Below are 57671 nucleotides of genomic sequence, written 5' to 3' on the forward strand. Positions count from 1 at the left end.
TCAACGTTGACACTGCAAAATTCAAAACAGCTTATGTTTTATCTAAATGGAAAAATCTAAAAGGAAACAACACCTACCGGTGTTGACTTGATTAAAAGTGCTATGCACAGACCTAATCTTTCATTTGCTTGATTACAGTGTATCTGCCCAGAAATGGGAGTCAAGGATGCTTCGCACCGAAGGCGTTGTCCTTGACACCCATTTCAAGGCAGATAAAATATCAACAAGCAAAAGAAGGATTATTTGTCGTACAAAAAAGTACGGCATTAAACATTAATCAAAGGCCTGCGTAGCAGGGCTTCCTTTTAAAAGATAAAAAGAGTAAGATAGTCACAAATCTAATTCTTATCACAAATACATAGGGATAGTCTTTTCTATGATTTCCGAGTACAAATTTACGCTGCCATGATTATGGCTTGACAGATAAAGGCAATCTATAGATAATATAAACATAAGACTAGGTCAGGAAGCGTACGACGCCCTGACCATTTTTTTTGGAGAAAATATGAAAGAGTATAAGACTTTTAATCACATAAAGCGTATAGTGATAATCCTGCTTATAATTTCAGGATTTATAATGGTGGGACAGAATATTAAACCACAAGAAGAGTCATATGGTGTGTATATTGGAGCGGATCCCGAAGATTTAAAGGACAAAGATTTGGCAAAAACAATTGTCATCGACGCCCAGTATTACAGCAATGAGGAGATTTCTGATTTAAAGAAGGAAGGACATATAGTCTATACATATCTTAATCTTGGCTCTATCGAAAGCTTTAGAGACTATTACGATGATTATAAATCTCTCACATTAGACACATATGAGAACTGGGAGGATGAAAAATGGGTAGATGTCACAGATGATTCATGGCAGCAATTTTTATCTGATAAGGCAGATGAGCTGATAGATAAAGGCGTTGATGGATTTTTTATAGACAACACGGATGTATATTATCATTATACAACAGATGAAGTTTTTGAAAGTGTTAGCGAAATTTTAAAAAATTTGCAGAATAAAGACACCTACATCCTCATTAACGGAGGAGATGCCTATGTAACAGAGTATCTGAATCGCTATGGTTCACTCAGTGATATCCTGGACGGAGTGAACCAGGAAAATGTGTACACAGCTATCGATTGGGATAGTGATACTTTCACGGTAAATGCAGAAGACGAGCGTGAATATTTTCTTGAATATCTTCAGCGAGTCAAAGCAGACTGCAAAGATGCTTATGCACTAGACTATGCCACAGACCCTGATATCATCAAATCATCTAAGGCATTTGCTCAAGAGCATGGATATACAGTGTATGTTTCTAAATCTTTAGAGTTGGAATAAACAAAAAACTAATCATAACCTTGAAACATATTAAATTTCACAATGAAAGAGATTGAATCGGAGGATTAATGGATGGAACAAAGTCATGAAATTATAGATACTAACAAGGAGTATGAGGAACTCTTGTTAAAGGTAGGAACGACCTTGGAAAAAGGCAGGAGTAGGGTGGCAGCTGCAATAAAGACCATTATGGTTGATACATATTGGGAAATAGGCAGAGATATAGTTGAATATGAGCAGGATGGTCATGAGAAAGCAGAGTATGGTTCTGAGGTGCTTAGCAGGCTTTCTCAGGACTTGACCAATCGTTACGGAAAAGGCTTTAGTAGGAGCAATGTGGTATACATGCGTAAGCTTTATAATGTATATCCAAATAGACAGACACTGTCTGACCAATTGAGTTTTAGCCATTATGTGGAACTTTTAAAAATTGAAGATCCAATGGAAAGATCATTTTACGAAAAAGAGTGTGCTTCAGAAGGCTGGGGTGTAAGAGAACTCAAGAGGCAGATGAAGAGTATGCTTTTCCATAGGATAGCACTTAGTTCTGATAAGAATGAGGTGATGAGATTGGCTCAGGAGGGGCAAATAATTGAGAGTGCCGAGGATATAATAAAGGAGCCTTATGTATTTGAGTTTACAGGATTACCGGAATTACCTGTTTATAAAGAAGGGGACCTGGAAGATGCACTCACTAACAATTTGAGTCAGTTTTTTCTTGAACTGGGTAAAGGATTCACATATGTTGGAAGACAGCAGAAGATGGTTATTTCAGGAAGGACATATAAGGTTGACTTGGTATTCTACCATAGAATCCTGAAATGCTTTGTGCTCATTGATCTTAAACGTGGAGAGGTGCAGCATGAAGACATTGGACAGATGAATTTCTATCTGAATTACTATAAAGAAGAGATGAATACAGATGGAGATTCGGATCCTATAGGAATAGTACTAGGCGCATATCAGGATAAATTGGTTGTTCAATATGCCCTTCAAGGTATAAGCAATCAGGTATTTGTTAGCAGATATCAGTTGTATTTGCCTGAAAGAGAACAGTTGGAAGCAGAGTTTAGGAGATTTATGGAAGACTCTGAATCAAATAAAGAATGATTTGAATTGGTCAGACAGTGTCTGACCAATTAGACAGATAGGAGTAGCATAATTGCTGCTCCTTTTTCTATGTAACAAATTGAGAACAATTGGTTAAATATGCTACATATGGAATGGATAATAACCTGTTTGTGTCAAAATATGAATTATACTTACCAGATAAGAAAGAATTAAAAAAGCTTGTAGACAATATTATTGATGAGGGGACTGAGGGCGAGTGTTTGGAAAATTGAATGAAGAAACCCTATAAAATTAGGCTTTCTATCATAATATGATAATAGGTGTCTGGAAAATTTAGTGAGTGTTATAGAGAAATCTATAGCACTCTTTTTTTATGTAAGGTTGTCATGGCGACAACTTTTTGTTGTCGGTTTATACATCGAACCATAGGGTATTACAACGTATTATGAAGTAGTCAAGAGGACAAACCGGTTTGACCGAGACATTAAGATTCTAAGGAGGAATAGTGATAACAAGATTATGGAGGTCTGTTTCTTGGTATGAAAAGTGCTGATGTTTTAAACGACAAAATCATCAAACGTATTGTCATAATCCTGCTTATAATTTCAGGATTTATCATGGTGGGACAAAATATTCAGCCAAAGGAAGAACCATATGGTGTGTATATTGGAGCGAATCACGAAGATTTAAAGGACAAAGATTTGGCTAAAACAATTGTCATCGATGCCCAGTATTACAGTAATGAGGAGATTTCCGATTTAAAGAAGGAAGGACATATAGTTTATACATATCTTAATCTTGGCTCTATCGAAAGCTTTAGAGACTATTACGATGATTATAAATCTCTCACATTAGGCACATACGAGAACTGGGAGGATGAAAAGTGGGTAGATGTCACAGATATTGCCTGGCAGCAATTTTTATCTGACAAGGCAGATGAGCTGATAGATAAAGGCGTGGATGGATTTTTTATAGATAACACTGATGTGTATTATCATTATGCAACAGATGAAGTTTTTGAAAGCGTTAGCGGAATTTTAAAAAATTTGCAGAATAAAGACACCTACATCTTCATCAACGGAGGGGATGCCTATGTAACAGAGTATCTGAATCGCTATGGTTCACTCAGTGACGTCCTGGATGGTGTAAATCAGGAAAATGTGTACACAACCATCGATTGGGACAGTGATTCTTTCACGGTAAATGCAGAAAACGAGCGTGAATATTTTCTTGAATATCTTCAGCGAGTCAAAGCAGACGGCAAAGATGCTTATGCTCTTGACTACGCTACAGACCCTGAAATTATCAAAGCCTCTAAGGCATTTGCTAAAGAGCATGGATATACAGTGTATGTTTCTAAATCCATAGAGCTAGATTAAATGACATCATAGCAAAATAAATAAAAGTTAATCATATCCCGTTCACAGTTTGAATATAAGCCCATGATACAATAACAATGTCTCTGTATACACAATTATTCGTAAGGAGATATTTATGACCAGCCTAAATCAGATGCCGGGCAGTTATGATGAATTTTTGCTTCAGAATAGAAAATATATAAACGGTTCTTTCCTATATGTGATTTTTACTTGTATTTTTACGGGGCCGGCCATTGCACTAGGGATTTATTTTGGCGTATTTAATCATACCAATTATTATGCATGCTTCATTATTTCTTTTGTGATGCTTATGCTGTATTTGTTATGTTGGTACCTATATAAGATAAGTCCTTATTCCAGATATAGTGCTTATATAGCTATCTGCGTAATGAACATTATGCTTGTCTACATGTCATATGAGAAGATAAATGTGCGTGTCACATGGTTTCTTATGCCGTTGCTTAGTATGCTTTTATTAGACATAAAGATATATGTATCATCATGCTTATTTAATTACCTAATGGTTATTTTATCGATTTGGCTTTCAGCACCATTTATGAGTTCTATTACAAACGATGTTACCCCTAGGCAGTATTTTTTAAATGAAGCTATTGCACGTAGTATAGAATCATTCATTATGGCTGTAGTTGGATATGAAATCGGCAGATTGATATCCTTCTATTACAAGTCATTAATTGAGGAAAAACATACCGTTTCTGTGGCCGAAAGGATGATGGAAAAGCAGATTGTATTGCTTGAATCCATGTCAGAGCTATATGATAGAGTAAATTATATTGATTTTGAATCTATGATAGAGCAGTCCCTTCAGTGTGGACAGAAGATTGAATATAAGCTTGACCTTGAAAATAATAATCATTCCCATATGGTAAATGGTATGATTGATGAGGTTCCTAAAGAGGATCATGATAGATTCCTTAGATTTACAGATTTAAAAACTATTCAAAGCCGCCTATCAAAGCAGAAAATCATTTCAGAGGACTTTAAGAAGAATAATAAAAACTGGTACAGATTGCAGTATATTGTGGTAGCATCAGATGAAAATGGCTATCCTACAAAGGTAATATTTACCACATTAAATATTGATGAGGAAAAACGTAAGGAAAAATTCCTATTAGAGATGGCATTGACAGATGAGCTCACTAAATTGAGCAATCGTAGATGCTATGACAGAGATGTTGCCGAATGGAAGATGGTGGCACCACCTGAAAATCTCTGCATTATTTCCGTAGATGTTAATGGACTCAAGATAGTAAATGACACTTTAGGACACATGGCTGGAGATGAGTTGATTAACGGCGCCGTAGACTGTATTTTAAAGGGCATGAAAAGGAATGGAAAGCTGTATAGAACAGGCGGGGACGAATTTGTGGCAATTATATTTACCACAGATTATAAGGAAATTGGTGAGGCGATATTAAATTATGCGAACCAGTGGCGCGGAATATATAACAATAAGCTTGCCATTTCAATTGGCATGGCTTCAGTGGTAGAATATCCTTATGTGACATATGAAGAATTGGAAAAAATAGCCGATGATATTATGTACCAAAACAAAGCTGAATATTATAAGCAAAACGGAATAGACAGAAATGCCTTGTACAATAAATATCAGGCAAGATAAAAGGGGAAATGAAAAAATGGATAGCGAAACAAAAGAATTGTATAAGAAAATGACACAGGTTCATGAGAAGGTAGATGTATTATTCAAAACTGCGAAAATACCCTCAATGCTGATGAACGAATACAATAATAAGGTGTCACAGTATGAAAATATGTATGATACTGTGGAAACTATGAAATCCATGGCTCAGACAGAGGATGCTGTGATAAAGCTTGATTTACAGCAAAAAGAAATACTTAACAGGCGTATAAAATGTGAAATGGAGTTGGCAAAAAAAGCTCAGCAATGCTTGTAAATAGTGAGACATCCTTCTTTTGGGGAAGGATGTTTTATTATGCATTTTTATTATTATTTGAAAGGTGTACATTCATGAAATATGAAAATATAGTTCCTGCAAAATTTGTAGCAAGGCCTAACAGATTTATAGCGCAGGTGGAATTAGACGGACAAGCTATATCTGTGCATGTGAAAAATACCGGCCGCTGTAAGGAGCTGTTGCTTCCAGATAGAATTGTGTATTTGGAAAAAGCAAAAAATCCAGAGAGAAAAACCCCGTATGATTTAGTTGCAGTCGAGACACCGATTGGGATAGTAAACATTGATTCTCAGGCGCCAAATGCTGTTGTAAAGGAATGGTTAGAAAGACAGGATTATGACTATATTGACCCGGAGCATAAATTTGGAGATTCAAGAATCGATTTTTACATGAAAAAAGGAAAAGATGAATATCTTTTAGAGGTGAAAGGGTGCACTCTTATAAAGGATGGCGTAGGCTATTTTCCAGATGCCCCAACGGAAAGAGGGGTAAAGCATCTCAGGGAACTGGCGAAAGCTACGAAGGATGGCTATAAGGCAAAAATAGCATTTGTCATTCAGGTTGAAGGAGTTTCTGAGGTGCGCCCAAATGTGGAAACTCATCCGGAGTTTGGTGTGGCGCTGAATGAAGCTACTGATGCAGGTGTTGAGATTTTATATTTAAAATGTAAAGTAGAAAGTGACAGCTTAGAAATAATAGATTGATAGGAGATAGTTATGACTGAAAATGAAAATCTAGAGTGGGAAGAGGTTTCCTGCGAGCATATCATAAATGACGAGTGGATTGATTTTAGAAAGAGCAAATATAGATTTCCAGACGGCAGTGAGTTCGAGCCATACTATAGCTATAGCCGCAAGGATTATGTGGTGATTGTAGCCACTGATGAGGATGGAAAATATATCTGTGTAAGACAGTATCGCCAGGGAATCAAGCGTGTTACAACAGAGTTTTGTGCAGGAGGGATAGAAAGGTCAGATGAAAAAGAATACGGAAATTGTATGGATGCTTCAAAAGCAGAGGATGCTTTAGAAGCAGCAAAAAGGGAACTCATGGAAGAAACAGGATACGAAAGTGATGAGTGGAAGTTTCTGCTGTCAGTGCCTTCTAATGCTACCATGGCTGATAATTATGCCAATATTTTCGTTGCAAAAAATTGCCGTAAGGTAAGTGGTCAAAATCTGGATGATACAGAGTTTTTAAATGTTCATCTGTATGATAGAAATGAAATAGATAAAATGATTGAGTCTGGAGAGTTTCCACAGGCAACACATATTTTATCATTATTGCTGGCTGACAAAGCTGAATAAACTCAAAAAACATTCAAAAAGCTGCCCTTTTAAGGCAGCTTCTTGTTTAAGATAGGATATAAAATTGTGGCTATAATGACGCCAAATACGCCTTGAACAATATTTGGAATGATACTTGCTGCAGCAGCTACTGTAGCAGCGGCTACAGATGAATCATTCAATACTGAAAGAGTAAATATTTCAAATAAGAAATATCCCAATACCATGACGGCTTCACCAATAACACCACCGATGGCAAGCTGAGGAACTACGTTACCAGATGAAAAAACCTTTTGAAGCAGTTTGAAAATGTGATATCCAACGAATGCTGTAAGGGCTTTTATTATGAAAGTGGCAGGTACATAGATGAAGTATCCTCCGATGAAATCAGAAAGTGCTGAGCCAAGTCCTGCAGCAAAGGCGCCCCAAATTGGGCCAAGTATCAAGCCTGATAATAAAACAAATCCATCTCCTGGATGAATGTATCCATTTGTAGGTGTAGGGATTTTAATAATCATTGTACCTACGCAGGTTAGAGCAGCAAAAAGTGCTGTAAAAATAATTTTCTTAGTCCGGTCCATATTTTGTGTGGTATATGCAGTTGCCTTCATTTGTGCCTCCAATTCAAAGTGTAAAATTTAATAGCAAAAAGTCTATATTTTTATTGCGTTTATAATACCACCAAATTACAATAATGCAATATAGAAATCCTTGATAATTGGGTATAAGAGATTTTTATAGGTAAAAAATCAGTAGATAATAATCAATAATATAGAAAAGAGGTATATCATGAAGATTGTATTTTTGGATCGCAAAACAATTGGAGAAGATATTGATTTGTCAGGATTTGATAGATTTGGTGAGGTTGTAATTTACGATTACTCTGCTCCAGATGAGGTGCCTGCAAGAGTGGAGGATGCCGATGTTATCGTTCTTAATAAGGTGCCTGTAAATGAAGCTACAGTAGGAAATGCAAAACAGCTTAAGCTGGTGTGTGTCACAGCAACAGGCACAAACAATTTGGACAAGGAATTCCTTGATGCAAGAGGAATTCAGTGGAGAAATGTAGCCGGTTATTCAACAGAGGCAGTGGCGCAGCATACATTCGCATTGTTATTTTATCTTTTCGAGCATCTTAACTACTATGATAGATACGTTAAGGATGAAAAATATGTAAATGATAGAATGTTTACACATTTTGAAATGCATTTCAACGAGTTAAGCGGCAAAAACTGGGGTATCATCGGACTTGGTGCTATCGGCAAGCGTGTGGCTCAGATTGCTAAATGTTTTGGTGCCAATGTGTCTTATTATTCAACCAGTGGTCGCAATCATTGTGAGGACTATACAGAGGTTGATTTTGATACCTTACTCAAGGAATCGGATATCATTTCGATCCATGCACCACTTGATGAAAACACTATGCATTTGATAAATGCTGAAGCTCTGCAGAAAATGAAGAGCTCAGCTATCCTTATAAATGTTGGTAGAGGACCAATTATTGTGGAAAAGGATCTGGCAGATGCCCTTGAATGTGGACAAATTGCAGGTGCTGGACTTGATGTACTTGATATCGAGCCTATGTCACCAGAAAATCCATTAGTTAGGGTTAAAGATAGCAACAAGCTTATCATTACACCACACATAGCATGGGCAGCAGTAGAAGCCAGACAGCGACTTATGAAAATCATCGAAGGCCAAATAGAAGAGTGGTTAAAATAATTTAATAAAAATTATCCAGTGGCAATTGTTACAAAAAAGGTAGCAGTTGCCATTTTTAACATATTATTCACAGTAAAACCTCATTTATAAGCTATAATCCAATTAGTTGGTCTCGCTAGCGAAGTTGAGTAATACAGTACGATCAATTATCAAAGGGGAATAATTACTTGACTTTTCGGAGGTGGGTATGGAAGGAAGAGCAAATGAGGACAAACTGGGAAAATTAACAAGGTTTGCATCACTAAGGACAGCTTTGATAGGACTTGTGGTGGTTTCACTTGTATGTGTAGGCGTAGCCGCAGCAATTGTAGGAACAGCCAACCTGCGTCGAGGTATGGAATATGAAATAGAGACAGGCGTTATGGCGACTTGTGCTTCATATGCCCAGGTGCTGGATTATACAACAAAAGATTTAACACCTGAAGAATCGGCATCTATTACTTTGGAGCAGGAGATGAATGCTGAAACAGGATATGATTATACTTTCTTTAGAGGTGATACCCGTGAGCGCTCTAGTATTGCCGGAGTTGTAGGAACAAAAGCCGGGGATGCTGTAATAGCTGAAGTTATCAATAATAAAAACAGATATTCCGCATCAAACGTTATGATAAACGGCGAGCCATATTATGTTGCATACATTCCACTTTTAAATGATGACGGTAGTGTATATGGTATGGCTTTTGTAGGTTTAAAGAAAATTGCTGTAACAGCATATATCAGTAAGCGAGTTGCATGGACTGTAACTCTTTCATTTGGAATTATAGTTATTTTTACATTACTTGCTATTTTCTATACCGTTCAGATAATAAAAGCTATTGAAGAAAATGTCAGAGCAGTTCGTCAGATGGCGACAGGTGATTTGGAAATTAAGCTCTCTGACAAAGTTAAAAATAGACCTGATGAGCTAGGCGAAATGTCCAATGCCCTATATGACATGGCGGCAAAAATACGTGATGTAATCGGCAGTGCCAGAGTATCATCAAACGAGGTGGATGATTCAGCAGGTTATCTTAATGAAACAGTAAAAACAATTGCTGAAACAGCTGACAATGTAACTATAGCGGTTTCTCAGGTAGCAACTGGAGCTTCAAGCCAGGCAGAATCATTGCAGGAAGCTGTAATAAATGTAAATGATATTAACGATGCAGTTCAGCTAATTACAGAAAACACTGAGAAGATGCAAGGAATTGCAGATTCAATGCAGGAAAATTCAAGAGCGAGCCAGGAAAAACTGACAGAGCTCAGAATGTCTACCAGAGCAAGTATAGCTGCTATAGATGGAATTGTTGATTTGATTGGAAATACAAATACTGCAGTTACCACTATTAGTGAGGCAGTTCAGATTATTGATGCAATTGCAGCACAGACAAATCTTCTTTCGCTGAATGCAAGTATTGAAGCGGCAAGAGCAGGCGAGGCTGGAAAGGGCTTCGCAGTAGTTGCAGATGAGATTAGACAGCTTGCAGACCAGTCTGCAGCAGCTGCGCAGAATATCCAGGAGGCTATGAAAGGTCTTGCTTCTGATTCAAACAAAACAATGGCGGAAGCAGGCAGTGTACAGGAGACTATCACAAAACAAAGAAGTACTATTCACAGAACTATTGAGCAGGTTGACCTCTTGATAGAGGATATCAACAAGTCAGTTGCACTTACAAGGGAAATAGTTGAAAACGTGGAGAAAACTGAGGCGGCAAGCGATGCAATTTCAGACACAATCACAAATCTTTCTTCTATTTCACAGCAAAATGCAGCAAGCTCAGAAGAGACAAGAGCCTCAATGCAGGATTTGACAGATACTATGGAAATCCTTTCAGAGAAGGCAACAGGTCTTAACGATATTGCAAAGGTTTTAGACAAAGAAATGGCCTTTTTCCAGTAAAAACCGGTTGTTTTTCGACACAGTGAGTAATATATTATAAATATGGGGTTTGTGTCGAAAAACGGGGGTTTTAGTATGGAAAAAGGTAAAGAAAAAATCAATAATATTGACTATTCTGCAACAGACATTTTGTATATGCTTCGGGATTTACCAGATGCCTGTTGCATCTTTGAGGTAATTACAGATCCTTTTGGAACAGTTCAGGATATGCGATTCCTCTTCGTGAATGAAAAATATGCCAGCCTGGTAGGTAAGCAATCCAGCGAGCTTTTAGGCTCTACGTTTTTTAATACCGTGAGCAATAGGGACGAAGATTGGATGAAGCTTAGCTATCAGGCTGCTTTTATGCGCCAATCGGTGATGAATCACACTTTTAATACACAATACAATAGATGGTTTGAATTCTGGGCAGTACCTGTCTATAAAAAGGGCTTCTGCGCTTTTATTATTCATGATGTTACTGCTGAAAAGCGCAAGGAAGAAAATAGAACTATAGACTATAATTCTACAAACTTTGTGTTAAATTGCGCCAAGGTTTTATCTACAAGTGAGTTTCGCAAGGGAATAAAATACACACTTAAGGAGCTTGGTGGTGTATTAAAGGCTGACAGAGTCAGTGTTATAGATGTGAAACAGGGTGAAGTCGGTGATGTATATCAATGGAGCGAGCGAATAAATGGTACAGGTCTGCCTTCAAAAAAAGTTTTGGATGAATACGATTTTTTCACCATGTGGGAAAGTCAGATAAAGGAAGATGGAGTAGCCGTCATCGATGATACCAGTGTATTAAGCGATAAAAATTCACAAATCTACGATGATGTATTGGCAGGAAATATTTCCCGTTATATAGTTGCCAGTCTTAAGGATAAAGCAGAAACTATAGGATATCTTTTGGTGGATAATTATTCTATGGAACTTGACATAGATGAGAGGACAGTGGTGCAATCTGTATCTATATTCATTTCGGAAGAATTGAAGAACTATAAACTAACTACAGAAGTGAGCTACATGAACACTCACGATGATTTAACCGATTTAGGAAATCGTTACGCATATTACACAACAAAAAATATGCTTGATGGACTTGAAGTGACAGTTGGTGTATGCTTTATTGATATAAATGGAATCAAGGCAATTAACGACGAACGCGGTCATGATGCGGGAGACGATGTTATAAAGGAAACTGCTGAATTGATTGCCTCTGTTTTCAAGAAAAAGTTCTGCTACAGAATAGGTGGGGATCAGTTTGTGGTTATTGTCCCTCAGGTTTCTAAAGAACACTTTGACGAACTATTGGAAAAGCTGAAGAAGAAAAGAAAGAAGACAACATTTGCCATAGGTGCTGTCTGGTCTGAGGAAAGCAAAGATATCAACAATCTTATCAATCAGGCAGACAAACTGATGTCTTCGGATAAGTCTAACTTCTACAGCACGGCAAACAGGAGAAAATGAGATGATTAACGCGACCTACAAGAAGATGCTGGAAGGCAAGTCTATTATCCGCGAGCTCAGCGAGTACGCCACAGCCCGTGGAAAAGAGATTGGATACGAAAATGTTTTTGATTACAGTCTGGGAAATCCCAGCGTGCCTTGTCCAAAAGGGTATACAGATACTGTGATTAACATGTATCAGAATAATGACCCTATGTCTATACATGGCTATAGTCCATCCCTTGGAATAGAAGATGTAAGGGAGGCTGTGGCAGATTCCTTAAAGTCGCGATTTGATGTGCCTTACGAGGCAAAGCATATTTTTATGGCAATCGGTGCAGCAGGCGCTTTGGCTCATGCCTTTAGATTGGTTACAGAGCCAGGTGATGAAATAATTGTATTTGCACCATTTTTCCCTGAGTACACAGAATACATAGGCCGAACAGGGGCTGTTATGAAGGTTGTTCCACCAAGCACAAAAGATTTCCAGATTAATTTTGATGCTTTTGTGGATATCATCAATGAAAAGACCATGGCGGTGTTGATAAATACACCAAATAACCCAACAGGCATTGTATATAGCGAGGAAACTATCAAGCGTCTGGCAGAGATACTTTACGCTAAGCAGGAAGAATACGGACACGACATCTTTTTGATAAGTGATGAGCCATACAGAGAGATTGTATTTGATGGCAAGGTGTGCCCATATCCAGCAAAATATTATGATAATACATTGACCTGCTATTCTTTTTCAAAGAGTCTATCACTTCCTGGAGAGAGAATCGGCTATGTAGCAGTAAATCCAAAGGCGACAGATAGTGATATACTGGCAGTAATCATGGGTCAAATTAGTAGAGGCATAGGCCACAATTGTCCATCATCAACCTCACAGCTGGCAGTGGCACAGGTGCTTGGTGAAACCAGCGATTTAAGTGTGTACGAGACTAACATGAACATCCTTTACGATGCCCTTACAGAGATGGGCTTTGAGGTGGTGCGTCCGGGTGGAACTTTCTACATTTTCCCAAAGGCTCTTGAGGAGGATGCAAATGCATTTTGTTCAAAGGCAAAAAAATACGATTTGATATTGGTTCCTGCGGACAATTTTGGATGCCCGGGTTATTTTAGAATGGCTTATTGCATAGATACTGAAAAGGTTAGACGTTCAATAGCTGCATTTAAGCGATTCGTCAGTGAGGAATATCACAAATAATTTTATAGAACAGGTTTTATTTAAATGGCTAAGCAGAAAAAACAGATAGAATACAGATATTACGAGATTCCTGATGGCCACTATGTTATGGCACTTTTAGGCGACAGCTGGGTAAGAAGCTATGGTGCTGAGATAGAAAATCTATTACACTTCCACAATTACATGGAAATTGGCTATTGTTATTGGGGAAATGGAATGCTCACAATAGAAGATTCCAACGTGGCTTATAAAGGTGGAATCATTACTATCATCCCAGAAAACATACCACATGAGACTAAAAGCTTTAATCAGGGAGTGTGTAAATGGGAATATCTTTACATAGATATCGATAATTTTATTCGTAATGAGATTCAAATTAAGCGAATGTTGCCTGAGGAGGTAATCAAGCGAATTAATAAACAGGGTTATATAATTCAATGGAACCAGAATAAGGCCATGACAAATATAATCCGAAATATCATCGAAGAATATCGTGAGAAAAAGCCTTATTACAAGGAGGCAGTGCGGGGTTATTTAAGGGCTTTTGTGGCGGAGCTTTTGCGAATAAATGAGGATATGAGCTCAAGCCTGACTATAGAGCAGAAGCGCCTGAACAGTTACATTGAAAAAAGTGTAAATTATATCTCGGAGCATTTCGCTGATGATTTGAAAATGTCGGATGTTGCAGCAGAATGTGGACTTTCAGAGAGCCATTTCAGGAGAATATTTGAGGAAAGCATGAACATGAAGCCTCTAGATTACCTGAATATGGTCCGCATAGACAAGGCCTGTGAAATCATACAAAACAAAGACTATGCCATGGAAGAGGTGGGCTTTAGAGTAGGATATCAGACTCCATCCACCTTCAACAGAAACTTTAAAAAGCTCACAGGCAAAACTCCATACCAGTGGAAAAAGGAAGAAAACACTGCAGGAATCACAAAAAAGAATTATAAAATAAGCGCCAAAAAAGGGTGGTAAAGCATTTAAGCTTTACCATCTTTTTTTAAAGGCTTCCCCCTGGGGGGAAGCTGTCAGCTTGCTGACTGATGAGGGGTGTATGTATCGTCATTTAGAACAAGCTAAATTCATAAATTCAACAAATTATCATGTAAAAACACTCATTATCTCCCCACAAAATAGTCGAATTTGCAATTTTTTAGCTCAAATCTATTTAGCTAGAAATACACACAAACTAGTATTATGACTATAGGAGGGACGAAAAAGAGCACTTAATTGTGCAAGATGCACAATTACGCGCCGGAAAAATTTTACAATCAATAAGGAGAAGAAGAAAATGAAGAAAAAATTGATTTCGCTTATGCTTGTTGGTGCAATGGCATCATCAATGGTTGCTTGTGGGGGTTCAGATGCAGGCAGCGCAGACACAGCTACTGATTCAGCAGCAACAACAGAAGATGGGGCTTCTACAGCCGATGTTCAATCAGATGATGAAAACACACTTACAGTTTATGCTTGGGATGAAAATTTCAATATTCCAGCACTTAAGGCGGCTGAAAAGGATTATCAGGACGTTAATAAAGACTTCAAATTGGAAATCATCACACAGTCACAGTCTTCTGACGTGGAGCAGGCAGTAACACTTGCGGCAGAAGCTGGAGATTATAGCACATTACCAGATATCGTACTTTTCCAGGATCACTACATCCAGCAGTACGTTACAAACTATCCAGATGCATGGCAGGATGTGGATGATGCAGATTGCGATTGGTCAGGACTTGGAGCTGAGAAGCTTTCTTACTCTACAATCGATGGCAAGCACTATGGTTTCCCTGTAGATGCTGGTACAGCAATTTTTGCATACAGAACAGACCTTCTTGAGCAGGCTGGATACTCAATTGATGATGTTAAGGGTATCACATGGGAGAAGTTCGATGAAATCGGACAGAAGGTTTATGACGCAACAGGAAAGCATCTCCTTTGCATGGATGGTAGCGGAAACGACTTATTCTACATGATGCTTCAGGAAGAAGGTGTTTCACAGTTTAAGGATGGCGAGCCATACATCAAGGATAACAAGGCTCTTGTAGAAGTATTTGAAATCATTGCAAAGATGGCACAAGACAACGTTCTTTACCTTGCAAATGACTGGTCAGATTACACAGATCAGGCTATCCAGGGCGACATGGTTGCAGGTGTATTCAATGGTAACTGGATTATCCCAACAATGAAGCAGGTTTCAGAAAACTCTGGTAAGTGGGAAATCGTTCCAGCTCCATCACTTACAGGTAAGCCAGGATACGCTTCAAACGGTGGTTCTTCACTTTACATCACAGGTAACTGCAAGAAGACAGATCTTGCTAAGGATTTCTTAGCTTACACATTTGGTGGACGTTCAGCAGAGGACGGACAGTCTACAACATATGACGAGGCACTTCTTAACGGTGGTGTTATCGGAACATGTGCAGCAGCTGCAGAGTCTGATGTTTACCAGCAGGGTGTTGATTTCTTCAATGGCCAGGCTATTTACGCTGACATCGTAGATTACACACAGAACGTTCCTACAGTTGAGCAGTCTGATTATCACTATTCAGCAAGAACAGCTCTTGGAACAGCTCTTCAGAATGTAATCGAGAATGGTTACACAACAGAGCAGGCTCTTGAAGAGGCAGAGACAAACCTTAGATTTGAAATGGGACTTTAATCTTTAGTTAATGTATTTTCATGGGAAGTGGCTGGCCCACTTCCCATTTTTAAAGAAGGGGGATGCCAACGTGGAGAAGAAAAAACATGGAATGACACTTGCAAATAAGCAATTGGCAGCCGGCTGGTTGTTTCTTACACCAGCAACAATTCTTATTTTCATAATGAGTTTTTATCCAATTATTCAGGCTTTAATAACATCATTTAAAACAGGAAAGGGCGTAAACATAAAGTTTGCTGACCCACTTACATACAATTACTCTCGAATGTTACAGGATGTAATTTTCAAAACCTCTATGAAAAATACATTCCTTTATCTAATAGTAGAGGTTCCTATTATGTTAATCCTGGCTATTCTTTTAGCTCAGCTTCTTAACAATAAGGACCTTAAATTCAAGGGATTATTCAGAACATGTATCTTTTTACCTTGTGCCACATCCCTTGTATCTTATTCATTAATTTTTAAATCAATGTTTGCTACACAGGGTCTTATCAATACAGTACTTCAAAATATTGGTATCACTCATGAAAACATTAATTTCCTTGGAACAGCAGGTACAGCCAGAGCCGTAATCATCATTGCTCTTATATGGAGATGGACTGGTTACAATATGGTATTTTATCTTGCAGGTCTTCAAAACATTGAATATTCAGTTTATGAGGCAGCAAAAATCGATGGCGCAAATGGTTGGAAGACATTTTGGAATATTACGGTTCCACTTCTCAAACCAACAATTGTTATGACAGCTATCATGTCAATCAACGGAACATTACAGCTATTTGATGAGTCTATGAACTTAACAAGTGGTGGCCCTGCAAACTCAACAATCACAATGTCACATTACATCTACAATCAGGCATTTGGACAGGGTGTAGGTAACTTCGGTTATACATCAGCTATGTCATTTGTAGTATTCATCCTTGTAGCAATACTTGCATTCATCAATTTGAAAGTAGGTGATACACGTGACTAAGAAAAATAGATCAATGATACAGCGTAGGCTTATTCCTACATACATATTTTTAACTATCTGCTCATTTATATCAGTATTTCCACTTTACTGGATGATTGCAGCAGCAACTAATTCGTCACTTAATGTGGCAAGAGGTTCAATTGCATTTGGAAATCAGCTTGCGGTAAACTTTGCAAACCTTTCAAAAGCTGTTCAGGGAACTCTCTGGAGCAGTATGGGAAATTCATTTCTCTATTCGATTGTACAGACTGTAGTAACACTTTTTGTGTGTTCAATAGCAGGCTATGGATTTGAGCTTTATCACGACAAGGGCAAGGATAGACTTTTTGGAGTACTACTTCTTGCAATGATGGTTCCAGCCGTTGCAACAATGGTTCCTTTATACGGCCTTGTTTCAAAGGCAAAGCTTTTAAACTCAGTATGGGCTTTCATCCTTCCTGGTATTTCAACACCATTTATGATTATGATGTTCAGACAGAACTCAAGAAATTTTCCACCTGACATCATGGAAGCTGCTCGTATTGATGGGCTGGCTGAATGGAAGATTTTCTTTAGGATGTATGTTCCTATCCAGAAATCAATTTATGCGGCAGCTGCAGTTATTACATTTATGAATGCCTGGAACGCATATATGTGGCCAAAGGTTGTTATGAGCGACAACAGAGCACAGACAATGCCAATGTTCATAGCAAATATTTCAAGCGGCTACACAGTAGATTACGGAATGACAATGTTAGGAGTATTATTCTGCTCGCTTCCAACAATGATAGTATTCTTTATACTTCAGAAGCAGTTTGCAGAAGGAATAACAGGATCGGTAAAATAATATGGCTGAATTCAATTATGAGATTGTAAAAAATCCAAGAATTTTTCAGGAAAACAGGTTAGACCCTCACTCAGACCACGAGTACTATGATAGCGAGGCGTATGGATATGGGGAGAAATCAAATTTCAAATATTCTTTAAATGGAATGTGGAAGTTTGAATATGCCAAAAACTACGAGTGCTGCGATAAGACGTTTTTTGAGGAAGACAGGGATTGTCATGGTTGGGACGATATAAAGGTTCCTGCCCACATTCAGATGGAAGGCTATGACAAAATAATGTATGTAAATACACAATATCCTTGGGATGGTCATGAGGATATTGCTCCAGGGGAGATTCCGGTAGAGGAAAATCCTGTGGGAAATTACGTGAAATATTTTGAAGTCCCTGAAATGATGAAAAATGGCCCAGTGTTTATTTCCTTCCAGGGAGTGGAGAGTGGATTTGCTCTTTGGCTCAATGGTAAATACGTAGGCTACAGCGAGGATTCATTCACTCCTGCTGAGTTTGATTTGACAGCATATATTAAGCCTGGTGTAAATAAACTGGCAGTTCAGGTGTTCAAATGGACAGCCGGCAGTTGGTGCGAGGATCAGGATTTCTTTAGATTTTCGGGAATCTTTAGAGAGGTTTATCTGTATACTATTCCAGCTACACATATCAGGGATTTGCGCATCCAGACTCTGCTTGATGACGATTATAAGGATGCCACGCTTGTCATTGATATGGAGGTCGTTGGGAGCGGCCTTGTCCAGATGACTTTGTCAGATGATGATACTGACATTCTAAATAAAGCAAATGTAATTGAAGGTAAGAATCATCTAGAGGTTCATGTAAGAGAACCAAAGCTTTGGAGTGCAGAGAATCCTTATCTTTTCGATTTACAGCTTAATGTATTTGGCGAGACGGGCCGATTAACCGAGGTTGTTAAGGAAAAGGTGGGCTTTAGACGCTTTGAGATGAAGGATGGAATCATGCATCTCAATGGTAAGCGCATAGTGTTCAAGGGAGTTAATAGACACGAGTTTTCTTCTTCCACAGGGCGAGTGCTCACTGAAGAGGAAATCCTTCAGGATATTATCACAATCAAAAAGAATAATATTAACGCTATTAGAACAAGTCACTATCCAAATCAAACTGTATTTTATAGGCTATGCGACATATTTGGACTATATGTTATCGATGAGACAAACCTAGAAACTCACGGAACCTGGCAGGTGCCAATCCTTATTTCAAAGGTAAAGGGCAATGATTATGCAGTGCCTGGTGATAGGCCAGAATTCACAGAAAATGTAATAGACAGAGCTCACAATATGTTTGAGCGAGATAAAAATCACCCTTGCATCCTGATTTGGTCTCTTGGAAACGAGAGTTATGGCGGTACAAATATGCGCAAGATGCAGGATAAATTCCATGAGTGGGATGATACGCGACTGGTACACTATGAAAGTGTATTTAACGACAGACGTGTAGATATATCAGACATGGAATCTACTATGTATGTGCCTGTAAGTGGAATTAAAAAATGGTTAATGGAAAACGAAGGCAAGCCATATATCAACTGTGAATATATGCATGCCATGGGAAATTCCCTTGGTGCCATGTTTAAGTACACAGAGCTTGCTTACGAGGAGCCGCGATTCCAAGGAGGTTTCATCTGGGATTATATAGACCAGGCCATAACCACTACAGATTGCTACGGTGAGGAATTTGAAGGCTATGGCGGAGATTTTGACGACAGACCAAACGATGGTAGCTTCTCAGGTGATGGTATCTGCTACAGCAAGGGCAGACTTCCAAGCCCAAAAATGCAGGAAGTAAAATACGACTATCAGAACATAAAAATCACTATAGAAGATGGCAAGGCTCATATAGAAAATAGAAATCTGTTTACAGATACAAATGAGTTTACTGCCATTCTTACAGTTGAAAAACTAGGTGAACTGATAGTAGAAGAGGAATTTACAATAGACTGTCCTCCGCTTGAAAGTGTTGATTATGAGCTAGAGCTTGATTTACCAAAGGACAATGAATATGTGGTGACATTATCGTTTGTACTTTCCGAGGACGAGCTTTGGGCGCCAAAGGGACATGAGATAGCCTATGGCCAGGCCACAGTGGGTAGATTTGTTTATCCTAGAGAAAAGGGACTTCCATTAAAGGTCACAAAAGGCTTCCACAACGTAGGAATTAAGGGTGCAGATTTTGAGGTGTTATTTGTATATCAAAGAGGCTTGAGCTCTTACAAATACCATAATAGAGAACTTTTAAAGCGTGTGGTTTTGCCTAATTTCTGGCGTGCAATGACAGAAAATGATTTGGCAAATCAGCTGCCATTCAGAGCAGGGCAGTGGAAACTGGCAAGCAAATATCTGGCTACAAATATTATGGATGAAAATGTAAGCGAGGCGCCACAGATAGTGGAGGAAGAAGACTGTGTAAAGGTTACATACACCTATCATCTTCCAACAAGGCCAGCAGGAGTGTGTCACGTATCGTACATCGTCCATACAGACGGCATGATTGACTGCACATTAAAACTTCCAAAATCAGCTGAAATTGGCGAGCTTCCAGAGCTTTCTATGGTATTTGCATTTGATAAAAAGCTGTCTAATCTTCAGTGGTATGGCAAAGGCCCAGAGGAAACATATCCTGACAAGGATCATGCAAAGCTTGGAGTATTTAACAACAAGGTCGAGGATAATGTAACCAAGAATCTGGTTCCTCAGGAATGTGGTAACCATCAGGAAGTGCGTTTCGCTAAAATCACTGATGATAAAGGTGATGGAGTGATTTTCCTACCTGGAAAACTGGGATTTTCAGCACTGCCATATACAGTCCATGAAATAGACGAAGCTATGCACCATACAGAACTTCCAAAGCCACACTTCACGCATGTGAGAGTGGGACAGCAAATGGGTGTTGCAGGAGACGATACCTGGGGTGCAAAAACCCATCCAGAATTCATGCTTGATAACAGCAAAGATATGCAGATTTCCTTTAGTTTTAAGGGGATTTAAGTTATAATAATTGTCGACTGCATTGGGCAGCCGGCAATTATTTTATGGAGGGTAGAATTATGTTTGAATCAAATGACACATTCGTTGAAGATGCTGTAAAGGTAAAGGAAACAGCTCAGGATAGAACCAGAAAACTTGGACTTATGGCCATGTGCCTTGTTTCTTTAGGTGCTTTTACTGCAATGAACAATCATCTAAAGTTCTTTTTCCTTATCGTATTTATTGTTTTAATGATTATTGATTTGTTTTTAATTGTTAACAATAACAACGTTGAATACGAGTATGACTATACAAACGGGAGTCTCGAAATCGCAAAGATTATTAACAATTCTAAGCGAAAATCAGTTGTGGCAGTCGAATCTGCACAATTAAAGATGGTTGCTGCTGTTGGAACAAACGAATCTTTGAAGTATGATCATGTAAAGCTTAAAACATACGACTGTAGTGCACATGATGAAGAGATGAAAGATTACATCTTAGTAGCTCATGAAGAGGAAAAAGGATACGATTTCAAGGTAATATTCACACCTTCAGACAAGTTGCTTACAGCTATGGAAAGATATAACAAGAGAGATATTTATCGCTAGCCTTCCCCCTATGGGGAATGGGGTGTCAGCGCAGCTGACGGATGAGGGTAAAAGGAGAATTAAATGAACGAGAAAGAGTTAAAGGTTTTATTTGAAGAAAAATTTGGCGGCGAAGGGGATATCCGCACATATTTTGCGCCAGGTCGTGTAAATCTCATTGGAGAGCACACAGACTACAATGGTGGACACGTATTTCCATGTGCTTTAACAATCGGCACATATGCAGTGGCCAGAAAGCGCTCAGATAATGTGATTAAGCTTTACTCTGCAAATTTAGATCAATGCGGAGTAATCGAAAGCAGTCTCGATGATTTAGTAAACAAGGACGAATATAGTTGGGCTAACTATCCACTAGGTGTGGTTTGGGCACTAAAAGAGAAGGGTTCAGAGATTAAATCAGGATTTGAAATGTGCGTTTGGGGCAATATTCCCAACGGTTCAGGCCTTTCATCATCAGCATCCCTTGAGGTACTCACAGGTACAGCCCTTACAGACCTATTCGGATTAGATAAAACCATGACAGAACTTGCCCTTATTGGTCAGTACTCTGAGAACAATTTCAATGGTTGCAACTGCGGAATAATGGACCAATTTGCTGTAGCAATGGGACAAAAAGACCACGCCATTTTCCTTGACTGTGCAGATTTATCCTATGAGTATGCCAACGTAAAGCTCGAAGGCGCAAAAATCGTTATTACCAATTCAAAAGTAAAGCATTCACTTGTTGATAGCGCATACAACGACAGAAGAAATGAGAGTTCACAGGCCCTCGCAGACCTTCAGACGGTATGTGGCATCAATACACTTGGAGAGCTTACAGATGAAGAGTTTGAAAAATACGGCACAGCTATCAAAGACGAGGTATGCTACAGACGTGCGAAGCATGCAGTATCTGAAAACCAGCGTACTATCAAGGCTGTTGAAGCTCTTAACAACAACGATATAGAAACCTTTGGAAAGCTTATGAATGCAAGCCATATCTCACTTCGTGATGACTATGAGGTATCCTGCGAAGAGGTTGATTTCCTTGTAGAAACAGAGTGGAGCGTACCAGGCGTAATCGGAGCACGTATCACAGGCGGTGGTTTCGGAGGTTGTACTGTAGCCATTGTAAAGGACGAGGCAGTAGACAATTTCAAAGAAACTGTAGGCAAGGCCTACAAGGAAAAATACAATTTGGACGCTGAATTCTATGTAGTAGAGATAGGCGACGGCGCCAAGAGAATAGCTTAAAATACGAAAGAGCCACCTTGTTATGAGGTGGCTCTTATATAATTGTAAAGCATAAGTGACAGCTTTACAGTGATAGCATCTGAGAATTTTCTTACATCATATCCCGTCAAATCGGCGAATTTATCAAGTCTATATATAAGCGTATTACGGTGAATAAACATTTTGCGGCTAGTCTCAGCAAGAGATAGATCATTGTCGAAAAACGACTCTAAAAGGTTCAGAGTTTCCTCGTCAAGGTGCGATAAGGTGTCAACATTTATATGAGAATTCAGGTAGATTTCAACCTCTGGAAGAGGAACATTGTAAAGCAATCTACCGAGCCCGAGCACACTGTAGGAATATACTTTGTCAGTGCTCCTAAAGGTATTTCCGATGTGCATACCCATCACGATATCCTTGTAGCACTTTGGCAAATCCGTGAATTTATGAATAGGAACATCGTAGGAAACTTTAAATGAAATGAAAGCCTCACTTTCAAGCATATCCAAAAATTCATGACAGTATTGATTAATTTCATCGGGATTAGGATATTTTTCAAAATGAAGAATTAGCAAAATATGAGATGAATCAATTTCGATAAGAGCATCCTGGGAATCTGGCAAAAGACTCTTAAGAAGAGAAACTGCTTCTTTAGTATAGTCCTGCTGGCTCTCCAAATAAAAAAGCATTCTAATGGCATCTTCCTTGATGTGGAAGCGATGGATGTAGGCTGCAGCGTCAGAATATGCCAATTCTCTGGTGACGAAAGCTCTGTAAAATGAGCTTTTAGAATCCAGCACATTGAATCTGACAACCATTTCCTTAAGCTTATTAATCGTTTCCTCGTCAGATAAAGAGGAATCTGTAATATCAAAGTTAATACCTGTAGCTTTATTTAATTGTTCCAGTAATTTTAATTTTTTTGTTTCTAAATCCATAAAAAAAGAGGTACCTTTCAAAAAGATACCTCCATTTTAAATCAATGTATTTAACTAATCAATTAGTTAGCAATTGTAAGCTCTGTGTCCTTATCGAAGAAGTGAGCCTTTTCCATATCAAGAGCAAACTTAACTGTGTCGCCACCTCTAGCTGTTGTACGTGGGTCAACTCTTGCTGTAACCTGAGTTCCAGCATAATCGAAGTATAAGTAAACCTCAGCACCAAGAAGCTCGTATACAGAAATCTTAGCTTCGATAACAGATGATGTCTGTGTATCAACGAAGATCTGTGAATCATGAATATCTTCTGGACGGATACCAAGGATAACTGCCTTGTTTGCATAACCAGCATCCTTAAGAGTCTTTGTCTTTGCTGGTGGAATCTGAAGAGATGCACCGTTAACCTGGATAGCTGAGCAATCAGCATTAAGTGTTCCCTCAAGGAAGTTCATCTGTGGAGAACCGATGAATCCAGCAACGAAGAGGTTGCATGGCTTCTGGTAAAGGTTAGCTGGTGTATCGATCTGCTGAACAATACCATCCTTCATAACAACGATTCTTGTACCAAGTGTCATAGCCTCTGTCTGATCGTGTGTAACGTAGATCATTGTAGCTCCAAGTGAGTCATGAAGCTTAGAAATCTCAGTTCTCATCTGAACACGAAGCTTTGCATCAAGGTTTGAAAGAGGCTCATCCATAAGGAATACCTTAGGATTACGAACGATTGCACGACCCATAGCAACACGCTGTCTCTGACCACCTGAAAGAGCCTTTGGCTTTCTGTCAAGGAGCTTCTCAAGGTCAAGAATTCTAGCTGCCTCACGTACCTTCTTGTCGATTTCGTCCTTTGGTACTTTACGAAGCTTAAGACCAAATGCCATGTTATCGTAAACTGTCATATGTGGGTAAAGAGCGTAGTTCTGGAATACCATTGCGATATCTCTGTCCTTAGGCTCTACGTCATTCATAAGCTTTCCATCGATGAGAAGCTCACCTGAAGAAATCTCTTCAAGACCAGCGATCATACGAAGTGTTGTAGACTTTCCACATCCAGAAGGTCCTACGAAGATGATGAACTCCTTATCTTTAATGTCAAGGTTGAAATCCTTAACAGCGTGGAAACCATTAGGGTATTTCTTGTTAATGTCTTTTAATACGATGTCTGCCATAATAAAAATCCTCTCTTTAAATATCTTTTGTAAAAATTGGGTTACCCCTTAACTAATAACGATTATAGAAAATGTCTAAATTGTGAACAATGTTAGAATAACCAAAAAATCCAAAAACCTTTCGGTGTTTTGACGATAAATTAGTCAAGATAACGGATGTTATGTTATAATGACCCCAAAGGGATTATTGTAACAATCGGGAGAATTGAAATATGGAAGCTGTAAAATACAGGAATCGCTTGATGAGATATCTTAGGTTTCCTCTGTACATGCTTGTTATTTTTGTAATAGGATGTATAGCCTTAGCCTTTGTAGACAAGCGTATTGCGGGCATTATCTCTATATTTGTGCTCATCTATGGGATATTGGCCTTCTTATATTATAGGGTTAATCTCAAATCTTTTAAAAACACTATCATCGAGTATGCCGTTCATTACGGCACAGTCCAGAAGGAGCTGATTAAAAAATTCAGACTCCCTTATGTACTGTTGGATTCCACAGGAAGAATCATGTGGATGAATGAAGAATTCAGCAGGCTTGTGGACAAAAATAAGACTTACAACAAGTCTATCACTTCAATCTTCTCTGAGATTACCAGAGAGGGAATCGAGCACGCAAAAGATGATAGCTTTGACATTCATTTAGAATACAACGAGAGACAATATCTTGCATGTCTTCAGCGATTAGACATGACCGAGCCTTTATCAGGCAACAGTATCATTGCAAATTTCGATGGCTCGCCAGACGGTCTGGTTGCAGTTATTCTCTTTGATGAGACTAAAATGCTTGCTACCAAAGCAAAGGTAGACGACCAGGCTATGGTTATGGCACTTCTTTATATAGATAACTATGATGAAGTCTTTGACCAGGTAGAAAACTCTAAGCGTGCAATGCTTTTAGCACTTCTTGATCGCAAGATTAATAAATACTTTGCAGAAGCTGATGCCATCGTTAGACGTCTTGAAAAAGACAAGATTTTAATTGTTTTCCAGCATAAATACCTGGAGAAATTCGAAAACGACAAATTCTCACTTATTGAGGATATCACCTCAATAAAGATGGGAAATGATAGAGATATCACCATCAGTATTGGTATTGGTTTAGGCAGCGAAAGCTACACTCAAAAGGCTCAATATGCTCATATGGCTATTGACCTTGCCCTTGCGAGAGGTGGATGCCAGGCTGTTATTAAAAATGGTCAGAGAGTTTCATACTACGGCACACATGGTAAGGAAGTAGAGCGTACCACACGAGTTAAAGCCAGAGTTAAAGCCCAGGCTCTTCGCGAGCTGATGGAATCAAGAGAGCGCATCATCGTTATGGGCCACAACCTTTCAGATGCAGATTGCCTTGGTGCATCAGTTGGAGTTTTCTGTGCTGGTCGCCAAATCGGAAAGCCTGTAAATATCGTGATTGATACCATTACAAGCTCAATGAGACCAGTGGTTGAGAGCTTTACAGAAAAGGATGAATATCCTGATGATATGTTTATCACCAGTGAGCAGGCGCTGAATTTGTGTAATGACAACACACTTGTCATGGTTGTTGATACCAACAGACCAAGCTATGTGGAATGTCCTGCACTCCTTAATAAAAACAAAAATATTGTTGTAATTGATCACCACAGACAGGTAGAAGAGGTTATTGAAAATCCAATCCTCTCTTATATCGAGCCATACGCATCATCTGCAAGTGAGATGATTGCAGAGGTGCTGCAGTACTTTGCAGAAAAAATCAGCATCAATCCTACAGAAGCAGATTGCATTTACGCAGGTATTCTTATCGACACCAACAACTTCATGACAAAAACAGGTGTCAGAACCTTTGAAGCTGCTGCTTTCCTTAGAAGAAACGGTGCTGAGGTTACCAGAGTCCGCAAGATGCTTCGTGAAAATATGGAGACTTATAAGGCTAGAGCTGAGGTAGTTAGAAACGCTCAGACCTACAGAGGAGCATTTGCTATTTCAGAATGTGAGCCAGACGGACAGCTTGAGTCACCAACAGTTATTGGCGCTCAGGCAGCCAACGAATTGCTTAATATCGTAGGTATCAAGGCATCCTTTGTACTTACAAAATTCATGGATAAAATATACATCAGCTCACGTTCAATCGATGAGATTGACGTTCAATGTATTATGGCCCGCCTAGGTGGTGGTGGCCATATCAACATGGCTGGTGCACAGGTTCAAAACCGAACCCTTGAGGAAGTTCACAAGGATTTGGAGGCTACTATAGATAAAATGCTAGAAGAAGGAGAAATCAAACTATGAAGGTAATATTACTTCAGGATGTTAAGTCCCTTGGAAAGAAGGGCGAGATAGTTGAGGTAAGCGAGGGCTATGCAAGAAATATGCTCTTCAAGAAGAAGCTTGGCGTTGAAGCTACAAACGCAGCACTTAACGACTTAAAGCTTCAGAATAAACATGACGAAAAGGTTGCTCAGGAAAATTATGAGTCAGCTGTTGCATTCAGCAAGGAAATTGAGGAATGGAAGGTAGAAACTACCATCAAAACAGGCGAGGGCGGACGTACCTTCGGTTCAGTTTCTACTAAGGAAATCGCTGAGGCTGCAAAAAAGCAGTACGGCAAGGAAATCGACAAGAAAAAGATTGTATTAGAAGACCCAATCAGAGCACTTGGTACTTATGAAGTAAAGGTTAAGCTTCACCCAAAGGTAACAGCAACACTTAGAGTTCATGTAAGTGATAAGTAATCATCAATACCACTTATCGCAGAAGGAAAATAAGGACAATACATGGAAGACGTAATTCGCAGACAAATGCCTAATTCCCTAGAAGCTGAGCAGTCTGTCATCGGTTCTATGATTGTAGACAGAGACACAATCGTAGAATGTTCAGAGATCCTTCTAAAGGAGGATTTCTATCATCAGCAGTACGGGATATTATTCGAGGCGATAGTAGAGCTTTACAATGCAAACGAACCGGTGGATGAGGTTACTCTCCAAAACAAGCTTAAGGAAAAGGGCGTTTCCCCAGAGGTTGCATCCCTTGAGTATATCCAACAGCTTGTACTGGGGGTTCCAACCACAGTTAATGCAAAAAGCTATGCCAACATTGTCAAGGATAAGGCGATACTCAGAAACATAATTAAAGTAAATCAAAACATTGAAAATATGTGCTTTGAAGGCACAGAGGAAGTAGATACAATTTTAAATCAGACAGAAAAGGATATCTTTTCACTGGTTCAAAACAGAGGCAATTCAGATTATGTACCTATCAAACAGGTAGTAATGAATGCCATTGCCAAAATCGACTCTGCCTCAAAGCAAAAGGGTGTTGTAACAGGTATTCCAACAGGCTTCATCGATTTGGATAGACAGACAGCAGGCCTTCAGCCATCAGACCTGATTCTGATAGCTGCCCGTCCTTCAATGGGTAAAACTGCCTTCGTACTTAACCTGGCACAGCACATCACACTTAGAGAGCATTTATGTGCAGCTATATTTTCACTGGAAATGTCAAAGGAGCAGCTGGTTAACCGTCTATTTGCCCTTGAATCAAGGGTAGACGCACAAAAGCTCCGTACAGGTAACCTTCAGGAGGCCGACTGGGAAAACCTCATCGAAGGCGCAGGAAAAATCGGTAATTCAAAGCTTATTATCGATGATACACCGGGTATTTCAATCAGTGAGTTGAGAAGTAAGTGTAGAAAATTCAAGATGGAGATGGGACTTTCTATCATCATCATTGACTACTTACAGTTGATGTCAGGAAATGGCAAATCAGAAAGTAGACAGCAGGAAATCTCAGAAATTTCACGTTCACTAAAGGCTTTGGCCCGTGAGCTTAACGTTCCTGTTATTGCGCTTTCACAGCTTTCACGAGCTGTTGAGCAGCGTCCAGACCATAGACCTATGATGTCTGACCTTCGTGAATCCGGAGCCATCGAGCAGGATGCGGACGTGGTTATGTTCATCTACCGTGATGATTACTACAATCACGACACAGAGTTAAAGGGCGTTTCGGAAATTATTGTAGCTAAACAGAGAAATGGTCCTATAGGAACAATAGAGCTGACATGGCTTCCAGAATACACAAGATTTGCTAATAGAGATAGAAGTCAGTATTCTAATAGAGAAGAATAGGCATAACGGGAAAGCGTACATTGAAGATTGCCTGAGGCAAAGTGGTGCGCTGTGGCAAACAAAAAAGAGGCTGTTTAAGCCTCTTTTTATATGCTCTTTAAGCTTTTGAATCAAGAAATGTGTTGATTTCCTCAACGAGATCATCAGCGTCGATACCGTGTACCATAGCTGCCTCCTCGATTGTTTCCATCTGTGAAGATGGGCATCCAAGGCAGTGCATACCGATATTAAGTAAAATAGGAGCTACATCAGCATCAATCTGAAGAAGCTCGCCAATCATAGTAGACTTTGAAACTCTTGCCATTTTAGACTTCCTTCCTTTCATTAAATTCTCAAATGATAATAACATGTAAAAAGGTTTTTCGCAATCAATTAATGGTACTAATTTGTGTACACAATTTAAACTTCTGTTAGCCACAATCAACGCAAGTTAGTCTATATGAACAGCTCAACGCCCTATATTTACTGTATTTTTAAAAATACATTTCTGTTCTTGAATTAGACACAATTTAGGTGTATGATGAATTCATCACATTGAAGTTGATAAATAATTATCAATAAGGATTTAAGGAGGATTTTAATTATGGCATATGTAATTTCTGATTCATGCGTATCTTGTGGAACATGCGAGCCAGAGTGTCCAGTAGGAGCTATCTCACAGGGCGATTCACAGTTCGTAATCGATGAGGGTGCTTGTGTTGAGTGTGGTACATGCGCAGGCGTTTGCCCAACAGGCGCTATTTCACAGGGCTAATAGAAGCATATAGGAGGGACCCACTTGTGGGAGGAACCTGTTTGCCACGGCACACCATTGCCGAAGGCAATCTTTAAATGTGTGCCTTCCCGTTAAAGGGGTTACCCTAATAGCTTAATCAAGAAATCCGGTTAATAAAAATGACCTGCATCGAGCAGGTCATTTTTTTTGCTTTTTTAATTAGATAAGAGCAAGCTTTTGAATAGCATCACCCTTAAGCATTGTCTCATAGTGTTCTGACATATACGCATCTGTGCCAACCACAAAATTCTGTTGATCACTGTATTCTGCTAGTATATTGCAGACTTTGTTGTAAACCTCAGCAGTATCGTTAGACTTGCTGACAACAAGATAGTATTTATTATCAAATGGACTCTTATAGAGAGAATTTTTGCCGTTGTAGAATGTTGCAAGGACAGTGGATAACTTGAGGACATCATCTAGACTGTCGAAAACAAACATCTTTGTAATATCTACAGGTAATCCTTTTTTAGCTGCCTTCTCAGGTGAAGTAGCTATAGCTTCCTGAGCCTTTGCAAGTAAGCTGTTGAATATGTTAAGAATGTCATCAGCTGCAGCCTCGTTAAATGGCTTAGCAGGAGCATCCGCAATATTCATATCATCGTCATCATAATCATCATCGTCTTCAGAGAAGCGAGAGAAGCGAGTATCTAGCTCATCGGGGCTCTCTACCTTTGTAACAAGAAGTACGATAGATTCTGATGAAAGGGGTATGGCTTCAATCATAAGTGGAATATCCTCCGCTTCGAAGCCGTATTGATATGCAGCCTGCTCCATTAACTCTCTGAAAAGCTCTCGTGCCTTGGTAGACCCATAGGCAAGCTCGGAAAGCTTAATGTGACGGCTAATTAAATCTTCTCTGGATAGAGTGCATCTGATCTGGTTCTCGTTGATTTTTTCAATTTTCATAAAATCACCTCCCGAATCGAAATAAGATGCTGGAACATTTCTTGTTCGACTATTATATATATATTATATCGGAAAGTAAAGGAAAGTTCTTCTTATTTTAGTGAGAAAAGTATAAAATTTTTCTTAAGGAATAATTACAGAAAAATATTTATTTGCAAAAAAGTGCTTGCAAAATAATTCTGACTGTGATATAAAATTATCCGCGAGATGCTTTTTCCGAAAGGAAGGAGCAAAACCTATGATACCAAAAGGTATTGATGACAAGTACGAAGTAATTCGAATACTGCAAGAGACAGCAGCTACAGCAGTTTTACTTGTCAATTATAAAAAGGTAGGAGCATTAAGAATTCTTAAGGCTATTCACAAAGCCGATTCTAATGCGAACAGCATCCTATCCGAAGCACATCTTTTACAGGGATTTAAATCATCCCAAATACCCACATTATACGAAGTAGAAGAAACAGATGAGTTTTTCTATTTAGTTGAAGAATTTGTAGAGGGAATATCTCTACGGGAGTATCTACAAAAAAATAAACTTGAAAGAAATCAGCTTTTACATATATCCATAGAGCTATGTAAAATTGTTGAATGCCTACATACGGCAGGAAGTGAGCCGGTCATTTACCGGGATATGAAGCCTGAACACGTCTATTTGGCAGGAGATGATATTAAACTGATAGATTTTGGTATAGCTATTTTGAAATCCAATGCTAAAAATGCCAAAGCTATGGGTACAAAAGGCTGGGCTGCGCCTGAACAACTAAAGGGCGAGGCACTTGACGAGGGTTGTGATATATACGGCCTTGGAAAAGTAATCGAGTTTATGCAGATGAACAGTTATGGGAAAGATGATTTTAGAATTAAACAGATTGTAGAATATGCAACAAAAGAAAATCCAAAGGATAGATTTTCTGCAGTTGAAGAAATGAGGGCTAGTCTTGAAAGTCTTCAGGGAGCAAGAGTTAATGATAAAATCGGAAAAAAGCATCTCGAAAGAAAAATAGCGGTTATAGGTGGAGGGCCATCAGTTGGAACAACACGAATAGCCATGTCCCTTTGTCGATTTTTCAATAGAAAGAAAATCGATTGCTATTACAGGGATATCGAAAAAGACACAGTACTTAAACTATGGAAAAATCTGAAGAATGCCAAGCTAAGAAAGGGTGTTTTATACCACGACAGCTTTCAGGGTATCCTCGAATACGGGGAGACTGTAGAGCATTATAAGGCTCCGGATGGTTTGTATATTTATGACTGTGGATCAAGTAAAGAAATACCACTTGGTACAGATATTATTTTGTATGTAGTAGGTGGAGCACCTTGGCAGCAGGTGGATGAATATCCGGCCTGGATAACAGATGAAAATGTGTATGTTATAAACAATTTTTCAGATAGAGTTACAGCAATTACGCTTGCCAGGGAAATTAAAAAGAAAGTTTATAGGTATCCAACAGTACAGGATTCAGAGTTTTCATGGAATGAGGAAAAAGTTTTTTCAGCGATTTTTAAGAATAAAAAAGATTTGTTTATTGGTCAACAACAATAAAAATAACAAGAAGACAAAAAGAAAGCAAATATGCGTGGTTGGTGTATCTCCGAAATCGGGCGTAACACATATATGTCTTAGTCTTGCAAATTTTATTCACTCAGTTCTAAGGCAAAAGGTCATCTACATAGAGCATAGGGCTGACAGTAGCCTGCTTGGTGTAGTTGGCGAAAATCAGGTGAAGATTGGAGAATTAAGTGGCTATAAATATAAGGGTGTAAATTATGTGCTGACTAATGATGTAAGTACAATCTACAAGCTTATGTCGCAAACAAATTGCTGGATTATCATAGATATGAGTAAATTGACTAAAGAGACAAAAACCATATTTAACAATTGCAATAGACGAATCGTAATAGGGTCTTTAAGACCTTGGTGTGAAAGAGATTACTATAGATTTATCGATAAAAATATAGAACAAAGAGAGATAAATCAAGTGAAATTTTATAATATAAATAAACAAAAAAACAAAAACCATTTTAAACAAATCTATGGTCAAAATCTCTATGAAATACCGTATATTGAGGACCCTTTTTCTTTAAAGGAAGAAGAATTTGATGGATTGATTGATATGCTTCAGTAGCTGCAGGAAGGAGTTGTGGAATAAGTCATATGAATTCATAGTGGTTTAGACGATGTCAGTATCACAATCGTTTGAATCTACAAAAACACTGATTTAAGAAAAAAAGACGAAAAATAACTCTTCTTTAACTATTCTTAGTGAGGTATATGTATTAAAGAAGTTTCAGAAGGGGTAATAAAAGAATATAAATGTGTTTTTGATTTTGGAGCGGACAGTCCGCTCCATTTTTGTGTATATGAGTATTAGTAAAGTGGAATTTGACAAAGTGTTTTGTTATACTTTACAAGAAGTATGACTTTATGAGAGGACAAAAATATGAGCAATCGTAGAAGAAGGAAGAGACATATAATCCCTAGAGGATACATATATATTGCAGCAGCTGTTATAGCGCTAGTACTTGTGATTGGAGGTATTTACGGTATCAAAAAATATGCTCCTACAAAAGAGCATATGGAGCTTTCAGATTATTTCTATACTGGCCATGAAAATGAGATGGCTGTCATATTAGACGGAGATTACAAAGAAAGCACTGAAGAGGAGCCAAACGGCTATGCCATAATAAAAGATGGCAAGCCTTACCTTGAGCTTCAGTTCGTAAAGGATTATCTGGATGATGGCTATGTCTATGACAATACAGAAGCTACACTTAGATATGCTACAGACAAAGAAGTCTACACCGCAAATGCAGGAAGCGCAGATTATACAATCGATAAAAGTGTAAACAACCTTGGTCATGAGGCAGTTGTGGCACAGGGGAATGCTGTTTTTATCTCAGTGGATTATTTATCGCTTTTGACAGATTTTGGTTACACAGTCTATGATTCTCCAGCCAGAATATATGTAGATACAGTTGGCACAGAAAAAAACATGGCTTCTGTGAAGCATAAATCTCAAATTAGAAGATTGAACGGCCCAAAGAGCCCTGTTTTAGAGGATGTGACAAAGGGCGAGTCACTTTATGTTGTTAGAGATACAGGCAAATGGAGTTTTGTAGTATCAGAAAATGGTGTCATGGGCTACATCAAAAATAGAGCCTTTGCAAATACCGAAACAGAAAAAGTTAAGGCAAGCTTACCAGACCGTGAGTACAAGCACATGTTAGTAGGCGAGGATATAAGTTTGATTTGGCATCAGGTCACTGCTCAGGCAGCAAATGGTGATATCGCAAATGTTCTTGCAAGTTCAGGAAATATTGATGTTATTTCTCCAACATGGTTTTATTTAAATGATAACCATGGTGGAATCGCATCCATAGCAAACAGCAACTATGTGTCTACATGCCATGCCAAGGGTGTTCAGGTATGGGGTCTTGTAAGCAATCTGGAAGATTCCTCAGTGGATACCACAACAGTATTAAACACAACAAGCGCTCGTGATAATCTGGTAAATAACTTGATTGCTCAGGCTATCACTTACAGTCTTGATGGTATCAATGTAGATATTGAGCAGCTTTCCGGGGAGGCTGCAGATGGATATATCCAGTTTATCAAGGAGCTTTCCATCAAATGCGAGAAGAACGATATAGTTCTTTCAGTTGATAATTATGTGCCTACTGCATCGTCTGCAATCTATAGCAGAAAAGAGCAGGCAAAATATGCAGACTATGTGATTATCATGGGGTATGATGAACACTACGCAGGCAGCGAAGAGGCAGGATCTGTGGCATCCCTGGGATGGGTTGCCCAGGGTATAAAGGATACATTGGATGAGGTTCCTGCAGAACAGGTGATTCTTGGAATCCCTCTTTATTGCAGAGTATGGGCGGTTTCAGCAGATGGCAGTGTAGATAGCACAGCATATGGAATGAATGCTATCCAAAGCTATTTAAAAACAAACGGAGTAAACACTTCCTGGGATGAATCTTTAGGACAGTATTATGGTGAGTACACCAAGGGTGATGTAACTTACAAGATTTGGGTTGAAGATGATACTTCTATCGAGAAAAAACTTCAGCTTATTGATGAAAATAAACTAGCTGGAGGTGCTTTCTGGAAAAAGGGATTTGACAGCACAGGAATCTGGAATGTTATTGTTAAATACCTGTAATAGTTCTGAAAAACACAGAAAAATCATATTTTTCAACGAGTTTGTGGGTGTTTCACAAGGGTAAAAAGATTGTGTTCTAAGGGAAAAGTGTTATAATTTTGAGTATGATTACTAGGATTATGGATGTTTCTTTAGAGCCAATCAATATGGAATATATCAGAGAGGCTTCAGAAATTTTAAGAAATGGTGGGCTTGTAGCATTTCCCACCGAAACAGTATATGGATTAGGCGGAGACGCCACGGACAAAGAAGCTTCGAGAAAGATATATCAAGCAAAGGGTCGTCCATCGGATAACCCTTTAATTGTGCATATAGCAGAATATCAGCAGTTGGAGAGCATTACAAAGGATCTGCCAGAAACGGCAAAAAAATTGGCAGATGCATTTTGGCCAGGACCTCTCACAATGGTTTGCAATAAAAACGAGGTTATTCCATACGAGACTACAGGAGGTCTTGATACAGTGGCAGTCAGAATGCCAAACAATCCTGTGGCTCTGGCACTTATAAGGGAAAGCGGATGTATGATAGCAGCGCCAAGCGCCAACACATCAGGCAGACCAAGCCCTACCAAGGCAAGTCATGTATATGAGGATTTATCAGGAAAAATCGAAGCCATTTTAGATGGTGGCCCTGTAGATATAGGGCTTGAATCTACAATCGTTGATTTAACAGAAGATGTGGTCACTATTTTAAGACCTGGCTACATCAACATGGAAATGTTAAAAGAGGTTGTAGGAGAAGTCAGAATAGACCCAGGCATTGTTTATAATGACAAAGGAACTACTGCAGGGGCTAAACCAAAGGCTCCGGGAATGCGTTATAAACACTATGCACCAAAGGGTGATTTGACAATTGTTGCAGGTGATGAAAAAAAGGTTGTTGAAACTATCAATAGACTTGCCTTAGAGGGGATTGAGGCAGGCAAAAAGGTAGGTATCATTGCTACCGAAGAAACCAAAGATAAGTATGATTGCGGGGAAATACTTGTAGTTGGTGACAGGTCAGATGAAAAGAGCATAGCTCACAACCTATACAATATTTTGCGAGAATTTGATGAATTGGAGACAGATTTGATTTATTCAGAAAGCTTTGCCACACCTAACATGGGGCAGGCTATTATGAACAGACTACTTAAGGCTGCGGGACAAAAGACCTTAAATGTCTAAAAGAGGGTTGAGGGATGAATAATATTAACAGAGTGATTTTTGCGTCTGGAAGTGGGACGTCACGAGCACCTATGGCTGCTGCCATATTTCGCTCGTTTCCACATCCAAGGTCAATTATTTGCGAAGCAAGGGGGCTGATAGTTCAGTTTCCTGAGCCCTTGAATCAAAAAGCTGAGGCCATTCTTATCAGTAATGGCATTGAGCTTAAGGATTATTCTTCCAAACAGCTTCAAAACTCAGATTTTACTGAGAACACGCTGGTTATAACAATGGAAGAAGCGGGGCGGCAAAAGATTTTAAGTGAATATGAAAATGCCACTGAGGAGAACACCAGACTTCTTAATGAGCTTGTGGGGGACGAGCTTGAAGTTATGGACCCTTACGGTGGTTCAGTACAAACCTATGGTTTATGTTATGAGGTTTTGAAGGCATCGATTGAAAAGCTTATTAAACTGTTAGAGGTTTAATGGTTTTACCTATATTACTAGAGATTATGACTGGAATGTATTGGAGGAGAGACCATGAGTGATAAGAGACTTGATTATATTAGCTGGGATGAATACTTTATGGGCGTTGCAGTTCTGTCGGGTATGAGATCTAAGGACCCAAACACACAAGTTGGAGCGTGTATTGTTAGCCAGGATAATAAAATCCTTTCAATGGGCTACAATGGTTTTCCAAATGGATGTTCAGATGACGAGTTCCCTTGGGCAAGAGTAGGGGACCCTCTGGAAAATAAATATTTCTATACAACACACAGCGAGTTAAATGCGATTTTGAACTATAGGGGAGGTTCACTTGAGGGCTCAAAGCTGTACGTATCACTTTTCCCATGTAATGAATGTGCCAAGGCTATTATACAGTCGGGCATAAAAACGATTATTTATGACAGTGATAAATACGAAAACACACCGTCTGTCATTGCATCTAAGAGGATGCTCAGAGCAGCCGGGGTTGAGTTTTATCAGTATCAACACACAAATAGAGAAATTTCTATTACGCTTTAGATTCGGGTTTTTACAGTATACTAAGGGCCACTGGTCCTGCTATAGGAGCATACAGTGAAGGACAAAAATAAACAGAATCGAGAAGTAGCAAATGCACTTGTAATGGTGCTGCAATTTGGAATCAATGCTATAGTGCCTATACTTTTATGTATGGCTATTGGCATTTTTATAGATAAGCTTACAGGCATTGAGGGTCATTGTTTTACAATTGCAGGAATTCTAATTGGAATCCTTGCAGGTTTTAATGGGGCTTACCGGTCGGTGAAGGGATACCTTAAGAATGAGGAAACCCCTGGACAGCGGGCGAGACGACTGGAAAAAGAAGCTTTAGAAAAAGCTATGGAAAACAAAGATCAAGGGAGAATTGAATAAGGATAAGACATGATTAAATGGATGAAGCGACTAAATCAGGCATTACCAATGCTTGTTTTGGGAATACTTGCTTATGGACTACTTGTAGAGCTGATTGGAGTTTGGTTTGTCGGCGACAAAATCAGATATACTACCGGACTTATCATAGGAATAGCCTGCGCAATAGGACTGGCTATTCACATTGCGATGATTATTGAGGAGTCAGTAAGAATTGGGGAGGGACATGAAAAAATTTTGTCCTTCAAATCGGTTATGAGATATTTGGTTTTGTGCGTAGTAATGATTGTTATGAGCTATTTCAAACTAGGAAATATGTTTACAGCAATCATAGGGATTCTCGGGCTTAAGGTTAGTGCTTATGCACAGCCTTTGCTAAATAAGTTTATTGCAAAATTAAATAATAGGAGGAGGTGAAAGTGTGACAGAAGGAATTTTACTGGCCTCGAGCGATACTGTGGACATGATAAAAGGCTTGGTTTCGTACAAGGTCTTCGGACAGGAAGTCTGGATTACCACTTCCCATGTGTGCATAGCACTCGTTTGGCTTTCATTGGTGATTTTCTCCATAATTGCCGGCAGAAAGCTAAAGCATGCCACTGAAGTTCCTGATACCTTCCAAAACATCTTAGAGCTGATAGTATCGCTTTTGGATGGAATTGTGGAAGGAAGCATGGGTAAGCACGCATCAGTGTTTGCAAACTGGATTTGTACGATATTCTGCTTTATTTTGGTATCGAACTTATCTGGTTTGGTTGGCTTAAGACCACCAACAGCCGATTATGGTACGACACTGGCTCTTGCATTAATTACCTTTGTTTGCATTCATGTAGTCAAAATCAGGCACCAGAGCGCAAAGGACATTTGGATTGACAAGTGTTCTCCATTGCCACCTTGGTTGCCAATATGGCTTCCTATCAATGTTATTTCTGATATTGCGGTGCCAATTTCTATGTCACTACGTTTGTTTGCAAACGTTCTTTCAGGAACAATCATTATGGGTCTTGTGTATGGATTGCTTGGAAAGTTTGCGATTATATGGCCTGCAGCATTGCACGTCTATTTCGATATTTTCTCAGGCGCTATCCAGACCTACGTATTCTGTATGTTGACTATGACGTACATAACTCAAAGCTATGGAGATTCTTAAGTCTTTGAGCAAAAAATATTTCTAACTATTAGGAGGGAAACATTTATGAACATTTCAGGTACAGACTTAATTAAAGCATGCTCAGCAATCGGTGCTGGTCTAGCAGTTATCGCAGGTATTGGCCCTGGTATCGGCCAAGGTATTGCAGCTGGTCACGGTGCTTCAGCCGTTGGACGTAACCCAGGAGCACAGGGACAGATTATGTCAACTATGCTTTTAGGACAGGCCGTTGCCGAGACAACAGGTCTTTACGGCTTAGTTATCGCCCTTCTGTTACTCTTTGTACAGCCATTAGTTGGTTAAATATATCAAGGAGGGACCCTTTAGGGAGGTTCCTTGATATCCAGAAGTGCCCATTTGCGAAGCAAATCTTTAATGGCACTTCTTCAATAAGTTAGAGTAATAAATTTTTAGGAAGTTAAGGAGGGCTAAAAGTTTTGGAAAGACTATTTGATTTGGACTTTCAATTGCTAAATGATGCTGTACTTTTAGCCATAGCAGTATTCTTCCTATTCCTCATAATGTCATACAATCTTTTTAATCCGGCGCGTAAGCTGTTGCAGGATAGAAAGGATGGCATTGCAAGGGATATTGCAGATGCAAAAAGAGATAAGGAAGAGGCAGAAAAGCTAAAGGCAGAGTACGAAGCAAAGCTTAAGGACATTGGTAAAGAAAAGGATGCTATCTTAAGTGAAGCAAGACAGAAGGCCTTAAAGAATGAAACCAAGATTGTAAGCGATGCTAAGGAAGAGGCTGCCGCAATCGTTGCAAGAGCAGGCGAGGAAGCAGAGCTTGAAAAGAAGAAGGTTGCAGATGAGGTTAAACAGGAAATTATTTCTGTTGCAGCAGTTATGGCACAGAAGGTTGTAGCTGCAAACATCGATACAACTATTCAGAACACCTTAGTAGAGCAAACTCTTAAGGAAATGGGTGAAAAAACATGGCTAAATTAGTCTCAAACGTATATGGTGATGCGTTATTTGAGCTAGCCGTGGAAACAGGAAAGGTCGATGACTTCTTAGCAGAAGCCGAAGGCGTAATAGAAGTTGTAAAAACAAACGACGGCTTTTCTCAAATGATGAATCATCCAAAGATCAATAAAGAAGAAAAGCTTCAGATTATCGACGATATTTTCAAGGGCAGAGTAAGTGGTGAGATGGTTGGACTCCTTAGAATGCTTGAGGAGAAGGACCACATCAAGGACACCGAGGATGTTTTGAAATACTTTATTGAAAAAGTATACGACTTCAAAAAAATCGGTCGTGCATCGGTTTCCACACCATTTGAGCTTACCGCAGCTCAGAAAAAGGATGTCGAGAAGCGTTTGCTTCAAACTACCGATTATAGTTCGTTTGTAATGAACTATACAGTAGACCCTGATTTAATCGGGGGAATGGTAATTCGCATCAAAGATAGAGTCGTTGATAGTTCTATCAAGACTCAGATTAATAAATTGTCACACGAGTTATCAAATATTCAATTGAAAGTAGGTGAATGCGCTCCATGAATTTAAAACCAGAAGAAATTAGCTCGGTTATTAAAGAGCAAATGAAACGCTATGCAGCGCAGCTTGACGTGGCAGACGTAGGTACTGTTATTCAGGTTGCCGATGGAATCGCACGTATTCACGGATTACAGAATGCTATGCAGGGCGAACTTCTTGAGTTCCCTGGCGAAGTGTATGGCATGGTCTTAAACCTTGAGGAAGACAATGTTGGTTGTGTTCTTTTAGGAAACGATAAGAACATCAATGAAGGCGATCAGGTTAAAACAACAGGTCGTGTTGTTGAGGTTCCAGTCGGAGACGCTATGCTTGGACGTGTAGTTAATGCACTTGGACAGCCTATCGATGGAAAGGGACCTATTGATTCTTCAAAGTTCCGTCCAATCGAGCGTGTTGCTTCGGGTGTTATCTCACGTAAATCCGTAGATACTCCATTACAGACAGGTATTAAAGCTATCGACTCCATGATCCCTATCGGACGTGGACAGCGTGAGCTTATTATCGGTGATAGACAGACTGGTAAGACTGCTATTGCTATCGATACAATCATCAATCAAAAGGGACAGGGCGTAAAATGTATTTACGTAGCAATTGGTCAGAAGGCATCTACAGTAGCAGCCCTTGTTAAAACACTTGAAGAGTACGGTGCTATGGCTTGGACAACAGTTGTTGCCGCTACAGCATCAGAGCTTGCACCACTTCAGTATATCGCACCTTATTCAGGATGTGCTATCGGTGAGGAGTGGATGGAAAATGGTCAGGATGTACTTATCATCTATGATGACCTAAGTAAGCATGCTACTGCATACCGTACACTCTCATTACTTCTTCGTCGTCCACCAGGACGTGAAGCTTACCCAGGTGATGTATTCTACTTACACTCAAGACTTCTTGAGCGTGCTGCAAGACTTTCAGACAAGCTTGGCGGCGGTTCTCTTACCGCTCTTCCAATCATTGAGACACAGGCAGGCGACGTATCAGCATACATCCCTACAAACGTTATCTCAATTACTGATGGTCAGATTTACCTTGAGACAGAAGCATTTAACGCAGGTTTCAGACCAGCCGTAAACGCAGGTCTTTCAGTATCCCGTGTAGGTGGTTCTGCTCAGATTAAGGCTATGAAGAAAATCGCTGCTCCTATCCGTGTGGAGCTGGCACAGTATAGAGAGCTTGCTGCTTTCGCACAGTTTGGTTCAGAGCTTGATGCAGATACAGCTGAAAAGCTGGCACAGGGTGAAAGAATCAAGGAAATGTTAAAGCAGCCACAGTACGCTCCAATGCCTGTAGAGTATCAGATTATGATTATCTATGCTGCTACAAAGAAATACTTACTTGATATTCCAACAGCAGATATTCAGGCTTTCGAAAAGGCTCTGTTTGATCTTGTTGATACAAAGTATCCAGAAATTCCTGAAGCTATCAGAAGCACAAAGGTACTTGAGGATGCTATGGAGCAGAAGCTTATTTCTGCTATCGAGGAGTGTAAGAAGACATACAAGTAAGGAGGGTGATCTGTTATGGCCTCAATGAGAGACATAAAAAGAAGAAAACAGAGTGTATCAAGCACTCAGCAGATCACTAAGGCCATGAAGCTTGTATCTACAGTAAAGCTGCAGAAGGCTCGTGCAAAGGCAGAGCAGACTACACCGTATTTCAACGCTATGTACAATACGATTTGCAGTATGCTTGCCAAGGCTGGTTCAGTAAACAACAAATACCTTAGAGACAACGGTTCAAACAAGGTGGGCGTTATCGTCATCACTTCTAACCGTGGTCTTGCAGGTGGATACAATTCAAACATTGTAAAAATGATTACTGGTTCAGATTTAGATGCGGAGAATGTAAAGCTTTATGTAGTAGGTCATAAAGGCGGTGAAAGCCTTTCTCACAAGGGATATGAAGTCGTTAAGGATTATTCTCCAGTGATGGAGGCCCCAACCTATGCAGATGCTATAACAATCTGCAAAGATGTTCTTGAAGCATATGCAAGTGGGGAAATCGGACAGATTTACCTTGTGTACACACACTTCAAAAATACTGTTAGCCAGATTCCAAAGCTCATGAAGCTGCTCCCAGCAGAGATTGCAGAAGAGGACGTAGAGGCTGCCAAATCTTCAGGTTCAGAAGCACTTATGAACTTCGAGCCAAATGAGGAGGAGGCATTAGACCTTATCGTTCCTAAGTATGTAACATCGCTTGTGTATGGCGCATTAGTTGAGGCTGTAGCCTCAGAAAATGGTGCCAGAATGCAGGCCATGGATTCAGCTACAAATAATGCCGAGGAAATCATTAGTGATCTATCATTAAAATACAATCGTGCCCGCCAGGGATCAATTACTCAGGAATTAACCGAGATTATCGCTGGTGCAGAGGCTTTAAGTTAGGAGAGTGAAAAATGGCAAATAATATTGGTAAAATCACTCAGATTATCGGTGCCGTTCTTGACGTAAAGTTCGCAGAAGGCGAGCTCCCAGAAATCAACGATGCTCTTGAAATCAAAAGAGATAACGGTGAAAGACTGGTTGTTGAGGTAGCACAGCATTTGGGTGACGATACAGTTCGTTGTATTGCCATGGGTCCTACAGACGGTTTAGTACGTGGAATGGATGTAGTTGCAACAGGAGCACCAATTTCAGTTCCTGTTGGTGAGGCTACACTTGGTCGTATCTTCAACGTACTTGGCGAAGCTATCGATGAGCAGCCAGCACCAGAAGGTGTTGAGAAAATGCCTATCCATAGAAAAGCACCAGCGTTTGAGGAACAGGCAACATCAACAGAAATGCTTGAGACAGGTATCAAGGTCGTTGACCTTCTTTGCCCATATCAAAAAGGTGGAAAGATTGGATTGTTCGGTGGTGCCGGTGTAGGTAAAACCGTACTTATTCAGGAGCTTATCCACAATATCGCTACTGAGCACGGTGGATATTCAGTATTCACTGGTGTAGGTGAGCGTACTCGTGAAGGTAATGACCTTTACTACGAAATGAAGGAGTCAGGCGTTATTGACAAGACCTGCATGGTTTTCGGTCAGATGAACGAGCCACCAGGAGCCAGAATGAGAGTTGGTCTTACAGGACTTACTATGGCTGAGTACTTCAGAGATAAGGGTGGAAAGGACGTGCTTCTTTTCATCGATAACATCTTCCGTTTTACTCAGGCTGGTTCAGAGGTTTCAGCCCTCTTAGGTCGTATGCCTTCAGCCGTTGGTTATCAGCCAACACTTCAGACAGAGATGGGTGCTCTTCAGGAGCGAATCACATCTACAAAGAACGGATCAATTACATCGGTTCAGGCCGTATACGTTCCTGCCGATGACTTAACTGACCCAGCTCCAGCTACAACATTTGCTCACTTGGATGCTACCACAGTTCTTGAGCGTTCTATCGCAGAGCTTGGTATTTACCCAGCTGTAGACCCACTTGGTTCTACATCTCGTATTCTTGACCCACGTATCGTTGGTCAGGAGCATTTCCAGGTTGCACGTGGTGTACAGGAGATTCTTCAGAAGTATAAAGAGTTACAGGATATTATTGCTATCCTTGGTATGGATGAACTTTCAGAAGAGGATAAGCTTGTAGTTAACCGTGCACGTAAGATTCAGAGATTCTTGTCACAGCCATTCTTCGTAGCTGGTCAGTTCACCGGTCTTGAAGGAAAGTATGTGCCAATCGCTGAGACAGTACGTGGCTTCAAGGAAATCCTTGAAGGTAAGCATGATGATATCCCAGAAAGTTACTTCCTCAATGCAGGTACAATCGACGAGGTTCGTGCCAAGATGAACGCAAAGTAGGAGGTGGCTTATGGCAGATAACACCTTTAAAGTTTCAATCATCACTCCTGAGCGAACCTTCTATGAAGGCGAGGCTGTCATGGTTGAATTTAATACGGTGGAGGGACAGATTGGTGTATATCCAAAGCACATTCCTCTCACCACTGTTATTGCGCCGGGCATTTGCACAATACATGAGGCAGAAGGTCAGAAGAGAGCAGCTGTACATGCAGGCCTCGCTGAAGTTTTGCCTGACAAGGTAACACTGCTTGCAGAAATTGCTGAGTGGCCTGAAGAAATTGATTTGGAAAGAGCCCGCAGCGCAGAAGATAGAGCAAGGGAGCGTATCGCAAATAAGGCCGAAAATATTGATTTGTTACGTGCTGAAATTGCTCTAAAGAAGGCATTAGTTCGTCAGGACTTAAAGGCCTAAGCTATGAGGGGAGGAAAGTACCATGCTAGATGCTGATACCAAACGAGATATAGAGGAACTCAAGAGACAATTATCTGTTCTAGAAAGTCAGGAAGAAGACCTGATGAAGGAACTGGAAATACTTCGTGCGCGAAAGACTGAAGTGAAAGAGAAACTTAGGGACTTGAGTAATGACGATAAGTACCAGCAGGAAATGCTAACTATGGTCTATCAACAACGACATGGTAAGCCTTCCAATGAAAAATAAATAATTTATTTGGGGCACCGCTTTGGCGGTGCCTTTTTAAATTTGCACTTTACAATAATCAAGGGTAAAATTTAAGGAAATAGTTTAATATTTGGAGGTAGTAATGGGAGAAAGATTAACCAAGGGTGATATAGAAAAAATTCAGGCTGAAATCGATGAGCGAAAGTTGGTACTTCGCCCAAAGCTTTTGGAAGAGGTAAAGGAAACAAGAGCTCAGGGAGATTTATCAGAAAACTTTGAGTATCATGAGGCAAAACGTGCAAAAAACATGAACGACAGTCGCATCCGCTATCTTGAGAAAATGCTCAAGTTTGCTGAAGTGGTAGATGACAGCAGCGCAGATGATGAAGTCGGGATCAATAATACAGTTACAATTTATATTCCAGAGGATGATTGTGAGGAAACCTACAAGCTTGTAACCAGCATTAGAGGTAACTCTCTTAAGGGCCTGATTTCTATTGAATCTCCACTTGGAGCTGCAATACGTGGAAAACATGTGGGCGATAGAGTAATGGTAAAAGTAAATGATAATTATTCCTACGAAGTAGAGATTCGTACGATTGATAAAACATCGACAGACGAAGACGATAAGATAAAGAGATATTAATATAACACAAGATACAGATTAGGTGAAGGTTTGGATTAAGATATATTTTACCTAAGTAAAAAGGCGCATAGCAATAGGTTTGCTATACGTCTTTTTTGCAGTATAGACATTTTTAGTAAATAATATGGTAGAATTAGAAATGACTTAAACAGGAGGATAAATGATTTATGGGAATGTATTTAAATCCAGGAAAACAACGCTTCCAAATAGCAATTAATTCTGAAATATATGTAGACAAAACAGGCTTGATAAATCATTTGAATTCTGTAATAAATACTAATCAACGTTATGTTAGTGTTTCTAGACCCCGTAGATTTGGTAAGACTATGGCTGCTGATATGATATGTGCATATTATGATAGGACAGCAGATAGTAGAGAAATTTTTGAAAATAGAAAAATAGCCACAAATAGTGATGAGTGTGTTTCACCATGGGACATAAATTTGAATAAATATGATACGATTCGTTTAGTTATGACAGATTTCATTAAAACTGATGTGGATGTAAAAGAATCCTTAAAGCGTCTATCTAGGAGAATCTTAGATGAATTACATCAGGAATATCCAAGTGTTACTTATGAGGAAGATGATTTTTCATTTAGCTTTGAAAAATTTTATGCTGAATCGAAAAGACAATATGTAATAATTATTGACGAATGGGATGCAATTTTTAGAATACGATTAGATGATAAAGTTGGACAAAAGCAATATCTTGATTTTTTAAGAGATTGGCTTAAAGATAAAGAATTTGTAGCTTTAGCATACATGACAGGTATTTTACCTATAAAAAAATATGGTGAGCATTCTGCATTAAATATGTTTGATGAGTATTCTATGACACAGCCTATGCAATTGGCTGAATATACAGGGTTCACAAAATCTGAAGTGGAGAAGTTATGTGAAGTCTATAATATGGATTATTCAGAAATAGAAAGCTGGTATGATGGATATAAAGTTAGCGATAATGTTCCAGTAAGCAAGAGACAGCTATATCGTGAAGGAAAATACGAGGGGCATATCATTGATATATATAGTCCACTGTCGGTAGTAAATGCAGTCTCAAGTGGCCTCATAAAAAACTATTGGAATAAAACAGAATCTTACGAGGCATTGGCTGAATACATTAGAAGAGATTATGATGGATTAAAGGAAGATGTAACCTTATTAATGAACGGTGGTAGTGTGAAAATTAATACATCCTCTTACCAAAATGATATGACTACATTCAATAGTAAAGATGATATTCTATCTTTACTGATTCATCTTGGTTATTTGGGATTTGATGATAATACAAATGAAGTATACATCCCAAATGAAGAGGTAATGGATGTATTTAAAGTGTCAACTCAGAATAAAGAATGGGTTGGATATTTTAAGGCCTTTGAGAAGTCAGAAGAACTATTGAAATATACATGGGTGTGTGATGAAAATAAAGTAGCAGACTTGTTAGAGGAGTTCCATAATAAGGCAAGTAATAAGCCTGATTTTAAACGCCACAGCTGCATTATTGAAAAGGCATAGCAGAGGTAAGATAATACATGGGATAAAAAGGATTCAGCCACTATTCAAATTGGATAGCCACTGAATCCTTTTTCATATATCGGGAAAAGCTGGGGCAATTTGTGTGGTTTAGACATTTTTTATAAATAATATGGTAAAATATACTATGCATAATAATGTTTGAGAAAATGGGGATGAAATAATGGTTAAAGAGAAACTTAGTCAAATCGGGGAGACGGTTCTTGAAAAAATCGATGGGCTTGATGTTAAGGATAAGCTTATCGAGCATAGTTTTAACCATTCGGATATCACTAGAAATGATTTTATGCTGAAGGGAGCTCTTGCCAGCGAAGGCTATGACTGGTGGTGGCACAGTTTTACTGGTCATAACAAAAAGACGGGCGAGGAAAAGGCTTTCTTTATCGAGTTTTTCACAATAAACCCAGAACTAGGTGGCGATGAGCCAGTGTTTGGCCAGATGCCAGAGAATAAGGCAGCAGGCGTGAAGCCATCCTACATGATGGTAAAAGTAGGCTGCTGGGGCGAGGGAGCAAAACAGATGCATCGCTTCTTTGGCTGGAACAAGGTCAACATCAAGGAGGATGTACCATTTCTCATAAGTGCAGACGATTGTTTCTGCTCTGAGACTCGAACCCTTGGTAGGGTAGAGGTTACAGAGGAAGATGCCAAGAACCATCCAGAGTGGATGTGCCAGGCAGGCAAGATGGTTTGGGATTTACATATGGAAAAGCAAATTGCTTTCAATGTGGGCTACGGCGCAGGCTGGGCGTCACGTGAAATAGAGGCATTTGAAATGTTCTGGCATGCAGAAGGCATGAAGACATTATTTGCAGGTTCAGTTATACTAGACGGTGTTGAATACGAAGTCAGCCCAGATAGCTGTTACGGGTATGCAGACAAAAACTGGGGTAAGGACTTCACATCTCCATGGGTGTGGCTTGCAAGCTCACATCTTAAGAGTAAGGTATCAGGAAAGTGGCTGGAAAACAGTGCTTTTGATATCGGTGGCGGCCGTCCAAAGGTACGCACAGGTCATAGCTTTGATGATGTTATCCTTGGCGCCTTCTGGTATGAAGGCCAGCCTTACGAGTTCAATTTTTCACATTTTTGGACTCTTACCAAGACAGATTTTAATTGCAGCACTGAGGGCGATGAAGTGGTTTGGAAAATCACTCAAGAGACACCTCTTGCAAAGCTTGAAGCCAAAATCATCTGTCAAAAGAAGGATATGCTACTCATTAATTATGAGGCACCAAATGGTGAAAAGCGCCACAATAATCTTTGGAATGGTGGCAACGGCGTAGGCGAGATAAAGCTATACAAAAAAATCCTCAAGACCAAGGACACAGTCGACAATAAAAAGGCTGAATGGAAATGGGAGCTTGTGGACGATATGGAAGCGTATAACATCGGATGCGAATTCGGTGAATATGATAAGTAATAATAGATTGGAGAATAACAAAATGGCAGTTTTAACAGGTTTACAGCCAGAGAGAGTATTTCATTATTTTGAGGAGATCTGTAGCATCCCTCACCCAAGTTATCACGAAGAAAAGATTAGTGCATATCTTGTAGATTTTGCAAAGGCACATAATCTTGAATATTACACAGATGACCTATACAACGTAATCATGATTAAGGAAGCATCAGAGGGCATGGAAAATGCAGCTCCTATCATCCTTCAGGGCCACATGGATATGGTTGCTGAGCAGGATGATGACTGCACAAAGGATATGCTTAAAGAAGGCCTTGATCTTGAGGTTGTTGACGGATTTGTTACAGCAAAGGGTACAACACTCGGTGGTGATGATGGAATCGCTGTTGCAATGTCACTTGCACTTTTAGAGGATGAAAGCCTTGTACATCCACGTTTAGAGGTTATCATCACTGTTTCTGAAGAAGTAGGTATGGAAGGTGCAGCAGGCATTGATGTTTCTATGCTCAAGGGACGCAAGCTTTTAAACCTTGACTCAGAGGAAGAAGGACATTTCCTTGCAGGATGTGCAGGTGGATGCCGTGTAAATGTCAATTTCCCAGTTAAAAAGGTGGCATTAAATGGACAGCTTGTTTCTATCGATGTAAAGAACTGTACAGGTGGTCACTCAGGTGCAGAAATCGACAAGGGAAGGGCAAACGCTACATACGTTGCAAATCGCATTCTTGCAGCAGGCTTAGAGGCTGATGAAATCTGCATAGTAGATTTTGTTGGTGGAACAAAGGACAATGCTATTCCACGTTCTACAAGCGCAAAGGTTATAGCAAATGATGATGTAGTTGAGGCTATGAAAGAAGAAGCAGCAGCTATCAAAAATGAATATGCAATCACAGACCCTGATATGACTATCGAAATCAAGAGCCAGGGCGATACAGTTATAAATGGTGTAAATGCCTCTGAGACAGAGCGCTTTATCCAACTTCTAACATGTATGCCAAATGGTGTTCAGACAATGAGCCATGATATCGAGGGACTCGTTGAGACATCACTTAATCTTGGTATCCTTAATGTGACAGATGATGCAATTACATATGCTTGCTCACTTAGAAGCTCTGTAGATAGCGCAAAGACAGCGCTTATCCGCAAGGTTCTTATGGTGGCAAAGGCATTTGATTGCAATTGCTCTATCCATGGAGATTACCCAGCATGGGAGTACAAGAGAGAGTCTGATTTCAGAGATGAAATGGTACAGATTTATACAGAAATGAATGGAGAGGCTCCAATCGTTGAGACAATCCATGCAGGTGTTGAGTGCGGTTTACTTGCAGCTAAGCTTCCAGGCTTGGATGCAGTTTCTATTGGACCTGAGATGTATGATATCCATACACCACAGGAGAGACTTGGTATTGAGTCTACTGAGAGGGTATACAATTTTGTAAGAAAAGTTATTGAGTCTTGCAAATAAATTAATCCATATATAATCCATATAAAGGAGGGGCAGGTTTTATGATGAGAATCGGTATGCTTACTAGTGGTGGAGATTGTCAGGCGCTTAATGCTGCGATGCGTGGTGTTGTAAAGGGATTGGCGGCAAATGTGGACAATCTTGAGGTATATGGCTATTTTAATGGCTATAAGGGCCTGATTTACGGCGATTACAGATTGCTCACCAGTCAGGATTTCTCGGGTATTCTCACACGAGGTGGTACCATTTTAGGTTCCAGCCGTCAGCCATTCAAGCTCATGCGTGAGCCTGACGAAAATGGTCTTGATAAAGTGGAGGCCATGAAATCCAACTACTACAAGCTGAACCTTAACTGCCTGGTTATTTTAGGTGGTAATGGCACACAGAAGACAGCAAACCTCCTTCGCGAAGAGGGGCTCAACATAATTCACCTGCCAAAGACTATAGATAACGATATTTATGGCACAGATTTGACCTTTGGTTTCCAGAGTGCCATTGATATCGCTGCAAACACCATAGATTGTATCCATACCACAGCTTCATCTCATAGCCGCGTGTTCATCGTAGAGGTTATGGGACACAAGGTTGGATGGCTTACACTTTATGCAGGTGTTGCTTCTGGTGCAGACATCATTCTGCTTCCAGAAATTCCATACGACATTAAAAAAGTCATCAAGGCCATCAATAAGCGTGCCGAAGAGGGTAAGGGCTTTACCATCCTTGCAGTAGCCGAAGGTGCTATTTCAAAAGAGGATGCAAAGCTTACCAAAAAGGAATACAAAAAGAAATTGGAAGAGTCCAAATATCCTTCTGTATCCTATGAAATTGCGGACCGCATCCAAAAAGAGACAGGAATTGAGGTCCGTGTTACTGTTCCAGGACATATGCAGCGAGGCGGAAGCCCTGATCCATTTGACAGAGTTCTTTGCACTCGCCTTGGTTCGGCAGCAGCACAGGCTATCATTGATGGCGATTTTGGAAATATGATTGCCATGGTAAATGGCAAAACAAAGAGAATTCCACTTGAAGAAGTGGCTGGCAAGCTAAAGACCGTAGAGCCTGATTGCCAGATGATAGAAGAAGCTAAACGCATCGGCATTAGCTTCGGAGATTAAATTAGATTTAAGGGTAGGTAATTGTTATGTCCTATATGGCGTTGTACAGAAAGTTCAGACCGCAAGTCTTCAGCGATGTTAAGGGTCAGGATCATATTGTAACCACATTGCAAAATCAAATTAAAACAAACCGTATAGGGCATGCGTACCTATTTACAGGTACAAGAGGTACAGGTAAAACAACAGTAGCCAAAATATTGGCACGTACCATCAACTGTTCCAATCCAAAGGAAGACGGCAGCCCATGTATGGAGTGCGAAAGCTGTAAAGCCATTTCAGCTGACAATTCCATGGATGTTCGTGAAATCGATGCTGCTTCAAACAATGGTGTAGACAGCATCAGACAGATTGTTGAAGAGGTAAAATATACTCCTCAGGTGGGTAAATACAAGGTTTACATCATCGATGAGGTTCATATGCTTTCTATAGGAGCCTTCAATGCACTGCTCAAGACCTTGGAGGAGCCACCTTCATACGTGGTATTTATTTTAGCCACCACCGAGGTGCACAAGATTCCAATCACTATCCTGAGCCGCTGCCAGAGGTATGATTTCCATCGTATTTCCATTGATACTATTGCAGCCCGCCTGCAGGAGCTGATGGATAAGGAACAGGTTCAGGTGGAGGACAAGGCCATCCGATATATCGCAAAGGCCGCAGATGGCTCAATGCGTGATGGACTAAGTTTACTTGATCAGTGTATTGCATTTTATATCAATCAGCCCCTGACCTATGACAATGTTTTAAAGGTACTTGGAGCTATTGATACAGAGATTTTCTCACGACTTCTTCGCTTCATTATCAATGGACAGGTGACAGAGTGCATCGGCATCATTGAGGAAATAATGACTCAGGGTCGTGACTTGAACCAGTTTGTCAACGATTTTACCTGGTACTTGCGTAACCTGATGCTTATCAAAAGTTCAGATGATATGGAGGATGTGCTTGAAATGTCCTCTGATAATATAGCTCTTTTAAAGGAAGAGGCTAAACTTGTTGACACAGAGGTGTTAATGAGATACATTCAGGTACTGTCAGCACTTTCTAACGATATTAAATACGCAAGCCAAAAGCGCGTACTTATTGAGATTGCCATCATAAAGCTGTGCAAACCACAGATGGAGGCAGATATATCGGCTCTCAACAATCGAATCGCAAATCTTGAGAAAAAGGTTGAAGAGGGTGTGCCTGTAGTAATGGCTGCACCTGCTTCAGGAAGTGCACCAGTGGCCAGCGCGGAGCCGCTAAAAAAGGAGCCGTTGCCTGCGGCTATTCCTGATGAGGTAAAGCAGGTGGCGCAGAAATGGGACAGTGTCCTCGGCAAACTACCAATCAACATAAAGATGTACGTGAAGGCAGTAAATACTGTCACAGTTAATGAGGCAGGCGAGCTGGTACTTGTATTTGATCAGCCGGAAGGTTCAGATCGACTAGCAGGAGATTTGGTAAATAGACCAGAAGTTATTGAGGAAATAAAAAGGGCTATTGAATCTTTGATTCAAAAAACAGTAGAAGTCAGAGTTGAGATTAATTCCAGCGGATTTAATTCACAAAATACCAAAACTGATGTTAGAGATTTCTTTGCAAGTCGTGGAATAGAAATAGAATCAGACGCAGATTAACAATTTGCTGATATAGTTATAAGTTAAGAAAGAGAGGATTTATCAAATGGGAAAAGGTAGAGGCGGATTTCCAGGTGGAGGAATGCCAGGTAATATGAGTCAGCTTATGAAGCAGGCTCAGCGCATGCAGCGTCAAATGGAGGAAGCTCAGGCAGAGCTTGAAGAAAAGGAAATCACAGGCACTGCAGGCGGTGGCGTTGTAGAGGTTACAGTTTCTGGTAAAAAGGAAATCACAAAGATTAAGATTGATCCAGAAGCAGTAGATCCAGAGGATGTTGAAATGCTTGAGGACCTTGTTATGGCTGCAGCCAACGAGGCACTTCGCAAGGTTGATGAAATCAGCCAGGCTAGCATGTCTAAATTTACAGGTGGATTAGGATTATAATTAATGGAATACTACAGCAAAGAGATTAGCAACTTAATAGCGGAGCTAAGCGATTTGCCTAGCATTGGAAGTAAGTCAGCCCAGCGGCTGGCTTTCCATATATTAGGCATGGATGAGCAAAAGGTTAACGATCTGGCAAATGCCATTGTTTCCGCCAGGAAAAACGTCCGTTACTGCAAGGAATGTTTCACCCTTACAGACGAAGAACTTTGTCCTATATGTGCAAACCCAAAGAGAAATAAAAACATCATCATGGTTGTCGAGGACACAAGAGATCTGGCAGCCTACGAAAAAACAGGTAAATTCGATGGAGTTTATCATGTGCTTCATGGCGCAATATCTCCAATGGCAGGAATAGGTCCAGGAGATATCAAACTAAAAGAACTTATGGTGAGATTGCAGCAAAACGATGTGCAGGAGGTCATAGTGGCCACCAATTCCTCACTTGAAGGAGAAACCACAGCGGCCTACATAAGCAAACTTATCAAGCCTACAGGCATCAAGGTGAGCCGCATTGCATCCGGTGTACCGGTAGGTGGCAATCTTGAATATATTGATGAAGTAACATTACTTCGAGCCCTTGATGGCAGAACAGAGTTGTAATAATAGTCTCCTGGTTATAGGCCAGGGGACTTTATTTTTTATATTTCTATCCGACATATAATACGTAAAAGTAAATACCATGGAGGAACTATATGCAATTAGAAGGACTCAAGGTAACGGATTATATAAAGACAGAAGGTGCGAACGACCAGGGATTTGGCGTTAGAGCCAGCGGTATCAGGGACGATAAGAAAGCAAATATAAATAAGGAACTGAAAGCGTTATCGGTGGATAATGCATTTTATAATGGAAAAGGACAGTTGGCTGATGCAGATTTTGCCAAAGAGGTGAATGAGGCATCAGCCCTTGGTATGTCTACAGTTAATGCTGTGAAAAATGTAGAGCGTGCATGGGATGATAAGGCCACCGCGAAGGTGGAGAGGGATGGCCATGATTCTAAGGATATGGATGCCCATACACTTATTACAGTGGTAGATGAAATAAAGATGAACCTGGCCAAAGGCGGGGCTGATATAGATAAAATGGGCGGCCTTTCAAAGGCAGAAGTTGAGGCTATGTCTGGCTCCATAGCACAGGCGGTTCAAATGACGCAGGGGCTTGGAGAGACACTTCCAGTGGAAGCGCAGGCATATCTTGTGAAAAATGAGCTGGAGCCTACCATTACAAATATCTATAACGCAACCTATTCTGCCCCTGCAAAGGCAACAGATTCAGTGAGTACAGAAGAAATAGATAGCCTTATAAAGGACCTTGGAGACACAATAGATTCTCTTATTGAATCCGCACAAAATACAGATTCGCAGGTGGATTTGAAGGATTTGGTGGCTACCATGATAAAACAGGATATTCCTATTACTAAGGAAAATCTTGAATATATGGCAGGTTTACAAAACTATGAGAAGCCTTCTGACCAGCAGATTGAAAATGCCATCCAGGATATCCTGGCAGAAGGCAAGGAGCCAACGGATGCATATCTGCTGCCAGGCTATTCCCTGATGGATCAGGCAAAGCAGACTTTTGAAGAAATCATGGGTATGGATGTAAATGATTTACAATCCATCACGGCCCAGAGACAGCTTACAGAAATCCAGCTGACCATGACAGTGGAAGCCACATTTACCATGATGAAAAATGGTATTGAAGTGAACACAAGTGATTTGTCCGATTTGTTGGACAAGCTAAAACTTCAGGAAACAAGCCTACTTCAGGTATTGATGAAGGCTGATAATAAAGAGGCTACAGAAAATAACGTAAATCTCTTCAAGGAAGTCATGAACAGCATAGCTGATGTGGAGCAGGCTCCAGCAGCAGTCCTTGGAAGATTTTCAAATATCAATGCTGAAACATTTTCTTATGTGCATGAGGTCAGCGTATCTGTAAGTGCGGAATATTCCCGCATGGAAATGACCTATGAAGCAGTAGGCACAGAGGTAAGACGTGACCTTGGCGACAGCATTGCAAAAGCCTTTAGAAATGTGGATGACATTTTGGCAGACCTCGACATTGAGCCTACAGAAGCAAGCCAGAAAGCCGTAAGGATTCTTGCATACAATCAGATGGATATTACAGCCGAGTCGGTAGCAGCTATGAAGACATCAGCAGAGCTTGTAAGCAGAACCTTCAGGAGCATGACCCCGGCAGTGGTAGCCGAGATGATAAAACGTGGCGAAAATCCTCTTGATATGAAAATGGAGGATTTAAGGAATAAAGCCCAGGCAATTCAATCAGAAATGGGAAGTAGCTCAGATGAGGAAAGCTTTTCAAAGTTTTTATGGAAGGCTGAGCGAAATGCAGACTTAACCGATGCTGAGCGAAATGCCTATGTAGGTGTGTATAGACTACTTCATCAGGTGGATAAGTCAGATGGAGCAGCCATAGGAGCGTTGATAAGTCAAGGAACTGAGGTTACACTTAGAAATCTTATGACTGCAGTGCGCTCAAGCCGCCATACAGGAAAAGAATATGAAGTAGATGATAAATTCGGTGAGCTGGATGAAATGGTGGTGAAGGATTTATCCATCACTGAGCAGATTGAAAAGGTATTCTTGACAGAGCGTTGCAGAGATGCAAAAGAGGCCATGACACCTGCAAAAATGCATGATATTGGTCAGGATAATATCTTTGATATGAATCCAGATGAATTTGCCACAGCTATGGATGCGCCAGCAAACGCAGCAGAGGATCAGGAATACAACAGTTATCTCACAAATCAGATAAAAGAGGCCTTTAAGAATGTTTCGGATGACACAGTAAAGATATTAGAAGAGTTTAACATTCCAACATCTGCAAATATGATTACAGCAGTGGAATCACTTCTTCAAAATAGTACGTCTGTGTACAAGGATATATATGGCAGAGCAGCAAAGCTTCAAAATAGGGATATGAGTATAGAGAACCTGATTGATGAAGCATATAACCGCATTGAGGAAGCTCTACATGATCCTGATGCAGCCAGAAAATACGAGGAAGCTCTTGGCGATTTAGCTGAAAACGTAATGAGAACAATGGTGGAGACTGAAGATGTCAGAACCGTTGATCTAGAGGATATGAAGCTTGTAATTCAGCAGACCAAGGCAATCAAGCGTATGGCAGACACAAGCGAAACCTACCGAATCCCTATAAAGCTTGGTGAGGAAGTGGCTGATATGAACCTTAGATTTGTGCGAGGCGAAAAGGATACAGGACTTGTCAGGATGGCAGTACATCTGCAGGATGCTGGAACTGTTCAGACTACTTTCCGCTATGAAGCAGGTGAGGTGCAGGCAAATGTAGAGTGCAGCACAGCCGCCATGAGAGATAGATTGTCTGAACAGATTGCCCTGATTCAGGATAAGATGAAAGAACAGACAGGCTTTGATTTTAGTTTTAGCTTTACCAGGGAATCAGGTCTTAATGTCAGTGATATTTATAATTGGCAGACAGGCACTTTTGCTGAGTCAAAGGGTGCGGAGGATGAAGTTCAAACAGAAGCCCTTTATGGCATAGCAAGAGGATATTTGCGCATACTTGGTCAGATGTTTTAGGTCATAAATTTAAGTTTGGTGATTAAAATAAGGCAATCCCCGAAAAGTCGTGGGGTTGCCTTTTTTAGGCCTAAAAAGTTATAAATTTCAGGTTAATTTTGGGCTTGCCCATCCGATAATAATGTTGTAAAGACATGGATGTTCTTTATTAATTAAACCACCGCAAGGATGCTAGACTTTATTTACGGCTTTTGGAGGCGTCTATGAGAATTAACAACAACATGTCGGCGGTGATTACAAATAACAAACTTCTGGGTAATGAAAATTCCCTTTCAGCAGTAATGGAAAAATTAAGCACAGGTTTTAATATAAACCATGCGTCAGATAACCCATCTGGCATAGCCATTGCGGGCAAAATGCAGTCTCAGATTAATGGTTTGGGCCAGGCTTCAACAAATGGTTCTGATGGAATATCTGTTTTACAGACAGCTGAAGGTGCATTAAATGAAGTTACCGAGATGATTCAGAGAATGCGCGAACTGTCAGTTCAGGCAGCAAACGGAACAAACTCTGATTCTGAAAGAGAAGAGATACAAAAAGAAATTTCATCTCTGTTGGAAGAAATCGACAGAGTAGCAGCATCAACAGAATTTAATACGATTACTTTGTTAGATGGTTCATGTGATTGCAGAACCTATGCAAATGATGTCACAAGAATATCCACATCTAACAATGTGCCAGACGGTATTTATCAGCTGAAGGTAACTGCACCTGCTATGAAGGCCACTTCAACAACAGCATCATCAGCTGCTTCATATGATGTGACAGAGTACTTTAACAACACTTACACAAGAGTTGAAACAACAACACATGCCACAGTACCTCAGCTGGCAAACTACAACTTCAAAGAATTTATCGACCAGACTACCTGGACAAAAACGGTGAAGGATAACAAATACAACCCACCAGTAGAAACAGTAACAGGTCCAGAGCATGGTCTTGGAGTTTCAGGTTCATTACAGATTAACGGCTATCCTGTAGAATTTGCACAGGGCTCATCAGGCGAGATGGTTTATGGCATGCTTAGAGATGCCTGTGAAAAGGGTGGAGCATTAATCTCTGACCATGATGATCCTAAGGGATTATCAATTCAATCCTACAAATATGGCAGCGATGCAAACTTAACCTTAGAGTTTTCAAGTGTAGAATTTGCAAAGGCATTAGGATTTTCAGAGTCTGCACTAGATAAGGACGAGGCAGGAAACGTGCTTCCTACTATCAACAGCGTTGGTCAAGATGCAAAGATGGTACTGTACACAGAAGATGATACAGTTGTTAAATCCCAGTTTGGAACCCAGGCTACCTATGTTACTGATGGACGAAAGGTGACAATCAACGATACAAAGGGTTTTGAGATGTCATTTATGTTAAACGATGGCTTTGCAGCAGGACAGAAAGACAAAAATGGCGAAGTGTCGGATGGCATTATTAAATTCAACGTAACTGACATCGGTTCAATGGCTCTGCAGATAGGTGCCAACGAAGGCCAGCAGATGAAGGTTAGAATTTCAGCAGTAACAACCCAGTTTATGTACATAGATGATGTGGATGTTACCAGAAGAAATGGCCCTGAAGATGCAATGGACAGACTCGATGATGCATTAAGCTATGTGACTGGAGTTCGTTCACAGCTTGGTGCCTACGAAAATAGACTGGATCACACAACAAAATCACTTG

Annotated in this window: 54 protein-coding genes (1 of these 54 running past the window's edge); 49 read left to right on the top strand and 5 right to left on the bottom strand. The window is 40.0% G+C overall.

Features of this window, described 5'->3' with window-relative positions; all coding sequences use genetic code 11:
* Nucleotides 1-505 precede the first annotated feature (505 nt).
* From BLV53_RS07740 to BLV53_RS07770, 7 genes are all read left to right on the top strand, one after another.
* Nucleotides 506-1339, top strand: a complete 834-nt coding sequence (locus BLV53_RS07740) for an endo alpha-1,4 polygalactosaminidase (protein ID WP_090299507.1) — start codon at nucleotides 506-508, stop codon at nucleotides 1337-1339.
* A 72-nt stretch (nucleotides 1340-1411) separates the two neighbouring features.
* A complete protein-coding gene (locus BLV53_RS07745; RefSeq protein ID WP_090299510.1) occupies nucleotides 1412-2449 on the top strand; it encodes a PDDEXK nuclease domain-containing protein in 1038 nt (345 codons plus the stop codon).
* A gap of 500 nt (nucleotides 2450-2949) precedes the next feature.
* Nucleotides 2950-3789 (top strand): endo alpha-1,4 polygalactosaminidase, encoded by an 840-nt coding sequence (locus BLV53_RS07750; protein ID WP_090299512.1) that lies wholly within the window; start codon nucleotides 2950-2952, stop codon nucleotides 3787-3789.
* Between the two features lie 115 nt (nucleotides 3790-3904).
* Nucleotides 3905-5431: a GGDEF domain-containing protein gene (locus BLV53_RS07755; RefSeq protein WP_090299515.1), complete on the top strand. Its 1527-nt coding sequence runs from the start codon at nucleotides 3905-3907 to the stop codon at nucleotides 5429-5431.
* A 16-nt stretch (nucleotides 5432-5447) separates the two neighbouring features.
* A complete protein-coding gene (locus BLV53_RS07760) occupies nucleotides 5448-5726 on the top strand; it encodes a hypothetical protein (RefSeq protein WP_090299518.1) in 279 nt (92 codons plus the stop codon).
* Nucleotides 5727-5800: 74 nt separating this feature from the next.
* The gene (sfsA, locus tag BLV53_RS07765) at nucleotides 5801-6451 is read left to right on the top strand and encodes a DNA/RNA nuclease SfsA (protein ID WP_090299924.1); all 651 of its coding nucleotides are present in this window, start codon (nucleotides 5801-5803) and stop codon (nucleotides 6449-6451) included.
* Nucleotides 6452-6463: 12 nt separating this feature from the next.
* The gene (locus tag BLV53_RS07770) at nucleotides 6464-7054 is read left to right on the top strand and encodes an NUDIX hydrolase (protein ID WP_090299520.1); all 591 of its coding nucleotides are present in this window, start codon (nucleotides 6464-6466) and stop codon (nucleotides 7052-7054) included.
* Between the two features lie 29 nt (nucleotides 7055-7083).
* Here the strand turns inward: BLV53_RS07770 and BLV53_RS07775 are convergent, their stop codons facing one another.
* The gene (locus BLV53_RS07775; RefSeq protein ID WP_242879054.1) at nucleotides 7084-7644 is read right to left on the bottom strand and encodes an ECF transporter S component; all 561 of its coding nucleotides are present in this window, start codon (nucleotides 7642-7644) and stop codon (nucleotides 7084-7086) included.
* Nucleotides 7645-7822: 178 nt separating this feature from the next.
* Here BLV53_RS07775 and BLV53_RS07780 point away from each other — a divergent pair, with 178 nt between their 5' ends.
* The 11 genes from BLV53_RS07780 to BLV53_RS07830 all read left to right on the top strand — a co-directional run bounded on the left by BLV53_RS07780 (nucleotide 7823) and on the right by BLV53_RS07830 (nucleotide 22560).
* Nucleotides 7823-8755, top strand: a complete 933-nt coding sequence (locus tag BLV53_RS07780; protein ID WP_170830792.1) for a D-2-hydroxyacid dehydrogenase — start codon at nucleotides 7823-7825, stop codon at nucleotides 8753-8755.
* A gap of 187 nt (nucleotides 8756-8942) precedes the next feature.
* Nucleotides 8943-10634 (top strand): methyl-accepting chemotaxis protein, encoded by a 1692-nt coding sequence (locus BLV53_RS07785; protein WP_090299525.1) that lies wholly within the window; start codon nucleotides 8943-8945, stop codon nucleotides 10632-10634.
* A gap of 75 nt (nucleotides 10635-10709) precedes the next feature.
* Nucleotides 10710-12086, top strand: coding sequence for a sensor domain-containing diguanylate cyclase (locus tag BLV53_RS07790; RefSeq protein ID WP_090299528.1), 1377 nt, complete (start codon nucleotides 10710-10712; stop codon nucleotides 12084-12086).
* Nucleotide 12087: 1 nt separating this feature from the next.
* Entirely contained in the window at nucleotides 12088-13278 is a 1191-nt protein-coding gene (locus BLV53_RS07795) for a pyridoxal phosphate-dependent aminotransferase (protein WP_090299531.1), read from the top strand.
* 24 nt (nucleotides 13279-13302) lie between these two features.
* Nucleotides 13303-14238, top strand: coding sequence for an AraC family transcriptional regulator (locus BLV53_RS07800; protein WP_090299534.1), 936 nt, complete (start codon nucleotides 13303-13305; stop codon nucleotides 14236-14238).
* A 316-nt stretch (nucleotides 14239-14554) separates the two neighbouring features.
* On the top strand, nucleotides 14555-15922 hold the full coding sequence (locus BLV53_RS07805; RefSeq protein ID WP_090299537.1) for an ABC transporter substrate-binding protein: 1368 nt from the start codon (nucleotides 14555-14557) through the stop codon (nucleotides 15920-15922).
* Nucleotides 15923-16013: 91 nt separating this feature from the next.
* On the top strand, nucleotides 16014-16895 hold the full coding sequence (locus BLV53_RS07810; RefSeq protein ID WP_170830800.1) for a carbohydrate ABC transporter permease: 882 nt from the start codon (nucleotides 16014-16016) through the stop codon (nucleotides 16893-16895).
* Between the two features lie 13 nt (nucleotides 16896-16908).
* Nucleotides 16909-17721: a carbohydrate ABC transporter permease gene (locus tag BLV53_RS07815; protein ID WP_090299928.1), complete on the top strand. Its 813-nt coding sequence runs from the start codon at nucleotides 16909-16911 to the stop codon at nucleotides 17719-17721.
* Nucleotide 17722: 1 nt separating this feature from the next.
* Complete coding sequence (locus tag BLV53_RS07820; RefSeq protein ID WP_090299543.1) at nucleotides 17723-20740, top strand: beta-galactosidase, LacZ type; 3018 nt, start codon at nucleotides 17723-17725, stop codon at nucleotides 20738-20740.
* A 59-nt stretch (nucleotides 20741-20799) separates the two neighbouring features.
* Entirely contained in the window at nucleotides 20800-21327 is a 528-nt protein-coding gene (locus BLV53_RS07825; RefSeq protein ID WP_090299545.1) for a DUF6106 family protein, read from the top strand.
* Between the two features lie 63 nt (nucleotides 21328-21390).
* On the top strand, nucleotides 21391-22560 hold the full coding sequence (locus tag BLV53_RS07830) for a galactokinase (RefSeq protein ID WP_090299548.1): 1170 nt from the start codon (nucleotides 21391-21393) through the stop codon (nucleotides 22558-22560).
* A gap of 20 nt (nucleotides 22561-22580) precedes the next feature.
* Here BLV53_RS07830 and BLV53_RS07835 read toward each other — a convergent pair whose 3' ends face one another.
* Nucleotides 22581-23477, bottom strand: a complete 897-nt coding sequence (locus tag BLV53_RS07835) for a PucR family transcriptional regulator (protein ID WP_139298940.1) — start codon at nucleotides 23475-23477, stop codon at nucleotides 22581-22583.
* Between the two features lie 62 nt (nucleotides 23478-23539).
* A complete protein-coding gene (locus BLV53_RS07840) occupies nucleotides 23540-24646 on the bottom strand; it encodes an ABC transporter ATP-binding protein (RefSeq protein WP_090299555.1) in 1107 nt (368 codons plus the stop codon).
* A gap of 212 nt (nucleotides 24647-24858) precedes the next feature.
* On the opposite strand from BLV53_RS07840, the gene BLV53_RS07845 reads away from it, so the two are divergent.
* Genes BLV53_RS07845 through dnaB form a run of 3 tightly spaced genes read left to right on the top strand, consistent with a single transcriptional unit; the run spans nucleotide 24859 to nucleotide 28751 of the window.
* The gene (locus BLV53_RS07845; RefSeq protein WP_090299558.1) at nucleotides 24859-26916 is read left to right on the top strand and encodes a GGDEF domain-containing protein; all 2058 of its coding nucleotides are present in this window, start codon (nucleotides 24859-24861) and stop codon (nucleotides 26914-26916) included.
* Complete coding sequence (gene rplI / locus BLV53_RS07850; protein ID WP_090299564.1) at nucleotides 26913-27359, top strand: 50S ribosomal protein L9; 447 nt, start codon at nucleotides 26913-26915, stop codon at nucleotides 27357-27359. The genes BLV53_RS07845 and rplI overlap by 4 nt, the downstream gene beginning before the upstream one ends.
* A gap of 42 nt (nucleotides 27360-27401) precedes the next feature.
* On the top strand, nucleotides 27402-28751 hold the full coding sequence (gene dnaB, locus BLV53_RS07855; protein WP_090299567.1) for a replicative DNA helicase: 1350 nt from the start codon (nucleotides 27402-27404) through the stop codon (nucleotides 28749-28751).
* Nucleotides 28752-28848: 97 nt separating this feature from the next.
* Here dnaB and BLV53_RS07860 read toward each other — a convergent pair whose 3' ends face one another.
* A complete protein-coding gene (locus tag BLV53_RS07860; protein WP_090299570.1) occupies nucleotides 28849-29055 on the bottom strand; it encodes a DUF1858 domain-containing protein in 207 nt (68 codons plus the stop codon).
* Between the two features lie 279 nt (nucleotides 29056-29334).
* Between BLV53_RS07860 and BLV53_RS07865 the strand changes: the two genes are divergently transcribed.
* On the top strand, nucleotides 29335-29505 hold the full coding sequence (locus BLV53_RS07865; RefSeq protein ID WP_028247225.1) for a DUF362 domain-containing protein: 171 nt from the start codon (nucleotides 29335-29337) through the stop codon (nucleotides 29503-29505).
* A 180-nt stretch (nucleotides 29506-29685) separates the two neighbouring features.
* Here the strand turns inward: BLV53_RS07865 and BLV53_RS07870 are convergent, their stop codons facing one another.
* Nucleotides 29686-30435 carry an adaptor protein MecA gene (locus BLV53_RS07870; RefSeq protein ID WP_090299574.1) on the bottom strand — a complete coding sequence of 250 codons (750 nt, stop codon included), beginning with the start codon at nucleotides 30433-30435 and terminating at the stop codon, nucleotides 29686-29688.
* Nucleotides 30436-30673: 238 nt separating this feature from the next.
* Here BLV53_RS07870 and BLV53_RS07875 point away from each other — a divergent pair, with 238 nt between their 5' ends.
* From BLV53_RS07875 to BLV53_RS08005, 27 genes are all read left to right on the top strand, one after another.
* On the top strand, nucleotides 30674-31981 hold the full coding sequence (locus BLV53_RS07875; RefSeq protein ID WP_090299577.1) for a serine/threonine protein kinase: 1308 nt from the start codon (nucleotides 30674-30676) through the stop codon (nucleotides 31979-31981).
* Nucleotides 31965-32564: a hypothetical protein gene (locus BLV53_RS07880; protein WP_170830793.1), complete on the top strand. Its 600-nt coding sequence runs from the start codon at nucleotides 31965-31967 to the stop codon at nucleotides 32562-32564. Before BLV53_RS07875 ends, BLV53_RS07880 begins: the two co-directional genes overlap by 17 nt.
* A gap of 315 nt (nucleotides 32565-32879) precedes the next feature.
* Nucleotides 32880-34610 (top strand): glycosyl hydrolase family 18 protein, encoded by a 1731-nt coding sequence (locus tag BLV53_RS07885; protein WP_090299583.1) that lies wholly within the window; start codon nucleotides 32880-32882, stop codon nucleotides 34608-34610.
* A 104-nt stretch (nucleotides 34611-34714) separates the two neighbouring features.
* Nucleotides 34715-35776, top strand: a complete 1062-nt coding sequence (locus BLV53_RS07890; protein WP_090299586.1) for an L-threonylcarbamoyladenylate synthase — start codon at nucleotides 34715-34717, stop codon at nucleotides 35774-35776.
* Nucleotides 35777-35790: 14 nt separating this feature from the next.
* Nucleotides 35791-36243 carry an arsenate reductase/protein-tyrosine-phosphatase family protein gene (locus tag BLV53_RS07895; RefSeq protein WP_090299591.1) on the top strand — a complete coding sequence of 151 codons (453 nt, stop codon included), beginning with the start codon at nucleotides 35791-35793 and terminating at the stop codon, nucleotides 36241-36243.
* A gap of 54 nt (nucleotides 36244-36297) precedes the next feature.
* Complete coding sequence (locus BLV53_RS07900) at nucleotides 36298-36783, top strand: deoxycytidylate deaminase (protein ID WP_090299593.1); 486 nt, start codon at nucleotides 36298-36300, stop codon at nucleotides 36781-36783.
* A 54-nt stretch (nucleotides 36784-36837) separates the two neighbouring features.
* The gene (locus BLV53_RS07905) at nucleotides 36838-37155 is read left to right on the top strand and encodes an AtpZ/AtpI family protein (protein ID WP_090299596.1); all 318 of its coding nucleotides are present in this window, start codon (nucleotides 36838-36840) and stop codon (nucleotides 37153-37155) included.
* A 9-nt stretch (nucleotides 37156-37164) separates the two neighbouring features.
* The gene (locus tag BLV53_RS07910) at nucleotides 37165-37569 is read left to right on the top strand and encodes a hypothetical protein (protein WP_090299599.1); all 405 of its coding nucleotides are present in this window, start codon (nucleotides 37165-37167) and stop codon (nucleotides 37567-37569) included.
* A gap of 4 nt (nucleotides 37570-37573) precedes the next feature.
* Nucleotides 37574-38302: a F0F1 ATP synthase subunit A gene (atpB, locus tag BLV53_RS07915; RefSeq protein ID WP_170830794.1), complete on the top strand. Its 729-nt coding sequence runs from the start codon at nucleotides 37574-37576 to the stop codon at nucleotides 38300-38302.
* 45 nt (nucleotides 38303-38347) lie between these two features.
* Complete coding sequence (gene atpE / locus BLV53_RS07920) at nucleotides 38348-38605, top strand: ATP synthase F0 subunit C (protein ID WP_028247235.1); 258 nt, start codon at nucleotides 38348-38350, stop codon at nucleotides 38603-38605.
* A gap of 134 nt (nucleotides 38606-38739) precedes the next feature.
* Nucleotides 38740-39255 carry a F0F1 ATP synthase subunit B gene (gene atpF, locus BLV53_RS07925; protein ID WP_090299602.1) on the top strand — a complete coding sequence of 172 codons (516 nt, stop codon included), beginning with the start codon at nucleotides 38740-38742 and terminating at the stop codon, nucleotides 39253-39255.
* Nucleotides 39243-39809, top strand: coding sequence for an ATP synthase F1 subunit delta (gene atpH, locus BLV53_RS07930; protein WP_090299605.1), 567 nt, complete (start codon nucleotides 39243-39245; stop codon nucleotides 39807-39809). The genes atpF and atpH overlap by 13 nt, the downstream gene beginning before the upstream one ends.
* Nucleotides 39806-41311: a F0F1 ATP synthase subunit alpha gene (gene atpA, locus BLV53_RS07935; RefSeq protein WP_090299608.1), complete on the top strand. Its 1506-nt coding sequence runs from the start codon at nucleotides 39806-39808 to the stop codon at nucleotides 41309-41311. Before atpH ends, atpA begins: the two co-directional genes overlap by 4 nt.
* 15 nt (nucleotides 41312-41326) lie before the next feature.
* Nucleotides 41327-42193, top strand: coding sequence for an ATP synthase F1 subunit gamma (atpG, locus tag BLV53_RS07940; protein ID WP_090299610.1), 867 nt, complete (start codon nucleotides 41327-41329; stop codon nucleotides 42191-42193).
* Nucleotides 42194-42204: 11 nt separating this feature from the next.
* Nucleotides 42205-43599, top strand: coding sequence for a F0F1 ATP synthase subunit beta (gene atpD, locus BLV53_RS07945; protein ID WP_090299613.1), 1395 nt, complete (start codon nucleotides 42205-42207; stop codon nucleotides 43597-43599).
* 10 nt (nucleotides 43600-43609) lie between these two features.
* On the top strand, nucleotides 43610-44011 hold the full coding sequence (gene atpC / locus BLV53_RS07950) for an ATP synthase F1 subunit epsilon (RefSeq protein ID WP_090299616.1): 402 nt from the start codon (nucleotides 43610-43612) through the stop codon (nucleotides 44009-44011).
* A 22-nt stretch (nucleotides 44012-44033) separates the two neighbouring features.
* A complete protein-coding gene (locus tag BLV53_RS07955; protein WP_090299619.1) occupies nucleotides 44034-44258 on the top strand; it encodes a hypothetical protein in 225 nt (74 codons plus the stop codon).
* Between the two features lie 103 nt (nucleotides 44259-44361).
* Nucleotides 44362-44865 carry a GreA/GreB family elongation factor gene (locus BLV53_RS07960; protein WP_090299622.1) on the top strand — a complete coding sequence of 168 codons (504 nt, stop codon included), beginning with the start codon at nucleotides 44362-44364 and terminating at the stop codon, nucleotides 44863-44865.
* Between the two features lie 167 nt (nucleotides 44866-45032).
* Nucleotides 45033-46385: an AAA family ATPase gene (locus BLV53_RS07965; RefSeq protein WP_090299625.1), complete on the top strand. Its 1353-nt coding sequence runs from the start codon at nucleotides 45033-45035 to the stop codon at nucleotides 46383-46385.
* Between the two features lie 181 nt (nucleotides 46386-46566).
* Nucleotides 46567-47826 (top strand): hypothetical protein, encoded by a 1260-nt coding sequence (locus tag BLV53_RS07970; RefSeq protein ID WP_170830795.1) that lies wholly within the window; start codon nucleotides 46567-46569, stop codon nucleotides 47824-47826.
* A gap of 22 nt (nucleotides 47827-47848) precedes the next feature.
* Nucleotides 47849-49285 (top strand): aminoacyl-histidine dipeptidase, encoded by a 1437-nt coding sequence (locus BLV53_RS07975; RefSeq protein WP_090299628.1) that lies wholly within the window; start codon nucleotides 47849-47851, stop codon nucleotides 49283-49285.
* 41 nt (nucleotides 49286-49326) lie between these two features.
* A complete protein-coding gene (locus tag BLV53_RS07980) occupies nucleotides 49327-50400 on the top strand; it encodes a 6-phosphofructokinase (protein WP_090299631.1) in 1074 nt (357 codons plus the stop codon).
* A gap of 26 nt (nucleotides 50401-50426) precedes the next feature.
* Nucleotides 50427-52022: a DNA polymerase III subunit gamma/tau gene (dnaX, locus tag BLV53_RS07985; protein WP_090299634.1), complete on the top strand. Its 1596-nt coding sequence runs from the start codon at nucleotides 50427-50429 to the stop codon at nucleotides 52020-52022.
* 46 nt (nucleotides 52023-52068) lie between these two features.
* Nucleotides 52069-52407 carry a YbaB/EbfC family nucleoid-associated protein gene (locus tag BLV53_RS07990; protein ID WP_090299639.1) on the top strand — a complete coding sequence of 113 codons (339 nt, stop codon included), beginning with the start codon at nucleotides 52069-52071 and terminating at the stop codon, nucleotides 52405-52407.
* A 3-nt stretch (nucleotides 52408-52410) separates the two neighbouring features.
* Nucleotides 52411-53010, top strand: coding sequence for a recombination mediator RecR (gene recR / locus BLV53_RS07995; RefSeq protein ID WP_090299642.1), 600 nt, complete (start codon nucleotides 52411-52413; stop codon nucleotides 53008-53010).
* Between the two features lie 92 nt (nucleotides 53011-53102).
* Complete coding sequence (locus BLV53_RS08000; protein WP_090299645.1) at nucleotides 53103-55994, top strand: DUF6240 domain-containing protein; 2892 nt, start codon at nucleotides 53103-53105, stop codon at nucleotides 55992-55994.
* A 203-nt stretch (nucleotides 55995-56197) separates the two neighbouring features.
* Nucleotides 56198-57671 carry the 5' portion of a flagellin N-terminal helical domain-containing protein gene (locus BLV53_RS08005; RefSeq protein WP_090299648.1) on the top strand. 167 nt of this gene lie beyond the right edge of the window, so 1474 of the gene's 1641 nt are visible here — the first part of the coding sequence; its start codon is at nucleotides 56198-56200; its stop codon lies off the right edge, out of view.

Origin of the sequence: Pseudobutyrivibrio sp. ACV-2 (assembly GCF_900107545.1) — a bacterium.
GTDB lineage: Bacteria > Bacillota > Clostridia > Lachnospirales > Lachnospiraceae > Pseudobutyrivibrio.

Excerpts from the sequence above, each read along its gene's own strand:
- BLV53_RS07740 (WP_090299507.1), top strand. The coding sequence starts at position 506 with ATGAAAGAGTATAAGACTTTTAATCACATAAAGCGTATAGTGATAATC.
- BLV53_RS07745 (WP_090299510.1), top strand. The coding sequence starts at position 1,412 with ATGGAACAAAGTCATGAAATTATAGATACTAACAAGGAGTATGAGGAA.
- BLV53_RS07750 (WP_090299512.1), top strand. The coding sequence starts at position 2,950 with ATGAAAAGTGCTGATGTTTTAAACGACAAAATCATCAAACGTATTGTC.
- BLV53_RS07755 (WP_090299515.1), top strand. The coding sequence starts at position 3,905 with ATGACCAGCCTAAATCAGATGCCGGGCAGTTATGATGAATTTTTGCTT.
- BLV53_RS07760 (WP_090299518.1), top strand. The coding sequence starts at position 5,448 with ATGGATAGCGAAACAAAAGAATTGTATAAGAAAATGACACAGGTTCAT.
- sfsA (WP_090299924.1), top strand. The coding sequence starts at position 5,801 with ATGAAATATGAAAATATAGTTCCTGCAAAATTTGTAGCAAGGCCTAAC.
- BLV53_RS07770 (WP_090299520.1), top strand. The coding sequence starts at position 6,464 with ATGACTGAAAATGAAAATCTAGAGTGGGAAGAGGTTTCCTGCGAGCAT.
- BLV53_RS07775 (WP_242879054.1), bottom strand. The coding sequence starts at position 7,644 with ATGAAGGCAACTGCATATACCACACAAAATATGGACCGGACTAAGAAA.
- BLV53_RS07780 (WP_170830792.1), top strand. The coding sequence starts at position 7,823 with ATGAAGATTGTATTTTTGGATCGCAAAACAATTGGAGAAGATATTGAT.
- BLV53_RS07785 (WP_090299525.1), top strand. The coding sequence starts at position 8,943 with ATGGAAGGAAGAGCAAATGAGGACAAACTGGGAAAATTAACAAGGTTT.
- BLV53_RS07790 (WP_090299528.1), top strand. The coding sequence starts at position 10,710 with ATGGAAAAAGGTAAAGAAAAAATCAATAATATTGACTATTCTGCAACA.
- BLV53_RS07795 (WP_090299531.1), top strand. The coding sequence starts at position 12,088 with ATGATTAACGCGACCTACAAGAAGATGCTGGAAGGCAAGTCTATTATC.
- BLV53_RS07800 (WP_090299534.1), top strand. The coding sequence starts at position 13,303 with ATGGCTAAGCAGAAAAAACAGATAGAATACAGATATTACGAGATTCCT.
- BLV53_RS07805 (WP_090299537.1), top strand. The coding sequence starts at position 14,555 with ATGAAGAAAAAATTGATTTCGCTTATGCTTGTTGGTGCAATGGCATCA.
- BLV53_RS07810 (WP_170830800.1), top strand. The coding sequence starts at position 16,014 with ATGACACTTGCAAATAAGCAATTGGCAGCCGGCTGGTTGTTTCTTACA.
- BLV53_RS07815 (WP_090299928.1), top strand. The coding sequence starts at position 16,909 with ATGATACAGCGTAGGCTTATTCCTACATACATATTTTTAACTATCTGC.
- BLV53_RS07820 (WP_090299543.1), top strand. The coding sequence starts at position 17,723 with ATGGCTGAATTCAATTATGAGATTGTAAAAAATCCAAGAATTTTTCAG.
- BLV53_RS07825 (WP_090299545.1), top strand. The coding sequence starts at position 20,800 with ATGTTTGAATCAAATGACACATTCGTTGAAGATGCTGTAAAGGTAAAG.
- BLV53_RS07830 (WP_090299548.1), top strand. The coding sequence starts at position 21,391 with ATGAACGAGAAAGAGTTAAAGGTTTTATTTGAAGAAAAATTTGGCGGC.
- BLV53_RS07835 (WP_139298940.1), bottom strand. The coding sequence starts at position 23,477 with ATGGATTTAGAAACAAAAAAATTAAAATTACTGGAACAATTAAATAAA.
- BLV53_RS07840 (WP_090299555.1), bottom strand. The coding sequence starts at position 24,646 with ATGGCAGACATCGTATTAAAAGACATTAACAAGAAATACCCTAATGGT.
- BLV53_RS07845 (WP_090299558.1), top strand. The coding sequence starts at position 24,859 with ATGGAAGCTGTAAAATACAGGAATCGCTTGATGAGATATCTTAGGTTT.
- rplI (WP_090299564.1), top strand. The coding sequence starts at position 26,913 with ATGAAGGTAATATTACTTCAGGATGTTAAGTCCCTTGGAAAGAAGGGC.
- dnaB (WP_090299567.1), top strand. The coding sequence starts at position 27,402 with ATGGAAGACGTAATTCGCAGACAAATGCCTAATTCCCTAGAAGCTGAG.
- BLV53_RS07860 (WP_090299570.1), bottom strand. The coding sequence starts at position 29,055 with ATGGCAAGAGTTTCAAAGTCTACTATGATTGGCGAGCTTCTTCAGATT.
- BLV53_RS07865 (WP_028247225.1), top strand. The coding sequence starts at position 29,335 with ATGGCATATGTAATTTCTGATTCATGCGTATCTTGTGGAACATGCGAG.
- BLV53_RS07870 (WP_090299574.1), bottom strand. The coding sequence starts at position 30,435 with ATGAAAATTGAAAAAATCAACGAGAACCAGATCAGATGCACTCTATCC.
- BLV53_RS07875 (WP_090299577.1), top strand. The coding sequence starts at position 30,674 with ATGATACCAAAAGGTATTGATGACAAGTACGAAGTAATTCGAATACTG.
- BLV53_RS07885 (WP_090299583.1), top strand. The coding sequence starts at position 32,880 with ATGAGCAATCGTAGAAGAAGGAAGAGACATATAATCCCTAGAGGATAC.
- BLV53_RS07890 (WP_090299586.1), top strand. The coding sequence starts at position 34,715 with ATGATTACTAGGATTATGGATGTTTCTTTAGAGCCAATCAATATGGAA.
- BLV53_RS07895 (WP_090299591.1), top strand. The coding sequence starts at position 35,791 with ATGAATAATATTAACAGAGTGATTTTTGCGTCTGGAAGTGGGACGTCA.
- BLV53_RS07900 (WP_090299593.1), top strand. The coding sequence starts at position 36,298 with ATGAGTGATAAGAGACTTGATTATATTAGCTGGGATGAATACTTTATG.
- BLV53_RS07910 (WP_090299599.1), top strand. The coding sequence starts at position 37,165 with ATGATTAAATGGATGAAGCGACTAAATCAGGCATTACCAATGCTTGTT.
- atpE (WP_028247235.1), top strand. The coding sequence starts at position 38,348 with ATGAACATTTCAGGTACAGACTTAATTAAAGCATGCTCAGCAATCGGT.
- atpH (WP_090299605.1), top strand. The coding sequence starts at position 39,243 with ATGGCTAAATTAGTCTCAAACGTATATGGTGATGCGTTATTTGAGCTA.
- atpA (WP_090299608.1), top strand. The coding sequence starts at position 39,806 with ATGAATTTAAAACCAGAAGAAATTAGCTCGGTTATTAAAGAGCAAATG.
- atpG (WP_090299610.1), top strand. The coding sequence starts at position 41,327 with ATGGCCTCAATGAGAGACATAAAAAGAAGAAAACAGAGTGTATCAAGC.
- atpD (WP_090299613.1), top strand. The coding sequence starts at position 42,205 with ATGGCAAATAATATTGGTAAAATCACTCAGATTATCGGTGCCGTTCTT.
- atpC (WP_090299616.1), top strand. The coding sequence starts at position 43,610 with ATGGCAGATAACACCTTTAAAGTTTCAATCATCACTCCTGAGCGAACC.
- BLV53_RS07955 (WP_090299619.1), top strand. The coding sequence starts at position 44,034 with ATGCTAGATGCTGATACCAAACGAGATATAGAGGAACTCAAGAGACAA.
- BLV53_RS07960 (WP_090299622.1), top strand. The coding sequence starts at position 44,362 with ATGGGAGAAAGATTAACCAAGGGTGATATAGAAAAAATTCAGGCTGAA.
- BLV53_RS07965 (WP_090299625.1), top strand. The coding sequence starts at position 45,033 with ATGGGAATGTATTTAAATCCAGGAAAACAACGCTTCCAAATAGCAATT.
- BLV53_RS07970 (WP_170830795.1), top strand. The coding sequence starts at position 46,567 with ATGGTTAAAGAGAAACTTAGTCAAATCGGGGAGACGGTTCTTGAAAAA.
- BLV53_RS07975 (WP_090299628.1), top strand. The coding sequence starts at position 47,849 with ATGGCAGTTTTAACAGGTTTACAGCCAGAGAGAGTATTTCATTATTTT.
- BLV53_RS07980 (WP_090299631.1), top strand. The coding sequence starts at position 49,327 with ATGATGAGAATCGGTATGCTTACTAGTGGTGGAGATTGTCAGGCGCTT.
- dnaX (WP_090299634.1), top strand. The coding sequence starts at position 50,427 with ATGTCCTATATGGCGTTGTACAGAAAGTTCAGACCGCAAGTCTTCAGC.
- BLV53_RS07990 (WP_090299639.1), top strand. The coding sequence starts at position 52,069 with ATGGGAAAAGGTAGAGGCGGATTTCCAGGTGGAGGAATGCCAGGTAAT.
- recR (WP_090299642.1), top strand. The coding sequence starts at position 52,411 with ATGGAATACTACAGCAAAGAGATTAGCAACTTAATAGCGGAGCTAAGC.
- BLV53_RS08000 (WP_090299645.1), top strand. The coding sequence starts at position 53,103 with ATGCAATTAGAAGGACTCAAGGTAACGGATTATATAAAGACAGAAGGT.